Genomic DNA, 55,986 nt, shown 5'->3' on the forward strand with positions numbered 1-55,986 from the left:
ACGACGCTGACCGTCCTGAGCAGCGCGCTGTCGCCCGAGTTGCGCGGCCTGGTCTACGCCGGCACGCTCTCGCGCCTGTCCCCGGCGGCGGTCGAGCAGCTCATGTCCGGGTTCCAGCGGACCTATCTCGTGCTCGCGGCCGTCGCGCTCGCCGCGGTCGTCACCGCCGCCTGCGCCCGTCCCCGCCGCGCGACCCGCGCCACCCCCGCCGAGCCCGCGCGCTGAGCCGGCGCACCCGAGCCACCGCACCGAGTCAGGCGCACCCGGGCCCTCACGCCGAACTCGCGCACCCGAGCCCGGGCTACGCGCGTTCGGTGCGCCGGGCCAGCGCCTCTACGCCGCCCAGAAGCAGGTCCACCCCGAACGCGAAATAACGCTCGACATCGAGCGGCTCGGCCAGCGTCGCGCCGTACCCGATCATGCGTGGATAGCGGTCGCCCGGCATCGACTCCAGCTTGAGCCTGCGCAGGCGGCGCTGCTCGGCCTCCGCCAGTTCACCCGACCACCGGGGACAGCCCTGCACCAGGGCGATCACGCCGTTGAGCAGGTAGGAGGAGACGGCGAAGGCCTCGCGCGGCGTGAACCCGGCCTCCGCGAGCACGTCGAGCGTGGCCTCCGTGGCCCGGTTGAAGCTCTCCAGGTCGTGTTTGTCCTTGACGGCGCCCAGCAGGTCGGGCACGCACGCGTTGTCGCGCATCGCCCGCACCACGGCCTCCACCAGCACGCGCAGCCGCCTGTGCCAGGGATCGTCCGGTGAGACGTCGGCGGTCACGTCGCGCAGGACGTGCTCGGCGAGGGCCGCCATCAGCTCGTCCTTGTTCTTGAAGTGCCAGTAGAGGGCCATCGGGGTGACTCCGAGCCGGCCCGCGAGCCGGCGGATCGTCACGGCCTCCACGCCCTCCTCGTCGGCGAGGGCCAAAGCCTGCTCGACGACGGTCTCGCGGGTCAGCTTGTCGTGGGCCACTTGACAACTATACGACGTACAAGGTCTCCTGTACGACGTACATGTACGACGTATAAGTACACCGTAGAGGAGAAGCCGTGCAACGCCGTTGGTGGGCACTCGTGGCCGTCTCGCTGGCCACTTTCATGACTTATCTCGACAACAACGTGGTGAACGTGGCGCTCCCGACCATCCAGCGGGAGCTGGGCCTGACGATCTCGGGTCTTGAGTGGATCGTCAGCGCGTTCATCCTCGTCTTCGCCGGACTGCTCATGGTGGGCGGCCGGCTCGCGGACGTGTTCGGGCGGCGGCGGGTGTTCATGAGCGGCCTCGCGCTGTTCACGCTTGCCTCGGCCGCGGCGGGCCTGTCCGGTGACGGCACGACCCTCATCCTCAGCCGGGGCGTCCAGGGGGTCGGAGCGGCGCTGCTGGCCCCGTCGGCGCTGGCGCTGATCTCCGGGACGTTCCCCGACGCCCGCGAGCGCGGGATCGCCGTGGGCGTGTGGAGCTCGATCGGCGCCCTGGCCCTCGCCCTCGGCCCGCTGACCGGCGGGCTCATCAGCGAGAACTGGCGCTGGGGCTGGATCTTCCTGATCAACGTGCCGATCGGCGCCGTGACCATGGCCCTCGCGGCCTGGGCCATCGGGCGGACGGACAGGCCGGCCCGCCGCCGGCTGGACCTGCCCGGACTGGCGGCGTCGTCGGTCGCGCTCTTCGCGCTGACGTACGCGCTGATCGAGGGGGACGGCGAGGGCTGGACCTCGGCCCCCATCCTCGGCGCCTTCGCGCTCGCGGCGGCGGCGGCCGTGACCTTCGTGCTGCTGGAGTCGGGCGCCCGGGAGCCGATGCTGGACCTGTCGCTGTTCCGCGACCGCATCTTCAGCGGCGGCGTGCTCTCCATCGGGCTGTGGGCGTTCGGCGTCTTCGGCATCTACTTCTTCACCGCGCTGTGGCTGCAGAACGCGCTCGGCTTCTCCCCGACGGAGGCCGGCGCGGCGTTCGTCCCCATGGCCCTGCTCATGGTGGCGCTCGCGACCGTCGCGCCGCGCATCGCCGCCCGCTTCGGGACGGCCGTGACCGTCGCCGCCGGGCTCGGCCTGATGGCCGCGGCGATCGCCGCGATGTCGACCATCGGGGCGCACGGCACCTACACGCAACTTCTCCCGTGGCTGATGCTGTACGGCCTCGGAGCGGCGATGCTCGTCCCGCTCACCAACGCCGTCCTCGGCGCGCTTCCGGACGCGCGCGCCGGCCTGGCCTCCAGCGTGCTCAACGTCTCGCGTGAGGTGTTCGGCCTGCTGGGGGTCACGGTGCTCGGCGCCGTCCTGAGCGCGCGGTCGAGCGCGAGCGCCGCCGCGGGGGCCACCCCGATCACGGCGTTCCTGGACGGGTACCGGATCGCGCTGATCGTCGCGGCGGCGATCGTGGCGGTCGGGGTGCCGGTCAGCCTCGCGTCGCTGCGGGCCCGCCGGGTGACCGAGGAGGTCATCCCCGAGCCCGTCCCCGAACCGGTGGCCTGACGGCGCGAACCCCCGACAGCGATCCACGTCCGAGGCGGAGCCGGACGGCTACGGCTTCGGCTGTTCAAACTCGCCACAGGTCGCCGTTACTTGATCGTTATCGGATGACGGCGCACATATTGCGTGTTCCGGGTGTCGTACATAAGGAACGCACCGGATAACACCGGAGCGAAGCGCGTATATGAGGAGTAGAGCTTGAACCCCCTGAAGCGGACGGCCCCCGCGTTGCTGGCCATCGCCGCCCTGGTCACCGCGGCGGCCTGCTCGACGGACGTACGAGCCGCGCAGCCCACGCCGGGCGGGGGCACGACCGGCACCGACGCGCGGCCGCAGGCGACGGCCACCCCGTCCACGGCCGCGACCACAGGCTCCCGAACCCAGGCCAGAGCCGCCGGCACCGCCCTGCGGCCGCTGCGGGTGCCGCTGAACATCGCCGACATCACGCCGATGGGCGAGAAGGTGGAGAGGATCGGCGTCGGATCCCCGATCATCGTCACCTTCGGCAAGGCGGTGAAGAACAAGGCGGCCGTGGAGTCGGTGCTGCAGGTGCAGGCCGAGAAGCCGGTCGAGGGCGCCTGGCGGTGGGTCTCCGACCGCAAGGTCGTGTACCGCACCCGGACCTACTGGAAGCCGCACCAGAAGGTGCTCTTCACCGCCCGCCTCTCGCAGATCCCCGGGAACGAGGCCGCCAAGGACGTCAGCCGCCGCTTCGCCATCGGCACCGCCAACATCGCGGTGGTCGACACCAAGAAGCACGTCATGAAGGTGCGCCGCGACGGCAAGCTGGTCAAGAGGATCCCGATCAGCGCCGGGAGCGGCGGCCTGGTCAGGAACGGCGTCGACGTCTACCTCACCACCAGCGGCATCCACCTGGCCATGGGCAAGAAGCGGGTGGAGACCATGACGTCGAGCTGGCTGGGCGTCACCGACCCCAAGGACCCGCTGTACTACAAGCTGGAGATCCCCTGGGCGGTGCGCATCTCCGACAGCGGCGAGTACGTCCACCAGAGCGCCGGCGCCTACCAGTTCCTCGGCAGGTCCAACCAGAGCCACGGCTGCGTCCGGGCCACCCCGGCCGGCGCCAAGTGGTTCTACGGCATCGCCCAGCGCGGCGACGTCGTCCAGGTCACCGGCACCAAGCGCAAGCTCGACTGGCGCAACGGCTGGAGCTTCTGGCAGCTGACGTGGAACCAGTGGAAGAAGGGCAGCGCCCTGCCCACCGCCACCCCGACGCCCACGCCCACCCCCACCCCGACCGAGGACGACGAGACGCTCTGAACGGGGCGTTCCTCGGCCGGACCGCCGGATCGGCCGATTCGGTCCGGCCGGATCGGCCTGACCATGGCGGCCATGGCCGCGGGAGGGCGTGCCTCTGGCGTGCTCCTGGCGTGCTTCTAGAGTGGGACCGGGCGGGCCAGGACGGCGCTCACGGCCGACGGCCGCGAGCTCCAGGGCCCGCCTGATCGCATCCCTCCCACCCCCTGGAGGAAGTCCCCATGCCGTCGCACGCCGCACCGGCCCACGCCGCCGATCCCCTGATCAAGAAGCATCGCACCGCCGACGCCACCCTCACCGTGACCGTGGACGGCGCCCCGTTGGCAGGCCGGGAAGTGGTCGTCGCGCAGCGCGACCACAAGTTCCTGTTCGGCTGCATCGGGTTCGACTTCATCCCCCTGGCCAACGGCGAACTGTCAGCTGAGGACCAGGCCGGCCCGGGCGGTGGGACCGGCTCGCTGGGCGAGGCCCCGGGCGAACAGGCCGAGAAGCTGGCCGAGCTGTGGTTCGACCTGTTCAACTTCGCCACCCTCCCCTTCTACTGGGGACGATTCGAGACCGACCGCGGCCGGCCGGACACCGAGCGGCTGCGCAAGACGGCGCGGTGGTTCGCCGACCGCGGCGTCCCGGTCAAGGGACACCCGCTGGCCTGGCACACCGTGACCGCCGACTGGCTGATGGACCTGTCGAACGCCGAGATCGCCCGCGAGCAGGTGGCGCGCATCCAGCGGGAGGTGAGCGGGTTCGCCGGGCTGATCGACATGTGGGACGTCATCAACGAGGTCGTCATCATGCCGATCTTCGACAAGTACGACAACGGCATCACCCGCGTCTGCCGCGAGATCGGGCGCATCCCGATGGTCAGGATGGTCTTCGACGCGGCGCGGGAGGCCAACCCGAACGCCACCCTGCTGCTCAACGACTTCGACATGTCGGCCGCGTACGAGTGCCTGATCGAGGGCGTGCTGGAGGCGGGCATCAAGATCGACGCTCTCGGCCTGCAGAGCCACATGCACCAGGGCTACTGGGGCGAGGAGAGGACGCTCGCCACCATCGACCGCTTCGCGCGCTACGGCCTGCCGATCCACTTCACCGAGACGACGCTGGTGTCCGGCCACATCATGCCTGCGGACATCGAGGACCTGAACGACTACCAGATCCCCGAGTGGCCCTCCACGCCCGAAGGCGAGGCCCGCCAGGCCGACGAGGTCGTGCGCCACTACAAGACCCTGCTGTCCCACCCGTCGGTCAAGGCGATGACGTACTGGGGGATGTCCGACGGCGGCTGGCTGGGCGCGCCCGGCGGCTTCGTCCGGCTCGACGGGACGCCCAAGCCCTCCTACGACGCGCTGCGCTCGTTGGTCAAGGGTGAGTGGTGGCTCGCGCCGACGAAGATGGTCACCGACGAACAGGGGCGGGTCGGCTTCAACGGCTTCCTCGGCGAGTACGAGGTGACCGCGGCCGGCAGGACGGCGACCTTCCGCCTCGACGAGCCCGGCGCGGCGTCGGCCGATGTGGCGCTCTGAGGCCGGCGCGAACCCGGCACCGCTCCCCGCGACAGCCCCGATGTGATCGCGCCACCGGCCCGTCCCGCTCGACCGGGACGGGCCGGTGGCCGGGGAACCGTGCTCGGTTCCGTGGTCGCGGCAGTGGCGGGGCGTACGGGGCATGATGGAGGGCGTGGCCGCTCGCAAGGTAGACGTGGAGAAGGTACGGGCCGCGCTCGACGCGCAGCTCGCCGAACTCGGGGAGCATCCCTACGACGGGCCCGCGCAGGGCGCGCCCGACGCCGCCGTCGAGGTCGTGCTGCGGGTCTACGACAAGGGCCTGCGCCCAGAACGCGACCTCGCGCGCCTCGCCGTCCGGCACCTGCTGGAGATTTTGGCGGACAGGGCGCCGGGGCGGACGGTCGAAGTGCGCGTGCCGCCGTACGCGGCCGTGCAGTGTGTGGCGGGTCCCCGGCACACCCGCGGCACCCCGCCCAACGTCGTCGAGACCGACCCGCTCACCTGGCTCGAACTGGCCACCGGCCGGGTCGGCTGGCAGGAGGCGATGGACGCGGGCAAGATCAGCGCGAGCGGCGCGCGCGCCGACCTGTCCGAACACCTGCCCCTGCGCTGAGGCCCCGCCCACGCCGGCCCAGCGCCTCCGACTCCGGCGCTCCGGCTCGTGCTCACTGGCCTGCGCTCACTGGCCTGCGCTCACTGGGACGGGGGCTCGACGTTCACGCCCAGCTTCCGTTCCACGCACTGCTGCACCTCGGCCTGCGTCGGCAGGTTGAAGCACTCGCTGAAGTTGGTGAGGAACCACAGGAAGCCGATCACCGCCAGGACGAGCGTGATCGCGCTCAGCACGATGCCGGCGATGGCGCGGCCCCGGTTGCTGTTCTTCGCCACCGCGATGATGCCGATGATCAGGCCGACGATCGCCGTGAGCACGCCGAGGCCGCAGATCAGCAGCAGGAAGAGGCTGACGATGCCGAGCACCAGCGCCGCCGTGCCGAGCCCGCCGCGGCGGCCTGCCGGAGGCCCTCCATATGGCCCTCGATAGGGCGGGCCGCCGTACGGCGGCCCGCCCGGAGGCTGGCCGCCCGCAGGCCCACCTGGGGGCTCCCCGCCGTAGGGCTGCTCACCGTAGGGCTGTCCACCCGGCGGCTGACCGCCGTACGGCCGCTCACCATAAGGCTGACCGCCATGGGGCTGTTCACCGTAAGGCTGACCGCCGTGGGGGTGCTCGCCGTACGGAGGTCGTTCGCCACCGGGTGGCGCGCCGCCCCGCGGGTCGCCCCACGGCTGGGAATCGTTCGGGTCGCCAGGTGTCGTCACGGTGTGCTCTTTCGACCGGGTAGGTGTGCTCTTTCGCCCTGTATTGACATGCCGGATAGCACCACTCTCCCCCGGGGACGGGCCGGCCGCCGAGCCGACACGGCAAAATGCCGGGGATCTTTCCCCCATGGCGGCCACGGCCTGCTCCGCAGGGCATCCAGAGGCGTCGCCGGCGCCCTGCAAGGCCGTCGCGACGGCCCCGAAGGGGGTGAGGAGGGCTTCAGAGAACTTCTCGGGGGACTTCTCAGGGGCGTGACGAGGACCGTCGTCCGGTGGCCGTGCCAAGGCGCCGCCGTCCTGGCGTCACGGGTGTGGCGCCGGTTGTCCGGACCCGGATTACCGGCGGTCGAAGAGGCCAACTTAGAATGAAGCACGTGCTAAAGGGCGACGGCCGGCTCGGCCATGACCTTGACCCCCGTGACCGCGCGCCGCAAGACGCCTGTGGTGTCTTCGGCGTATGGGCGCCTGGGGAGGACGTCTCCAAACTCACCTACTACGGCTTGTACGCGTTGCAACACCGCGGGCAGGAGTCCGCGGGCATCGCGGTGAGCGAAGGCAGCAGGATCCTCGTCTACAAGGACATGGGCCTGGTGGCCCAGGTCTTCGACGAGTCGGTCCTGGGCACGTTGCGGGGCCACCTCGCGATCGGGCACTGCCGCTACTCCACGACCGGTTCCAGCGTGTGGGAGAACGCCCAGCCGACCCTCAGCTCCACCGACGGCGGCGGCCTCGCGCTCGCCCACAACGGCAACCTCATCAACACCCCTGAGCTGGCGCTGCGGCTGCCGACCGGGGCGATCAGGGCCACCACCGACACCGAGGTGCTGACCTTCCTGCTCGCGCAGGATCGCACCAAGTCCATCGAGGACGCCGCCGCTGAGCTGCTCCCGCAGGTCAAGGGCGCCTACTCGCTGGTGTTCATGGACGAGAAGACCCTGTACGCCGCCCGCGACCCGCAGGGCATCCGCCCGATGGTGCTGGGCCGCCTCGAACGCGGCTGGGTGGTGGCCTCCGAGACCGCCGCGCTCGACATCGTGGGCGCGACCCTCGTCCGCGAGATCGAGCCGGGCGAGCTGCTCACCATCGGCGAGCACGGCGTCCGGTCGCGGCGGTTCGCCCTGGCCGAGCCCAAGGGCTGCCTGTTCGAGTACGTCTATCTGGCCCGTCCCGACACCACCATCGCCGGGCGCGGCGTGCAGGCGACCCGGGTCGAGGTGGGCCGCCGGCTCGCCAAGGAGCACCCGGTCGAGGCCGACCTGGTCATCCCGACCCCCGAGTCCGGCACGCCCGCCGCCATCGGCTACGCCGAGCAGAGCGGCATCCCCTACGGCCAGGGCCTGGTCAAGAACTCCTACGTCGGCCGCACCTTCATCCAGCCGTCCCAGACCATCCGCCAGCTCGGCATCCGGCTCAAGTTGAACCCGTTGCGCGAGGTCATCCAGGGCAAGCGGCTGGTCGTGGTGGACGACTCGATCGTGCGCGGCAACACCCAGCGTGCGATCGTCAAGATGCTGCGCGAGGCCGGCGCCACCGAGGTCCACGTGCGCATCTCCTCGCCTCCGGTCACCTGGCCGTGCTTCTACGGCATCGACTTCGCCACCAAGGCCGAGCTGATCGCCGGGTACAAGTCCGTCGAAGAGATCTGCGAGTCGCTCGGCGCCGACTCGCTGGGTTACATCTCGCTCGACGGGCTGACCGAGGCGACGACGCTGCCGACCGAACGGCTGTGCCGCGCCTGCTTCGACGGCCAATACCCGATTCCGATCGACCGCGACAACGTCGGCAAGTTCGTCCTTGAGGCCAAGGCGTGAGCGCGCGGCGCGCGCACTCGCCCATGGCCGGCGGGACCGTCAAGGAGGTCCGGTGACCAGCTACGCCGCGGCGGGCGTCGACATCGAGGCGGGCGACCGCGCCGTCGAGCTGATGAAGTCCCGGGTCGCCAGGTCGCGCCGGCCCGAGGTCGTGGACGACGCCAGCGGCTTCGCCGGGCTGTTCGACGCCTCGGCGCTGCATTGCTACACGCGTCCCCTGCTCGCGACGTCGACCGACGGCGTCGGCACCAAGGTGATGATCGCCCAGGCGCTCGGCAAGCACGACACGATCGGCATCGACCTGGTCGGCATGGTCGTGGACGACCTCGTCGTGTGCGGGGCCGAGCCGCTGTTCATGACCGACTACATCGCCTGCGGCAAGGTGGTGCCCGAGCGCATCGCCGACATCGTCGGCGGGGTCGCCGAGGGGTGCCGCCTGGCGGGGTGCGCCCTCGTGGGCGGCGAGACCGCCGAGCATCCCGGTGCGATGGGCCCGGACGAGTACGACCTGGCCGGCGCCGGCACCGGCGTCGTGGACGCCGACAAGCTGCTCGGCCCCGACCGGGTGCGGCCCGGCGACGTGGTGCTGGGCCTGGCGTCCTCGGGCGTCCACTCCAACGGGTACTCCCTGGTACGGCACGTCGTTCGCACGGCGGGCCTCGACCTCTCGTCCTCGCTCCCGGAGCTCGACCGCACGCTCGGCGAAGAACTGCTGGAACCCACCCGCATCTACTCGCTGAACTGCCTCGCGCTCACCAAGGCCGTGGAGGTCCACGCCTTCTCCCACATCACCGGGGGCGGGCTGGCGGCCAACCTGGCCCGTTCGCTGCCCGCCGGCGTCGACGCCCTGCTCGACCGCTCGTCGTGGACGCCGCAGCCGATCTTCGAGGTGATCGCGGGATACGGCAAGGTGCCTCAGGACGAGATGGACCGCACCTTCAACCTCGGCGTCGGCATGTGCGCCATCGTGCCCGCCGCCGCGGCCGACACCGCGCTGAGCACTCTGCGTGACGGCGGACAGCACGCCTGGGTACTCGGCGAGATCGTCGAGGGCACCGGCCAAACCCGCTACACCGCCTGATCCCCACCCACCCTGTACGGGGTCCGCGCCAGTGCTCAGACGCCCCCGTCGCCTCCGGACCGTCGCTCCCTCCCGTGACCTGATCCCAGGCCACGGGAGCCGACGGATGCGGTCCGACGGTCCCGAACGCACGCCGGGTTGAGCGCCGCACAACGACGCCGGCTTCGCCGTACCACTCCTCGCGACCCGGCGCCGGACGTGTGGCCGGCATCACAGCAGGAGCAGGTCACACAGCGGCTGCGCCGTACCGCTGCTCGCCGACCTGGCGCCGGACGTGGCCGGCGTCACAGTAGGAGCAGCGCTGGGGGTGGTGGAAGGGGCTTGGGTGGGGTGGAAGGGCTGGAACACGACGAAGAGCTCCTTGCCGGTTTACTGGCAAGGAGCTCTTTTCGGTGCGCGAAGGAGGCACACGGCGAACCACTGCCCGCCGAGTGCCCGGCCATGCGTCAGCCCGAAAATCGCCTAACGGCGACGGGACCTGTCATCCTCGTCATCGTCATCGACGTCACCGGCGTAATCGGCGTACCGATCGGCCAGCTCATCGTCTACGACGTCATCATCGTGTCGGTTGGAGTCGTGATTGACTCCGAGCTCCTCGCGAAGACGGTCAAGATCGGTGCCGCCGCTGTTGTACTTCAGCTGACGTGCAACCTTCACCTGCTTGGCCTTGGCTCGGCCGCGCCCCATCGGCTCGACCCCCTCATGCGGGGTCGTGCCCGACCCCTCGTCGCTAACGCTCCACGCGCTGACACCGCCTGACTTCCGGCGCCAGCTCTCGTTCGACTACAACCGTACCTGTTTTGCGCGCCGCTCGGTACGCCGTATGGACGTACGTAGTCAGCGGCCCAGCCAAATACCCCTAAGCCGGCCGACTTCCGACATTCTGCGCTCCGCCAGCCTATCGGCAGCGGCCGCCGGGGGTACCCCTTCCTCCTCAGCGATCGAAAAGATCTTCAATGTCGTGTCGAAGATCTGCGTCGCCTTTACCCTGGCGCGGTCCATGTTGAACCCCTCGATCTCGTCGGCCACCTGGATCACGCCGCCGGAGTTCACGACGTAGTCCGGAGCGTAAAGGATTCCCCGCTCGGCGAGCTGCTTCTCCACGCCGGGATGCGCGAGCTGGTTGTTCGCCCCGCCGCACACGATCTTGGCGCGCAGGCCGGCGACCGTGTCGTCGTCCAGGGCCCCGCCGAGCGCGCACGGAGAGTACACGTCGATGTCGGCGAGCTTCATCGCGGCGGCGTCGGCCACCACCTCGACCTGCGGGTGGACCGCGCGGACCTTCTCGACGGCGTGCTCGCTCACGTCGCAGACCACGACCTCGGCGCCGTCCCCCAGCAGGTGCTCGACCAGCCGGTGGCCGACCTTGCCGACCCCCTCGACGCCCACGCGCCTGCCCCGCAGGGTGGAGGCGCCGTAGACGTGCTGGGCGGCGGCACGCATGCCCTGGAAGACGCCGTACGCCGTGAGGATCGAGGAGTCGCCGGCGCCGCCGTGGGCGACGGTGCGCCCGGTGACGAAGCTGGACTCCCTGGCGACGATGTCCATGTCCTCGCTGTAGGTGCCGACATCGCAAGCGGTGTAGTAGCGCCCGCCGAGGGACTGGATGAAGCGCCCGTAGGCGCGCAGCAGCGGCTCGCTCTTGTCTCTGGCCGGATCGCCGATGATCACGGCCTTGGCCCCGCCGAGGTCGAGCCCCGCGAGGGCGTTCTTGTACGCCATGGCCCGCGAGAGGTTGAGCACGTCGGCGAGGGCCGCCTGCTCGTTCTCGTAGGGGTAGAACCGCGTGCCCCCGAGCCCGGGGCCCAGCGCGGTGCTGTAGATGGCGATGATGGCGTGCAGCCCGCTGCGGTCGTCCGAGCAGAAGACGACCTGCTCGTGTCGCGCCTGTCCGTTCACTGGGCTCGAGTCCTTGTGGGACAGCCCGAAGACGTCGGTCACTATGGTGACTCCCGGTCGTTCTTGTCCGCCGCCTCATCGCGGCGGATCCAGGGATCCACCCTATCCAGCCCGCTCCAGACTGACCATGATCATCCAGATCGCGACACGTCGGAGCCGCGCCCCGCACGCCATTCGCGCCGTCGGGGCCGTCTCACTCGCGTCGGCTCGCCGTGACATGGCACCATTCGAGATGTGCTGCCCTACGCCGCCTATCTCCGCGTCTACGAGCCGTTGTCCGCGTTCACCGAACGCGAGCGCGCCTTCTGGGCGGCCTACGCCGACTCCAAGGACCGTCCGCGCCGCGCGTTCGCTCTGGAGGCCGAGCACGCGGAGGCCGTCCGGCGGCTGCTCGGCGTCTCGGCGCTGCCGGCGCCCGGCGTCGAGAGCCTGAACGCCTACCTGCGCCGCATCGAAGAGACGCTGTACGTCTGCCCGTGGCAGAGCAGGCTGCGCTCCTGGCTGGCCTTCGCCCGCTTCCGCGGCACCACGCCGGTCAAGCTGGCCGACCGGTTCGTCCCCCGTGCCATCGCCGAGCAGACGGCCGACGACTTCGACCGCTACAAGCAGCAGGGCAGTTCCTCCTCGCTGAGGACGCACATCCGCACCAGCACCTGGCACATCCCCGCCCCGTGGTTCGTGCCGTTCGACTCGGCCGAGCGCTGGCTGGTCCTCGGCCGGCAGGAGGAGACCGCCGCCGAGCCGACCGCCCCGACCACGACGGCCCCCGCGCGCAACCTGCTCTACGTCACCTCCATGGCCCAGGCCCGGCGCAGGGTCGCGCGGGCGCTGGTCGTCATCCGGCGGCACGTGGGCGAGGTGAGCACGCTCACCGAGGTCGAGGAGGTCGGGCGCTGGCTGGAGGAGTTCCACCCGCACTCGCTGGTGGAGCTCGACTACGGCGGCCTGGTGCACCTCATGGACGACGCGACGTTGCAGGCCGACCAGTCCGCGGCCGAGCTGGCCGCCGCCCTCACCGGGTTGGACACCGGTCAAGAAGAACTGGCCTTCGCCATGTATCAGCGCGTGATCGTGCGCTGGAAGTCAATACAAGCCCTCGAATCGGCGAACTGAACCGCAAATCATGCACGTGACCTGCAAAAGTAGGTAACGGGAGTCACCAGCTCGCTTCTGCGAACTGAGTAGTTTGCCGTTTTCACTGCGATACCACGAAACGTGTCGCTAGAATCACCGAGCGTGACATCAACCCGTGGACAAGGCGTTGTACTTAGAGGGCTCGCCAATCGCTCTACGTGGCTGTATGGTCACATCGGGTGATACCACATATGGTCCAGAAAAATCCGTACGAATGGATCATTGAGGGACATCCGTGACAAGCGCCAACACAAGTCGCAGGATCGCTGTCGCCGGTCCACGGAGGAGAGGCCGCACAAATGTCAGCTCGTACACCCGAGGCCGAGCCACTGCTCACCCCGGCGGAGGTCGCCACCATGTTCCGCGTCGACCCCAAGACCGTTACTCGGTGGGCGAAGGCGGGCAAGTTGACGTCCATCCGCACCCTTGGCGGTCACCGTCGCTACCGGGAGACCGAGGTCCGTGCGCTGCTCGCGGGCATCCCGCAGCAGCGCTCGGAGTGAGGCGAAAGCCGCCAAGGTCGTAGGGGGGAGAACCGGCGCGCTCGCGTCAAGCATGTGAGCGCGTCCACACACCCATGATCGCGCGATACGGGCCCGGGCCACCCGGGGGCGAAGTGCCTCCGACTGCGCGTCCGAGCGACCGTGACCGCGGCCATGGATCCGGTGTGAGAGGCGCCGCCCGCCCGGCGCCACCTCACCCGGCCATGCGGGTGCGTCCCGGTGGGAAACGGATTTAGGGCCTCCACCGCACGGAAGCCCTATCACCGTTCCCTCGCGCGAAGCCGCCCGCCCACCGGTCCGGCGATCATGCGCCCACCGGCCCACCGGGCACCTGCCCACAGGTCCACCGGTCCAGCGGTCGTCCGTCACCGGTTCACGATCGTTATCCGTCCGCCTCCGGGGTCGCGTCCTCGCGTGAGAAGTCCGCGAGCGACACACCGACCCGGCCGTCATGGCGGGCGGCCACCTCCAGCAGTGCCACCATCTGCTCCACCAGCAGCCGTTCGAGCTGCGGACGCTCGATGTCGCGGTTCTCCAGCCAGTCGAGCCCCGCCGTCTCCACCGAGGCGATCCACGACCGCAGCGTCGCGCGCAACGGCGGGCTCGGCTCGCTCACCCGGAGCTGGTTGGTGATCATCTTGAACAGGCGCTGGCGGACCCCCTCGACGATCTCGCCCACCTCGCCCACCCGGTTGGCGGGCCCACCGCGCAGCAACGCGGCGAACCCGGCCGCGTGATCCTCCACGAAGTCGAAGTAGCGGGTCAGGCCGGCCGCCAGTTCCTCGATGGCGGTGCCGCCCTGCACCGGCCGCAGCCGCTCCTCCAGTTCGAGCGCCGCGCTGCGCAACGCGGCGACGTACAGCTCCTGCTTGCCCCCGAAATAGTGGTAGACCAGCGCGCGGGAGGCCCCTGCGGCGCTGGCCACGTCGTCGATCGAGACATCTTCGGCGTCACGCTTGCTGAACAGCTCAAGCGCCGCGGCCATGAGTTCCTCACGGCGACGGTCCACGCTCAGCCTTCGTCGTACCGGGCGTCCGTCGCCAGGGTCGCCGCTCTCTCGCTCACCTGGGGCCCTTGATGTCGCACCCACAATGCGCACACTATCGAAGGCGGTGCCGGATAACGCGGCCCAAATGACCATCTGCCGAGCCGCGCAACACACCCGTACCCTCAACGCGACTCGATCGTTTGGTCTGACAGGTGCACATCCACTCAGCGTGGGGAGAACCATGTCAGGACCGTCCATGCAGACGACCGATCGGTACCGTCCCGATCTCGGCGCGGCCGACCCCGGCCTTGGCGACGCCCAAGGGCCCCGGCCCCGGCCGACGATCCGGAACGTTGCAGAACGCGCGGGCGTCTCTAAGTCGCTGGTCTCCCTGGTGCTGCGGGGCTCCCCTCACGTCAGCGAGCACCGCCGGGAAGCGGTCTTGCAGGCCGCCAGAGAGCTCGGCTACCGGCCCAACGCGGTCGCGCGCAGCCTCGTCGAAGGGCGCACCCACCTGGTGGGCGCCCTCGTCGCCGACCTGCACAACCCGTTCTACGCCGAGTTCCTCGACGGGTTGCAAGAGAGCCTGCACGGTGACGGGCTCCGGCTGCTGATCGGCAGCGGCCGCTGGGACCCGGCCTTCGAGGAGGAGGCCGTCGAAGCGTTCCTGGAGCTTCGCGTGGACGGCCTGGTGCTGCTCGGCGTCGCGCCGTCCAGCGAGACCCTGGCCGAGGCCGCCGCGTACACCCCGACGGTCGTCGTCGGCGAGCGGGACGTGGAACTGGACAGCGTCGACATCGTCGTGGACGACGACCAGCTCGGCGCGCGCCTCGCCGTCGACCACCTGGTCGAGCTCGGTCACCGGCGCATCGCGCACATCGAGGGCACCCCCTCGTCGTCGGCGCGTTTCCGCTGCGAGGGCTACCTGGTGGCGATGCGCAGGCACGGGCTCGCACCGCACATCATGGTCGAGCACGGCGACTTCACCGAGGAGGGCGGCCGGCGCGCGGCCCGCGCGCTGCTCGAACGCACCCCCCGCCCTACGGCGATCTTCGCGGCCAACGACATCGTCGCCCTCGGAGTGCTGGTCGCGGCGAGCGAACTGGGCCTGCGCGTCCCCGAGGACCTGTCGGTCGTCGGATACGACAACACCCACCTGGCGGCCGTGCACCACATCTCGCTCACCTCGCTGGACCAGCCGAGGCGGGCGATGGGCAGGTCGGCCGCCACGCTGCTGAGCGACCGCATCACCGACCCGGGCAAGACGGCGCGGCTGCGCCAGGTGACGCCGCGCCTGGTGGTGCGGCACAGCACCGGCCCGGCTCCAAGTGATCCCCAAGGGTAGGTCAACATCCGCGGGATCGGCACCGTCCCCGTGTTGACTCGTAGCATGGCGCCGGCCCCGGCGTGCCGGATCGGCCCGAACAGGGCAGGACGCCCGCCTGTCACGGGGGCAGCGGGCGGCCGGCGTCCGACCGGGGGGAAGACATGCGTGATCCGGAACTGGTCTCCTGCGCCCAGCGCGCGGCGGCCGAGCTCGAACGTGCGTGGGCGCACTGGCGGGCCGCGCGCGGCAAGGACGAAGAGGGGGCGACCGAGTCGGTCGCCAGCTACGTCGCCCACTCCATCGACCACCCGTGGGGCCGCCCGCGCGTGGTCCTCGGCCTGGACGCCGAGGACGCCAGAGAGCTGGCCGCGCTCCTGCAGAAGCAGGATCTGAGCGAACCGGCCTGGTGATCCGATCTTCCGCGTAGCGGCCGGGCCATCGTGCGATTGCACGTAAGTTGGAGGCGGACGGTCGTCGGCGAAGGGGATCATCGTGACCGGTCGGGCATTGGCCATATCGTTCCTGGCCCTGTGCGGGCTGGGCACCGCGGCGTGCGGTGGCGCGGCGAGTTCCGCGGCCACCGGTCAGGACGCGGCCGCGACGGCCCACATGAAGAGCGTTTCGACCGAGCCCGCCTCGTCGTCGGCGCGGGCCGCGACGGCGTCCGCGCCGGCCGCCGCCCGTCCCCTCACGGGCAAGGTCATCGTGCTCGACCCCGGCCACAACGGCGGCAACTACCGCCATCCCGAGGTCATCAACAAGAAGGTCAACGTCCTCACCCAGTGGAAGGCGTGCGACACCACGGGCACCGCGACCAACGACGGCTACTCCGAGGCGGCCTTCACCTGGGACGTCGCCCGGCGCATGGTCAAGCTGCTCAAGGCCAAGGGCGCGACGGTCGAGCTGACCCGCGACGGCAACTCCGGGGTCGGGCCGTGCATCACCCAGCGGGCCGCCATCGGCAACAAGGCCCACGCGAACGCCGCGATCTCCATCCACGCGGACGGGGCGTCGGCGACGGCCCGCGGCTTCCACATCATCATGCCGAAGAAGATCAACGGGCCGGTGGACCCCGTCGTGGCCCGCTCCAAGAAGCTCGGGCTGGCGCTGCGCGCCGCCTACCACGAGGGCACAGGCATGCCGTACTCCACCTACATCGGCAAGGACGCGCTCGACTTCCGCGACGACCTCGGCGGGCTCAACCTGTCGACCGTGCCGAAGGTCTTCATCGAGACCGGCAACATGCGCAACGCGGCCGACGCGGCCAAGCTCAAGGACCCCCGGTTCCGGCAGCGCGTCGCCGCCTCCCTCGTCCAGGGCCTCGAACGCTACCTGGACTGAGGTTCCTCCCGGCGGGCCGCCGGGCGGGGCGACGCGGCGCGCGAATGGCATGATCTGAGACGTGGTCGATCTGATTCCGCGTCCTCGCGTCGTGCGCGCCGCTCCGGGGTCGTTCACGTTCGCTCCAGGCGCCCGGGTGTCGGGTCCGGCGGAGCTTGCCGGCGCGGTACGGCGGGCGCTGGCCGTCCTCGATCTCGGCGAGGCCGCCGGAAGGGCTGAGAGCGCGCCTGAGGCCGCGATCACCGTCGAACGGGACGAGCACCTCGCCGCCGAGGCCTACGCCGTCACGGTGACCCCTGAGGCCGTACACATCGTCGCCGGGGACGCCGCGGGCGCGCTGTACGCCGGGCAGACGCTCCGCCAGTCGCTTCCCGCGGCGGCGTTCCGTTCGGCCGCCGCGCCGGGCGCGGCGTGGACGGTGCCGTGCGGGCACATCGAGGACGCGCCGCGCTTCTCGTGGCGCGGCGCCCATCTGGACGTGTCACGGCATTTCCTGCCAAAGCGCGAAGTGCTGCGCATGATCGACCTGCTGGCCGCGCACAAACTGAACCGCCTCCACCTCCACCTCGCGGACGACCAGGGCTGGCGGGTCGAGAGCAGGGCCCATCCGCTGCTGCACGAGATCGGCTCGCACCGGCCGCGCACCACCACGACGCACTCCCACGGCGAGCAGCGCTTCGACGGCACCCCGCACGGCGGCCACTACACGCTGGACGACCTGGCCGAGATGGGCGCCTACGCGCGGGCCAGGGGCGTGACCGTCGTGCCCGAGATCGACGTCCCCGGCCACGCCTCGGCCATCCTCGCGGCCTACCCGCACCTGGGCGCCGATCCCGCCGCCTCGCACGAGGTGCTCGACCGCTGGGGCATCTCCCCGGCGATCCTGTCGCCGCTGCCCGCCACCGTCGAGTTCCTGTCCGCGGTCTTCGACGAGATCGTGGCGGCTCTCGGCGAGGTGCCGTTCTTCCACATCGGCGGCGACGAGTGCGTGCTGGACGACTGGGCCTCCTCGGCCGAGATCACGGCGTACCGCGAGTCGCTCGGCCTGGCCACCCCCGCCGGCCTGCACGCCCGTTTCCTGCGCGAACTGGCCGACGTGCTCGCCGCGCGCGGCTGCCGCGCGGTGGTGTGGGACGAGGCGTTCGTCAGCGGCGCGCTGCGGGCCGACACGATCGTCATGCCCTGGCGCGGCATGGGAGTCGGGCGGCGCGCCGCGGCGGCCGGTCACGACATCGTGGCGACCCCGGTGTTCCCGCTGTACTTCGACTACGCCGAGGCGGCCTCGCCCGAGGAGCCCGTCGCCATCGGGGACACGATCACCGTGGCCGACGTCGCGGCGTTCGAGCCGGCGCCCGCGTCATGGACCCCCGAGGAGGCCGGCCGGGTGCTGGGCGCGCAGTTCCAGCTGTGGACCGAGCGCATCCCCGACGGGCGGACGCTGGACTACCGGGCATGGCCGCGCGGGTGCGCCCTGGCGCAGATCGCCTGGTCGGGCGACGCCGAGGGCTTCGCGGCGGCGCTGCCCGCGCACCTCGCGCGGCTGGACGCCTACGGCGTCGAGTACCGGCCCCCGGCGGGGCCGCTGCCGTGGCAGCGCGGCGGCACGGGCAGCCGGCGGCACAGCCCGGGCGCCGTGCCGGTCGCGCAGGTGATGCGCCACCTGGAGGAGATGACCCACGAGGCCGACTCGACCCGTCCCAGCCTGAGCTGACGCCCCTCCCCGCCCATGCTCGACCGGCCCGTCGGCACGACCTCAGGCCTCGGCGGACGAGCGGCGGCATGACGTCGAGCGCTCGGCGGACGGCGCCGCGGCGCGGTGTCAGGCCGCGCGTTCGCGGCCCACGCGGCCGACCAGCTCGCCGACCGTGGAGCATCCGTGGCGGCGCAGCCTGCGGGCCAGCCCGCGGTTGATCCGCCAGGCCCACAACGGCCCCTCGTACACCATCGCCGTGTAACCCTGGACGAGAGTGGCGCCGGCCAGCAGCCGTTCCCACACGTCGTCGACGCTCTCGACGCCTCCGACGGACACCAGCGTGAGGCGGTCACCGACCCGGGCGTACAGCCGGCGCAGCACCTCCAGCGAGCGGGCCTTCAGCGGCCGGCCCGACAGGCCGCCCGCCTCGGCGGCGCCGGCCGCCTCGGCCTTCGACAAACCCTGCCGGCCGATGGTGGTGTTGGTGGCGATGATGCCCGCCAGCCCCAGCTCGACCGCGAGGTCGGCGACGGCGTCGATGTCCTGGTCGGCCAGGTCGGGGGCGATCTTGACCAGCAGCGGCGTGCGGCCGGCGGCCCGGCGCACCTCCGCCAGCAGGGGGCGCAGCAGCTCGACGGCCTGGAGGTCGCGCAGGCCGGGCGTGTTGGGCGAGCTGACGTTCACGACCAGGTAGTCGGCGAGCGGGGCGAGCCTGCGAGCACTGGCGACGTAGTCGCGCACGGCGAGCTCAGGGGGGATGACCTTGGTCTTGCCGATGTTCACGCCGACCACGACGGGCAGGCTCCGCGGACGGCCCAGCCGGCGGGCGGCCTGCTCGGCGCCGCGGTTGTTGAACCCCATCCTGTTGACGACGGCCCGGTCGGAGACCAGCCGGAACAGCCGTGGCCGGGGGTTGCCCGGCTGGGCGTGGGCGGTGATCGTGCCCACCTCGACGTGGCCGAAGCCGAAGGCCGCCAGCCCCTCGACGCAACCGGCGTCCTTGTCGAAGCCGGCCGCGAGCCCGAAGGGGCTGGGGAAGTGGACCCCGAACGCCTGGACGCGAAGCGCCTCGTCGCGTGGCGCCAGCCTTCGGTGCAGCCGGCGCTTCACGACGGGGGCGAGCGAGAGGACCCGGAGCGCGCGGAGGGTCAGGTGGTGCACCGTCTCGGCGTCGAACCTGCGGAGCACCAGCGCGAAGAGCAGTCGATACATCACCGTCCAGCGTAACCGGGTCCGGCCGGTCGGAGCTCGGCCGGGTGCCCGGGACCGGCCGGGCGCTCAGCCTCCTGGCGGCGCCTGCTCGCCCAGGATCTCGGCGGCCAGGTCGGCGACGCGGCGGCGGCTGTCGCGGGCGCGTTTGCGCAGGCCGGTGAACGCCTGGGCGGCCGTGAGGTCGTGCTTGCCCATGAGGTAGCCGATCGCCCGCTCGATCACGATGCGGTAGTCCAGCGCGTACTGCAGCTGGTCGGCCAGCGCGCTCTTCTCCTCGGCCTTCACCGCGGCCGCCAGCACCTCCTCTATGACGTGCGCGTAGGCGAGCAGCGCCTGAGTGTCGGACTCCTCCCAGTCGTGCGGTTCGGCCTGGTACACGTTGAGTGTGCCCACCGGTCCGTCGCCCAGCCGTACGGGGACGCCGGCGACCGCCCGCACGCTCGGGTGCAGTAACTCGGCCAGGTCGGGCCACCGCTCGTCGTCCTGCACGTCACGCGTGGTGACCGCGGCATTGGTGAAGAACGCCGACACGCACGGCCCGTGACCCACTGCGGCCTGCGCGTACTCCAGGCTCTTGCCGGCCTCGTCGGTGGTCACCAGATAGCGCAACGCCTTGCCCTCGTCGGCGAACATCAGACCTGCTCCGGCGTAGCCGAACAGCCGGTCCACCACGCGGACGATGCGTTCCAAATGGTGCACGACCCCGGTTGCCTCCGAGGCCTTCTGCACACCCCTGAGGCTTGCGACCAGAGCCTCCGGATCTATACGTGTCATTTCCCATCCTCTTGTTAACCTCACCCCTGCGCCGGCGCGGTCATGGAGAGGCATGCTTTTTCGCATTGCATCTGCCCGAAAACGGGCACAACAGTCCAACTTTCGCGGACACCGAAGAGCGACAACCCGAATCACCCGGACGGCCTGGCGGTCCGGTGCGGGAATCAGGTACGCCGACCAGACCGTCGACGGGACGGAAAGGATCGACGAGCGCGGCCGACGGCATGCGGAGCCTCAGCGCGCTTGACATGGTCAACGCCGGTGCCAATGGCGGTGCCACCTCTCAATTGAGGAAGCTCCGCGGACACAGGGCGGAATGATCTGCGGCAAAGCGTAGTGCGGCACGATGACTCAGGCCAAGTGGTTCGCACACCTGGTGGAAAGAATCACCTCGACGGGCGCGCTCGTCCCGGCTTGTACGGCTTGCACCGCCCACGCGATGCGTCGCGGGGCTCCTCTTCAGGGTATGCGGAACGGCACATCACCCGGCGCGCGGGCCGGGCCCGGCCACGCGGCGTCACCTCACCGGTGGCGGCGTCACCCGCGAGGACGCCCGGCGCCCCGGGCCAGGCCGGTGGTCACCTCACGAGGGCGCCCGGCGCCCCCCACGCCGGGCCCGCGCGATGTCACTTCACCGGCATCTCGCTTCGCTGGCCGGGCCGCGCGGCGTCGCGTACCGCCCGCCCCGGCGCGCCGGGCCACCAGAAGCGGTCGCCGAGCAGGGTCACCAGAGCGGGGACGAGCACGCTGCGCACCAGGAGGGTGTCGAGCAGCACCCCGAAGCCGACGATGACCCCGATCTGGGTCAGGGTGATCAGCGGGAGCACTCCGAGCACGGCGAACACCGCCGCGAGCAGGATGCCGGCGCTGGTGATCACTCCACCGGTGACCGCGAGCGCCATGACGATGCCGCCGCGGGTGCCGAGCCGAGGGGTCTCCTCTCTGGCCCGCGTGGTCAGGAAGATGTTGTAGTCGACGCCGAGCGCCACCAGGAACAGGAAGCCCAGCAGAGGCACGCTGAGGTCGAGCGCGGGGAAGCCGAAGAAGTGCGTGAAGGCGAACCATCCCGCCCCGAAGGCGGCGGCGAAGCTGGCGACCACCGTGAGGACGAGCGTGACGGCGGCGACGACCGACCGCAGCAGCGCGAGCAGCACCAGCAGCACCACGGCGAGTACCAGCGGGATGATCAGACGCTGGTCGCGGGCGGCGGCGTCCCGCTCGTCGAGGTCGGACGCCTCGGCGCCGCCGACCACCGCGGAGGCGCCGGGAACGGCGTGGACGGCCGCGCGAAGGGCCCTGAGGGCGGCGAAGCTCTCGTCGCTGCCGGGCTCGGCGCCGAGCACCGCCTCGGCGCGCGTGTACTGAGGGGTCCGCTCGACGATCGTCACCCGGGGGTTTCCCGGGATGGCCGCGGCGGCCGCGCGCACCTGTTCGGCGGCGGCCGTACGGGAGATGATCACCACGGGCTGGGCGCTGCCCGCGGGGAACGCCCGGCTCAGCGTCTCCTGTCCGGCGATGGCCTCCACCCGGTCGCGGAAGCGCTCGGTCTGCGACAGGCCGCTGTGCACGCCCACCGCCCCGGCCGCGAGCACGGCGAGCACGACCAGGCTGAGGGCGGTCATGACGGCGGGACGCCGCGCGACCGCGCCGCCGACCCGCGCCCACGGCCCGGTGCGCGTCGGGTCGGCCTGGCCCACCTGCGGGGCGAACGGCCAGAACAGCCCGCGGCCGAAGCAGACCATGGCGGCGGGCAGCACCAGCAGGGCGTACCCCACGGCGGTGACGATGCCGATCGCCCCGGCCATGCCGATGCTGCGGTTGAACGGCGAGAGCGCGAAGGCCAGCGTGCCGAGGGCGAGGGTCACGGTGGCCGAGCTGGCCAGGATGGCCGGGGCGGCCGAGCGGACGGCGCCGGTCATGGCCGTGTGCCGGTCGCCGTGCAGGCGGAGCTGTTCGCGGTAGCGGGCGATGAGCAGCAGGGCGTAGTTGGTGCCGGCGCCGAACACCAGCACGGAGGTGATGCCGAGGGTGGAGTCGTCCACGGTCAGCCCGGTGGTGCGGGTGAGGATCGCGACGATCTTGGCGGCGACCTGGTCGGCCACGCCGATCACGCTCAGCGGCACCAGCCACAGCCAGGGGCTGCGGTAGGTCAGCAGGAGCAGCAGCGCCACCACCGAGGCGGTGGCGGCGAGCAGGGTGATGTCGGCGCCCTGGAACACCGCGGCGAGGTCGACCTGGAAGCCTGCTCCGCCGGTGACCTCGACGCGCGCGCCCGCGGGCAGTCCCGCGCGGCCCTCCGCGCGGATGCGTCCGACCTCCTCGGCCAGTTCGGCGTTCGACAGCGCACCGGCGAGCGGCACGGTCAGCAGCGCCACGTCGCCCTTGCCGGAGAAGACGGGGGGCGGCGTCCGCCCGCCCACGGCGAGCGCGGCCATCCGGCCGGCGTCGGCGCGGACGGCGTCCTTGTCCTGCTCGGTCAGGCCGCCCTCGCGGCTGTAGACCACCAGCGCGGGCAGGACCTGGCCGCTCGGCAGCTCCCCCCGCAGGCGCAGCGCCTCCGCCGACTCCGCGCCCTTGGGCAGGGCCGCCGCCGGGTCGGTGTCGACCTTCGCCGAGCCGCCGAACGCCAGCGCCAGACCGGAGAGCAGCACGGCGACGGCGAGCGTCGCCCATTTGCCGCGGGCGCCCCACAGCGCGGCCCAGCCCATATGCTCTGCTCGTTTCATAGCGGCCTGTCCCGTCAGAGATCTTTCACTGGTGGAATTTTTCTATCATGGAAAGAATAGGCGGCGAGGGGAGCCACCGGCAAACATCGAGGCAGGCGACAACAAGGAGGCCAACGTGTCGGCAGACCAGCCCGGCGACGACGCCGCGAGCCCGCTGGAGTTGATCACCCTGATGCGCCGGCTCAACGTCGAGCTCGACCGGTTCGTCGAGCGGTTCGCCGTGGACCACGGCCTGCACCGCACCGACCTCAACGCCGTCGTGGTGATCATGGACGCGGCCCTTGAGGGCCGTCCGCTCACCCCCGGCGCCCTCGGCTCCGCGCTCAACCTCAGCGCCCCCGCGACGACCGCGCTGCTGAACCGGCTGGAGCACGCCGGGCACGTCGAGCGCCACCGCAGTGAGACCGACCGCCGCAAGGTCGAGCTGGCGCTGCACTCCCAGGCCGTCGCGCTGGCCAGAGAGTTCTTCATGCCTCTCGCCCGGCACCTGTCGGCGGCCCTCGAACCGTTCACCGGCGAGGAGCGCGAGGTGATCCGGCGCTTCCTGACCGGCAGCATCCAGGCGTCCGTGGACGCCCGCGGCGACGCCGCCCGCTGACCGCTGGCAGGCCGCGCCGTTCCCGCCGACGCCGCGCGAACCGGCGCCGTACGAGGGGTTGATACCCGTTTGCAACGAATGAGCAAGGGAGCTGAAAGCGCCGGCGCGCACACTGCGGTCATCACGAACAGGAAGGACCGCCTCCGATGAGGATCACCCGCACCCTTACCGGTCTCGCCATCGCCGCCGCCTTCGTCACACTCGCTCCCATCGCCGCCGAAGCCGCCACCGGTTCGTCCGGCGCCACAGGTTCGTCGGACGCGGTCACCGCCGGCACCACCTCCTGGGGTTCCTACTACGCTCCGCGGCGCGCGGCCAAGGCCCGCGGCACACTCACCGCCAGGGGCGAGGACCACGCGGACATCCCGGCCGCCGACTCCGTGAGGATCTCCGGCAAGGTCTACGACCTCACCCGCAACCGGGCGTGCGGCTGGGCGGTCTTCCGCATCACCTACCGCGACGGCTCGGGCAACCTGCCCTTCAAGCACTACAGCGTCCGCGACTGCTCCTACGGCTCGCCCAAGCGCTTCTCGGCGAAGTTCAAGGACGTCTACCAGGTCGAGCTGAAGGTCTGCTCCGAGTGGAAGGCCGCCAAGCCGTCGCTCAACTGCCTGTACGCGGGAACGTGGAAGACCCTGTACCTGTCGAAGTGATCCCGGCGAGCAGTTCGAGCCGGTCGAGCTGCGCGTCGATGGTGGGGGCGGCGACGCGGCAGACGATGTGCCGCGCGCCGGCCTCCACCTAGCGCGCCAGGGTCGCGGCCAGGTGGCCGAGAGGACCGGCGGCCCGCCCGGCCGGTACGAGGGCGTGGACTCCGGCAGGTCGTCGAAGCTCAGCACCCGGCCGTGGAAGCTGCGCCGGCCCGCCCACAACGCGCGCCAGAGCGCCACCGTGTCGTCCGGCGGCGCGGCCGGCCGTGTCCGCGCCCATCAGGCGTCCGGGAACATGTAGTCGGCGGCGATGCGGCCTTCCTCGTCGAGACGCAGGACCTCAAGGCCGCCGCCCGCCGCCTCGCCCCCGGCGACCGTCACCATCTCCCAGCGGAAGGTGACCACGTCCCGCAGGCGGACGGCCGCGGCGCGCTGCCGGAAGGTGTACTCCCCCGGGGCGACGAACTCGCGGTAACCGCCCGTGACCCGCCGCTCGATCGCGTCGTGCCCGTGGGCTTCCAGGGCGGCCGGCGCGAAACCGAGACCGGCGCTCATCTCGCGCATCTCCTCGGGCGGCTGGAGGAGGTGGACGCCTCCCTCGGCCCACAGTTCCTCGATGGCCTTGCGGCGCTCCTTCGGGTCCGGCTCGATCCACATCGCGACGTAGCGGCCGACCAGGTGCTGGACATCCGTGTCGTGCATTTCTTCCTCCTCGTGGACGGCGTGATGCCGGTGCCTGCGCATCGTCCGAGAGCAGGCGGTGGCCGGGCAATTCCGCCGAGGGAATGACCGGGCGGCCGCGGAGAAATGTCGGAGGGACCTGCCACGATCGGAGGCATGAGCCAGACGTTGAAAGGAAAGATCGCCCTGGTCGCCGGGGCGACGCGCGGCGCGGGGCGCGCCATCGCCGTCCAGCTCGGCGCCGCCGGCGCCACGGTCTACGTCACGGGGCGCAGCACCCGCGGGCGGCGCTCCGAGATCGACCGGTCCGAGACCATCGAAGAGACCGCCGAGCTGGTCGCCGCCGCGGGCGGCGAGGCCATCCCGGTGCAGGTCGACCATCTGGAGTCCGAGCAGGTGAAGGCGCTCGTCGAGCGCATCGATCGCGAGCGGGGCCGGCTCGATGTGCTCGTCAACAACATCTGGGGCGGCGAGCAGCTGTTCAGCTGGAACGAGAAGCTCTGGGAGCACTCGCTGGAGACGGGCCTGCACATCCTGCGGCTGGCGATCGACACCCACATCGTCACCAGCCACCACGCCCTGCCGCTGCTGATCAGGAATCCGGGCGGCCTGGTCGTCGAGATGACCGACGGCACCGCCGAGTACAACGCCGCCAACTACCGCGTCTCCTTCTTCTACGACCTGGCCAAGACCTCGGTGATCCGCATGGCGTTCGCCCAGGCACAAGAGCTCGCCCCGCACGGCGCGACCGCCGTGGCGCTCACCCCCGGGTGGATGCGCTCCGAGATGATGCTCGACGTCTACGGCGTCACCGAGGCGAACTGGCGTGACGCGCTGTCCCGGGAGCCCCACTTCGCCATCTCCGAGACCCCCGCCTACGTCGGCAGGGCGGTGGTGGCGCTGGCCGCCGATCCCGAGGTCGCCCGCTGGAACGGCCGGTCGCTGTCCAGCGGCGGGCTGGCTCAGGTCTACGGCTTCACCGACCTCGACGGCAGCCGTCCCGACGCCTGGCGCTACCTCGTCGAAGTGCAGGACGCCGGCAAGCCCGCCGACACCACCGGCTACCGCTGAGCCGCCGGCCACGCCTGCGGAGCGATCTCCACAAGCAAGGACGTTTCCGCAGGTAATGTGAGGTTCCGCCCGTCGGGGAGGGCGGAGGCGTCCACCTGCGTTCAGATCGGTCGAAGGAGAGAGCGAACTTCTCGGCAGGCCGCCGCATCCAGCGGGAGGGGCGTCCGGCGCCCCGGGAAGGAGAGCGGTGTGCTGTCGCAAGCGGAGTCGGACGGTGAGCTGGTGCTCGCCGCGCGTGCCGGAGACGCGGCCGGCCTCGGCCTGCTGATCTCCCGGCACCTGGCCGGCATGCGGGCGGTCGCGTTGAGCGTGCTCGGATACGGACCGGACGCCGAGGACGTCGTCCAGGACGCCGTGCTGGTCGCGATGCGGCGCATCGGCGAGTTGCGCGACCCGGCCGCCGTGGGCCCGTGGCTGCGGGCGATCGTCCGCAACGCGTGCCGCATGCGCCTGCGTGAGACGCGTCCCGTGCCGCTGGGCGACATGGAGGCGTTGGTCATGCCGTCCCGCGAACCGACGCCCGAGGAGCTGCTTGAAGACCGCGCCCTTCGCGACTGGGTCTGGCACGCGCTGGACGAGCTGTCCGAACCGGTGCGCCTGGTGGCGCTGCTGCGTTACTTCAGCGACGTCTCCTCCTACGAGGAGATCGCCGCGCTGTGCGGCGTGCCGATCGGCACCGTCCGCAGCCGGCTGAGCCAGGCCAGGGCCAAGCTCGCCGAGGCGCTGCGGCGCACGGCCGATCTGGCGCACGACGACGCCGCCTCGTTCGCCATGGCCCGCCGCCGGGAGGCCGAGGAGATGCTGGCCGCGGCGCAGCGGGGAGCGTTCGCCGACGTCATCAGGGAGTTCTGGCGGCCCGACGCCGAGTTCGTCGGCCCCAACGGCGAACGGGCGGAGGACGATCGGCGGTTCGCGCTGTCGGGAATGGAGATGGATCTCGCGCACGGCGTGCGCCAGCGCATCTCCAACGTCGTCGCCGGCCGGGACGTCACGATCTGGGAGGCCGATCTGATCAGTCCGCCGGACGACCCGGCCCACTGCCCGCCCGCGGTGGTGTGGCTGCACGCACTCCGCGACGGCCGCGTCCGGCGCCTCCGGCTGTTCCACCCCCGCCCCGCACGACTCCCCGGCTGAGACCCGCACGGCTCCCCGGGCGAGAACCGCGCGACTCCCCGGGCGAGAACCGCACGGCTGCCCGGCTGAGACCCGCGTGACTTCCCGGGTGAGAACCGCACGACTCGTCGGCTGAGACCAGTCTTCGGGCCGGCTCGGAGAAATTTCGCCGGAAAGTCGAACTTTCGCCACGTGTCCCGCATCTGGTCGGCGTCGACCGAGGCCCGGTTCCACACCGGCCGTGATCTTGAACAGGGGCACGATGCCTTCCACCACCACCGGCACGCTCGCGCAGGGCGCGCACGAGATCGTCATCGACGGAGTGCGGCAGGTCTTCCACGTCTTCGGCACCGGACCCGTGTGCGTGGCGCACTCCGGCGGCCCGGGCATCGCCTGGGAGTACCTGCGCATGCCGTCGCTGGAACGGCATCTGACCATGGTCTACCTGGAGCCGATCGGCACCGGCGACTCCGGCCGCCTCGACGATCCCCGCGACTACCGGCTCGACACCTACGCGAAGTTCCTCCACCGGGTGATCGAGCACCTCGGCGTGCCGCAGGTGTTCGTCCTCGGACACTCGCACGGCGGGTTCGTCGCGCAACACCACGCGCTGGCCCACCCCGACCGGGTCGCCGGCCTGATCCTGCTGTCCACCTCGCCGGTCACCGGAGAGGAGTTCTGGGGCGCCGCGCTGGCCGAGATGAGCCGCTTCCCTGACCGCCACCCCGGCAACGCGGAGGCGGCCGGTGTGCCGGCCGCCTTCCAGGAGGCGCTGGCCGCCGCCGACGACGAGGGTTACACCCTCTCGCTCCGTCGCATCCTGCCCGCCTACTTCGGCGATTACTGGGCCCACGAGCACGAACTGGCGCCGATGCGGGAGAACCTGCGCGCGTGGATCGACCCGATGCGCGGCGAGGAGCCGGCGCCGTTCGACGTGCGGGACGCGCTCGCTTCGATCGAGATCCCAACGCTGATCATCACCGGCGCCCACGACTTCATCTGCGGTCCCCGCTGGGCGAAGCTGCTCCACGACGGCATCCCCGGCTCGCGCCTCACCGTCCTGCCGGACAGCGGCCACATGGGCCACCTGGAGGAACCCGAGGCGTTCACCCTCGCCGTCACCGAGTTCGCCCTCTGATCCCCTGCCTCCGCCCGTGATCGTGCGCATACGGATGGACCCCCGGTGCCTGAGCGCCGGGGGTCCACGGGAACCGGATCATCTGGACCGGAGCGTCCGGCCGGGTTCGCCGGCCCTTCACCGTCCGGCCCCTGACGGGCGGTGACCGCCGGTCACCGACCCGGTGGCCTGGGGTGGTTTAGAAGAAGTCGCGGGAGTGGCCCCAGTCGTAGTGGCCGCGGGTGCCTTCGCCGACGCGGATGCGGAAGTCGTCGAAGGTGCCCTTGCGGAATTTGCCGGAGAAGTGGGAGGCGCCGTAGCGGTTGCCGCGGTAGTGCACAACGCCACACAACGCCACACGCCGGACCGGACGCAGCGGTGACCCCGGCCGGCTGACCGCTCACGCCACCGGCCTCCCACCGGCACGACGGCTCACCGGCCGGACGAGCGCCCGCACCCCGGGCGGCGGGGCCGGTACCCCATCAACCGTTCGGTGGATATCGGGACCGGCGTCCGGTGGAGATCCTCGGGACATGACAGTCATCGAGATCGACGGCCTGCGCAAGAGCTACAAGAACGCCACGGCCGTGGACGGCGTCTCCCTGCGGGTCCGTGAAGGCGAGATCTTCGGGATCGCCGGCCCGAACGGCGCCGGGAAGACCACGGTCGTGGAGTGCGCGTCGGGCCTGCGCCGGCCGGACGGCGGCACCGTACGGGTGCTGGGCCTGGACCCGCACACCGACCGACGCGAGTTGCTGCAGCGTGTCGGCGCCCAGTTGCAGGAGGCCGGCCTGCCCGACGCGATCACCGTCGGCGAGGCACTGCGCATGTACGCCTCCTTCTACGACGAGCCCGCCGACTGGCGGGCGCTCATGGACGAGTGGGGGCTGACGTCCAAGAGGCGCACCGCCTACGGGCGCCTGTCCGGCGGCTGGAAGCAACGGCTGTTCATCGCGCTCGCCCTGGTGGGCGACCCGGAGATCGTCTTCCTCGACGAGCTCACCACGAGCCTGGACCCCTCCGCCCGCCGCATGACCTGGGAACTGATCCGCGGCATGCGCGAGCGCGGGGTCACCGTCGTGCTGGTCACCCACTTCATGGACGAGGCCGAGGCGCTGTGCGACCGCATCGCGATCATCGACCGCGGCAGGGTCGTCGCCCTGGGCACCCCCGGCGAGCTGACCGCCAAGGGACGATCCGACTCGCTGGAGGAGGCGTACTTCGCGCTCACCACGGGAGGCACGGCGTGAAAGGCACGAACATCATCAACAGCGGCAGCGGCATCCACGGCATGGCGACGAGCATGAAGGGGGCGGCGGGCATGACGCGTCCGGCGGGCACGGGCATGAAGGGACTCACCCAGGTCGTCGCGGTCGAGCTCAAGCTGACCATGCGCGACCCGATGTCGGCGTTCTTCGCCCTGGCCTTCCCGGCCATCATGCTGTGGGTCAAGATGCGCAGCGGCAGGCCCCTGCCGGGCGGGCTGCCCGCCATCGACGCCACGGTGCCGATGCTGAGCGTCTTCGTCATCGGCCTGGCCGCCCTCACCATCCTCCCGGCCACGCTGGCCCAGTACCGGGAACGCCGGGTGCTCAAGCGCCTGCGCGCCACCCCTGCCTCGCCCACCATGCTGTTCGGCGCGCAACTGGCCGCTCACATGCTGCTGGCGGCGTTCGGGACGGCGCTGCTGGTCGTCATCGGCCTGGCCGCCTACGGGCTGACGGCGCCGGGCGACCCAGGAGGCGTCCTGCTGGCCTGGGTGCTCGGCGCGCTGAGCCTCGGCTCCATCGGCCTGCTCATCGGCGCTCTCGTCCCGAGCGGCCGCGCCGCCACCGTGGTCGGGCTGAGCCTGTTCTTCCCCATGGCCTTCCTCTCGGGCGCGATCATCCCCAGGGAGACCCTGTCGGGCTCCATGCGCGCCATCGGCGACCTGACCCCCATGGCCCCCGTGGTCCAAGCGGTACGGGACGGATGGAGCGGCACCGGGATGTCCCCGTTTACCCTGGGCGTCATGGTGACGATCTGGATCATCGCCGGCGGCGTCGCCGTCAGGGCGTTCCGGTGGTGAACGCCGCCGACCAAGCCCTGTCCCGATGGGATCGTTCCTGGCCCGCCCTGCCGTACCTGTTCATCCTGCTGCCCGCGGCGTTCGCGCTGGCGCGCGACTGGAGGGCGAACGTTCTGGCCCTCGTCGTGCTCGCGGCGGCCTGGCACTGGTTCATGGTCTCCGCCCGCCCAGGGCGCGTCGAGCACCCGGCGGCGCTGATCGGGTACTTCGTCGTGATGCTCGCCGTCACCGGGGCGCTGATCAGGCTCGACTCCCTGTTCACGGTGACCGGGCTGGGCGCGTTCGTCCAGTCCTATGCCCTGCTGCCCCGCAGGTGGGCGTACGCGGGGGTGACCGCGACGGCCGCCGTCCTGGTCGCCGCCCGGCCCGAGTCGGGCCGGAGCACCGGAGAGCTGCTGTTCGCGTTCCTCGTCGCGGCGCTGGTCGCCTCCACCATCGGCCTGTCCGTCCAGACGATCACCGATCAGAACGAGCAGCGCAAGGTGATGATCGTCCAGTTGCGGCAGACCGGCGCGAAGCTGGCGGCGCTGGCGGAGGAGAACGCCGAGTTGCAGGCCCGGCTGCTGACCCACGCCCGCGAGGCCGGCGTACTCGGTGAGCGGCAGCGGATGGCCAGGGAGATCCACGACACCATCGCGCAGGGCCTGACCGCGATCCTCACCCAGCTCGAAGCCGCCGAAGAGACCCTCGACGACACGTCCGCGGCTCGGGCGCGCCTGGACACGGTGCGCACCCTGGCGCGGGAGAGTCTGAACGAGGCCCGCCGGTCGGTCCAGGCGTTGCGCCCGGCGCCGCTGGAGGAGGCCCAGCTGCCTGCCGCTCTACGGGACGTCGCCACGAAGTGGTCGCGGACCACCGGCGTTCCCGCATCCGTTTCGATCACCGGGGACGCCCGGCCGCTGCACACCGAGGTCGAGATCGCCTTGCTGCGGGTGGCGCAGGAGGCGCTGGCCAACGTGGCCAAGCACGCCTCGGCCGGACGGGCCGGTCTCACGCTGTCGTACATGGAGGACGTCGTGGTGCTGGACGTGCGCGACGACGGAGCGGGCTTCTCCCCCGGGGCGGGCTCCACGGGCGACGGCGGGTTCGGCCTCATCGCGATGCGCCAGCGCGTCACCCGGCTGGCCGGCGCCTTCGAGCTGGAGACGTCCCCGGGCCAGGGAACGGGGATCAGCGCCACCATCCCGGCCATCCCGGCCATCCCGGCCATCCCCGCCACCTCGCCGGCCGAGCCGGGCGCGTCCTGCGATCACCACCGATCCCTCTCCGGAGACGAGTCGTGACCATGCCGATCCGTATGATCATCGTCGACGACCATCCGGTCGTCCGCGACGGACTGCGCGGGATCTTCGAGGGCGACGACTCGTTCGAGGTCGTCGGCGAGGCGGCCGACGGGCCCGAGGCGCTCGTCGTCGCCATGCGCACCAGCCCGGACGTCGTCCTCATGGACCTGCGGATGCCCAAGATGAGCGGGGCGGAGCTCATCCGCCGGCTGCGCGAGCAGGCGCCCGGCGTCAACGTGCTCGTCCTGACCACCTTCGACGACGACGCCGACGTCCTGCCCGCCATCGAGGAGGGCGCCACCGGCTACCTGCTCAAGGACACCCCGCGCGCCGACCTGCGCCGGGCCGTGCGGGCGGCCTCGCGCGGCGAGACGGTGCTGTCCCCCTCCGTGGCCGGCGTGCTGGCGCCCAGGGCCCACACGCCGGAACGGCAGGCCCAGCCGCTGAGCCGTCGCGAGCTGGAGGTGCTGGGGCTCATCGCCCGCGGCGCGACCAACCGCGAGGTCGCCGCGAGACTGTTCATCACCGAGGCGACGGTGAAGACGCACCTGCTGCACGTCTTCGCCAAACTCGCGGTCAACGACCGCGCCGCCGCGGTGGCGACCGCCTACGAGATCGGCCTGCTCGGCCCGGCCGCCGCCACCTGACATCCCACGTCCCGAACGGCCTGCTCGGCCCGGCCGCCGCCGCGTGATGCCCGTCCCCGAACGGCCTTCCGGCCCGGCCGGCGCCGCCTGAGCCGTCACGCACGCGGCCGGCGGGGGCGGCTTGAGTCTCCTCCAGGGGGAGGCGCGAGAGTGGCGGCATGGACGGCGACGCGCTCTACACGATCGGGGACCTGGCACGGCGGACCGGGCTGACGGTCAAGGCCATCAGGTTCTACTCCGACCGTGGGATCGTCCCGCCCACCGGCCGCAGCCCGGCCGGCTACCGCCTCTACGGCGCCGACGCCGCCGCCCGCCTGGACCTCGTCCGGACACTGCGCGACCTGGGACTGGACCTGGCCACGATCCGCAAGGTCGTGGACCGGGAGATCTCGCTTCCCGAGGTCGCCGCCGCGCACGCCGCGGCCCTGGCGGTGCGGATCCGGACGCTGCGCCTGCGGCACGCCGTGCTGACGGCGGTGGCCGAGCGCGGAGAAGCCACACCCGAGGAGATCGATCTCATGCACAAGCTCGCCAAGCTCTCACAGGACGAACGCCGACGCCTGATCGGCGAGTTCCTCGACTCCGCCTTCGGCGGCCTGGGCGCGGGCCATCTCGGCGTCGCCCGTTCGCTGACCCCCGAGCTGCCGGAGGATCCGGACGCCGAGCAGGTGGAGGCGTGGGTGGAGCTGGCCGAGCTGTCCCAGGACCCCGGCTTCCGCGCCGACATGCGCCGGCTGGCCGAGCAGCACGCGGCCGACCGCGCCGAGAGCGGCGCCGTCGTCCCGCGCCGCGACGCCGCCGCGATCGCCGGCGACCTGGCCGGTCCCGCGCTGGAGGCGGGCGTCGACCCGGCCTCGCCCGAGGCCGGCCCGGTCGTCGTGGCGGTCGCGGCCGAGTACGCCCGCCTGGTGCGCCGCCGCGACGACGCCGAGCTGCGACGCCGACTGCTGCTCCGGCTGGAGACCACGCTCGCCCCTGGAAGAGAGCGGTACCTCAGGCTGCTCGCGGTGATCAACGGCTGGCCGGCGCCGCGGAGCCTGACACCGGCCCTCGACTGGACCGTCCAGGCCCTGCGCGCCCGCATCCCGAGCTGATCGGCGCATCCCGGGCTGATCGAGCCGGCCTTCGGAGGACGGACGGCCCGCCGGCGAGCCCGCCGGCCGGCTGGAGATGACCGGCGACCGCGCCGCCCTGCGACGACTGCTGGACGCCCTCGCCGCACCCTGACACGCGAGGTGCGCCTGCGCGGATCAGGACGACGGGGCGGGGCCCGTCGAGTCGCGGACGCTGAGCGTCGTCGCGAGCTGGAGGTGCCGGGAGGCGGGCTGCACGCCGTCCACCATGCCGAGGACCGTCTCGACGGCCATCCGGCCCATGCCGACGAGGGGCTGACGGACGGACGTGAGCCGGGGCGCGGTCCACTGGGTCTGCGGCGTGTCGTCGAACCCGGTGACCGACAGCTCGCCCGGGACGGCGATGCGCAGCTCCTTGGCCGCGGCGAGCACCCCGACGGCGATCTCGTCGTTGCCCGCGACCACCGCGGTCGGCCGTTCGTCGAGCGCGAGGATGTCCAGACCATGCCGGAGCCCCGCCTCGACGGAGAACGCCCCGTGCCGGACCAGGGTGCGGTCCGGCGTGACGCCCGCCGAGTCGAGCGCGGCCTGGTACCCGTGGAAGCGCTCCACCGAGGGAGCCGAGCCGAGCGGGCCGCCGATCCAGGCGATCTTGCGATGGCCGAGCCTGATGACGTGCTCGGTCGCCGACCGGCCGCCCGCCCAGTTGGTGGCGCCGATGCTGACGACACGTGACTCGGTCGTGTCGATCGGATCGATCGCCACGACGGGCACCTCGAGATCCTCGGCGGCGAGGAGCACCGAGTTGGGCACGGCGATGGCGAGCGCGATGATGCCGACGACGCCGGACGCCTTCTCCTCCGCCATCCAGGTACGGGCCGCCGTACGGCTCGTGCGGATCGACCCGTCGAGCGGCAGGCGCAGGACCAGCTCGGCCTGCGCGGAGGTCGCCGCGACGAGTATCCCTTGGAGCACCGTCCCGGCATAGCGGGACTCCACGATGTCGAGCATGGTGACGAGGGTCCGCTCCCGCGTTCGCTCGTGACGCGCCGCGGTCGGCTTGTAGCCGAGCTCGGCCATGACCCCGAGAACGAGCTCACGCGTTTTCGCCCCGACATCGCTGCGCCCGTTGAGGACCTTCGAGGCGGTCGTCGGCGAGACGCCGGCCATTCGGGCGACGTCCGCCAAGGTGGCTCGCTCGGAAGGACCTCGCCGCGCCATCAGGGCTCCCTTCGGGCTCCGAAATTCTTTCGAAACCTACCACGACACCTTTCGGCCAGTCTCGGGAAAAGAGCCCTCTTCTTGACCCGTTGACACGGGACAAATCCACGACCTAGTGTCCTGGCAGTACCGAACAAGTTGCGAAATATTTTCGGAACCACCCCCTCAGGACGAGAGGAGAGGCTCATGCGGCTCTCCCAGAAGGTAAGGGTCCTCACCGCGGCGCTCGTGCCGATGCTCGCGCTGGCCGCGTGCTCGGGCGGCACCGGCGGCTCGGGCGGCGGCACGGCCGGCGGCGGCAGCGGTGACGAACAGGTGAAGCTGACGGTCTGGAGCTGGGACGGCACCGTCGCGGGGGCCGTGCCCGGATTCCAGGCCGCGAACCCGAACATCAAGGTCGAGGTCGTCAACGCGGGCTCGTCCCAAGACGAGTACAAGGCACTCGACAACGCCATCCAGGCCGGTTCCGGTGTACCCGACCTCGTGATGTTCGAGTACTTCGCGGTGCCCTACTTCGCCATTCCCGGCAAACTGGCCGACCTCGGGGAGTTCGGCGTCCAGAACCTCAAGAACGACTATGTCCAGGCCGCGTGGAACGACGTGACCGTCAACGGCAAGGTCTACGCGCTGCCGTCCGACTATGGGCCCTCGGCCATGTTCTACAACGCGGCCACGTTCAAGAAGGCCGGCATGGACAAGCCCCCCGCCACGTGGGACGAGTACTACGAGGCCGCCAAGAAGATCCGCGCGCTCGGCGGCGACCACTACATCGCCCAGGACACCGGGGACATCTTCTTCCTGCTCTCGCTCATCTGGCAGGCAGGCGGCCGCCCGTTCAAGGTGGACGGCACCAAGGTGCACATCGACTTCACCGACCCGGGCACCACCAAGGCCGTGGCCTTCTGGCAGAAGCTGCTCGACGAGCACCTCATCAACACCAAGATCACGGGATGGTCCGACGACTGGAACCGGACGCTCAACGACGGAAGCCTCGCCACCCAGACCATGGGCGGCTGGCTGACCTCGACGCTGCCCGAGCGCGCGCCGAAGGCCGCCGGTGACTTCAGGGTCGCCCTGATGCCGCAGTGGACGCAGGGCGACAAGGTCGGCGCGGCTAACGGCGGAAGCTCGTTCGGCATCCCCGCCGCGGCCCCGCACAAGGACGCGGCCTACAAGTTCCTCGAATACTTCGCGCACGGCGGCGGCCTGTCGTCCCGCGTCGACGCGGGCGCCTTCGTGCCGAACACCTCGGTGCTGGACAGCGACGCGTTCCGGAGCAAGCCCAACAAGTACTTCGGCGACCAGAAGGTCGGCGGCGTGCTGGCCGAGGCCTCGGAGACCGTCGGGATCGGCTGGCAGTACCCGCCGTTCTTCGAGTGGGCGCGCTCGATCTACGGCGACCTCGCCTCGCCGTTCTACACCACGGGCAAGGGCTCGCTCGCCGAGATCCTCGAACAGTGGAAGCAGCGTTGCATCCAGTACGGCAACGAGCAGGGCTTCCAGGTGGACTAGCGGTTCCTCCCCGGGGGCGAGGATCCGCGTGCGGCGGCGGCCGTCGCCGCACGGCGGCCGGACGGCGGCCGGAGCGCCGGACCGCCGGACGGCCGGTGAAGGAGCGAGATGGGCCACGCGATGGATCGGAAGGAACACGGCATGGACCTGGAACGTCGGTTCGACGTCACCTCTTCGGCCATGACGTCGCCGGACGCGACACAGGATCCGGCGCCGGCGCGCAGGCGCGGTAAGTCACAGATCGGACTGGCGTTCATCGCCCCCTTCGGGGCGCTGTTCACGCTCGTGTTCATCGTGCCCATCCTGTACGCGGCCTATCTCAGCTTCTTCCAGGAGAAGCTCATCGGCGGCAACACGTTCGTCGGATTCGCCAACTACGGCAAGCTGTTCCAGGACCCCCAGTTCTGGGACGGAGTGGGGCGCGTCTTCCGGTTCACGCTCGTCCAGGTGCCGATCATGCTGATCTTCGCCATGGCGCTGGCGCTGGCGCTCGACTCCATGCGCGTGTACGGCACCAAGTTCATGCGGGTGACGATCTTCCTGCCCTACGCGGTGCCGGCGATCGTGTCGACCCTCATGTGGGGATTCCTGCTCGGCGTCAAGTACGGCCTGTTCGGCAGCCTCAACGACGCGCTGGGGACGGACATCGACCCGTTCGCCCCCGGCACCACGCTCATCTCCATCGGACTGATGGTCACCTGGGCGTTCACCGGCTTCAACATGCTCATCTTCTACGCCGCGCTCAAGGCCGTGCCGCGCGAGCTGTACGAGGCGGCCGCGATCGACGGGGCGAACGAGTTCCAGGTCATCCGCGCGATCAAGCTGCCGGCGCTCCGCGGGTCCCTGGTCGTCACGATCATCTTCTCGATCATCGGCACGTTTCAGATGTTCAACGAACCGCAGATCCTGCCCTCGCTGGTGGCCAACAGCGGCGTCACCACCTTCTACACGCCCAACCTGTACGCCTACAACCTGGCGTTCACCGGGTCCCAGCAGGGCTACGCGGCGGCACTCGCGCTGGTCATGGCAGCGATCACGATCACCGTCGCCTACGCCGTCCAGATCAGAGGGTTGAGAAATGCGTCCGATCAGTAGCCCGCGAGCCGAGGCGGGACAAGCCTCCGGCGCCCAGCTCCGCCGCTCCGGCCGCGGCGGCCGGCTCCACACGGTGGAGAATCCCAAGAAGAGCGGGACCCTCACCGCGATGACGGTGCTGTTCACCCTGTACTGCCTGCTGCCGCTGGTGTGGCTGGTCATCAACGCGACCAAGTCGCAGGCCGACTTCGTGTCGTCGTTCGGGCTCGCGCCCGGCCGGGAGTTCGCCCTGTGGGACAACATCGTGGGGGTGTTCACCTACCAGGACGGCATCTTCTCCCGGTGGCTGCTCAACACCCTTCTCTACGTCGTCGTGGGCGCGACCGTGTCGACCTTCCTGGCCGCCCTCGGCGGGTACGCCCTGGCGAAGCTCGACTTCAGGGGCAAGCGGGTGTTCCTGCTGGTCGTGCTGGGGTCGATCTCCGTCCCCGGCATCGCCCTGGCGATCCCGCAGTTCCTGCTGTTCGCGCATCTCGGCATGACGAACACCCCGTGGGCGATCCTCATCCCGTCCTTCATCAACCCGTTCGGGTTGTACCTGATGTGGGTGTTCACGGCCGAGGCCGTGCCGACCGGCCTGCTCGAGGCCGCGAAGATCGACGGCGCCGGGGAGTTCAGGACCTTCCTGCAGATCGCGACCCCGCTGCTCGCGCCGGCGGGCGTGACGGTCCTGCTCTTCTCCTTCGTGTCGATCTGGAACAACTACTTCCTGCCGCTGATCATGCTCAAGGATCCCGCCTGGTATCCGCTGACCGTCGGGATCAACCAGTGGAACAAGCTGGGCTCGACGGCCGGGAACGGCGCCCTCATCCAGAACCTCGTGATCACGTCCGCGCTGCTGACGATCGTCCCGCTGATCATCGCGTTCCTCAGCCTGCAGCGGTACTGGCAGTCGGGCCTGTCGCTGGGCGCCGTCAAGGGCTAGGAGCACGGCGTCCGCCCCGTGAAGGTCTCACGCTCGGGACCGTCACGGGGTCCGGCGCGCGGCGCCGCCGACCATCTTTCTCCCGCAAACGATTCCTTGAAGAGAAGTGAGACCATGACGAGCGACGGCGCGTTCGAACCCCGGCTGCTGATCGACGGCGAGGTGCGCGACGAGAGCGCGCTCCCGCACATCTGGAGCAGGTGCATCGGCGCCGGTCGGGCGAACGAGGCACTGCGCGCCGACTGGCAACGGCAGTTCACCGAGGCCGTCGCCGCGCTCGGCATCCGGTACATCCGCTTCCACGGCGTCTTCCACGACGACATGTTCGTGTACCGGCAGAGCTACGGCGGCGGTTTCGGGCCGGACGCGCCGCTCGACTCGCCCGTGTACACGTTCAGCTACGTGGACAAGGTGTTCGACTTCATCGTGGACCGCGGTGTCCGTCCGTTCGTCGAGCTGGGCTTCATGCCGCGCGAGCTGGCGACGGAGACCGAGACGGTGTTCTGGTGGGGCGCTCACTGCAGCCCGCCCAAGGACATGGACCGCTGGGTCGAGCTGGTCACCAAGTCGGTCGAGCACTGGATCGAGCGGTACGGCCGCGACGAGGTGCGCCAGTGGCGCTTCGAGGTGTGGAACGAGCCGAACCTGGTCCCCCACTTCTGGACCGGGACGAAAACCCAGTACTTCGAGCTCTACGAGCAGACCGTGCGGGCCATCAAGAAGATCGACGCCGAGCTGAAGGTCGGCGGGCCCTCGACGAGCGTCTTCGTGCCCGACGACCGCTACAAGGGCGAGGTCGAGGACCGCTCGGCGATGTTCGAGACGGCCACCGCGGCCGACGTCGACGCGCTCGACTGGCGCCCGGTGTGGATCGAGGACTTCATCGCCTGGTGCGCGGAGCGCGAACTCCCGATCGACTTCATCTCGACCCACACCTACCCGACCGACTTCGCGTTCGGCGCCGACGGTGAGGCGGTGCAGATCACCAGGTACGCCGATGCGACCTTCGACGACCTGACCCTCCTGCGCGAGCTCGTGAGGAACAGCCCGTACCCCGACGCGGAGATCCACATCACGGAGTGGTCGACGTCCCCGTCGGCCCGCGACTTCGTCCACGACACGCTGTTCGCGGCGACCTACATCACGCGGGCGTACCTGAAGTGCGCCCCCCTCGCCGACTCGATCTCCTACTGGACCTTCACGGACGTGTTCGAGGAGGGCGGCGCCGGGATCGGGCCGTTCCACGGCGGGTTCGGCCTGGTGAACGAAAGCGGCATCCACAAGCCCACCTTCCACGCGTTCACGATGCTGGAACGGCTCGGCGACCGGCTGCTCCTCGCGACGTCCGACGGGGTCGTGACCCGGGACAGCCGGACGTCGGCCGTGTCGGCGGTGTTCTTCAACTACCCCGACGACATGGCCGCGAAGGGGGTCGGCTCGGAGAACACCTACCCGGCGACGCGCGCGCTGGCCGAGAAGGGGCCGAGCCGGAGGATCCGGCACACGATCGGCGGACTGGAGCCGGGCGCCACGTTCCTCGTCGAGATCCTGGACTGGGAGCACGGGAACGTCGCCGAGGCCTGGTACCGGCTCGGTTCCCCGCTCAACCCGTCCCGGGCCGAGAACGAGTACCTGAGCGGAGTCGCCGACTCGCTCCGCAGGTTCGCACTCACCGTGCCCGACACCGGTGTGCTGAGCCTCGATGTCGAACTCGCACCGTGGGCGGTGATGTCGCTGCGCCAGGCCTAGCGGCCCAGGCCTCATATTCCCCGGACCGCCGGTAGCGCCGCCCGCGACCCCGGCTCCACCTGCGATGACCCACCGGCCTCCGTCCACCGTCCGTTGAGCGTCATGTACCTTCTGGCCATGACGCGGGGCTTGTCCAGGACGTTCAGGAGATCACCGGTGCTGGTCCTGGCGTGCCTGGTGGCCTGCGCCGCCGCACCTCCGGTCGCGCGGCCCACCACGGCGCCGCCGCGGATCACGGCGGATCCCGCGCAGAGCCGCTTCGGTCGCATCGAAGGGCGGCCGCTCGGCCCCGGCAGCGGGATTCGCCTGGTCGTGGGCGGCAACGGCCCGGCCGACCGTACCCCGGCGACGTTGGAGGTGGACACCGGCGCCTCGACCCCCGTCTCGGGCCTGCCCGATCCGGATCCGCGCGCCACCCTCTCGACCTTCGTCCACGGCGGGCACACCGTGATCGTCGTGAGCGGACCGGCGGCCGGCCAAGGACGGCTGTACCTGCTCAAGGGCGACAAGGCGCGCGAGCTGGCCACCGGCTGGAACGCGTTCCCCGCCTTCGACGGCTCCGGCTTCTGGATCACCGACCAGCCCGCCCACGACGGTCCGTGCACGGTGCGGAAGCAGTCCGAGGACGGGAAGCTCCTGCGCCGTCCACGCTGGAGCTACTGCGGCGCGCTGCCGTTCGCCGACACGCCGTACGGCCTGCACGCCAGGCGCATGGACGAGTCGCTCCTCCTAGCCCATGACAGCCTGCGGAAGATCGCCACATATCCCCGGATCGTCGCGGCGGCGTCCCGGGAACTGCTGGTGGAACAGCCGGGCGGAGAACTGGCCCTGGTGGTCCCCGGCGCCGGGAAGAAGCGGCCGGTCGGCAGGCCGACCGCGGCGGGCGAGATCAGAGACGGCGAGACCGGCCCCGGCGGGAGGTACATCGCCGTCCCGTTCCTCACCCCCACCACGGGGCCGCATGAACGGCTCGACGTCTGGGTGCTGGACACCAAGACCCTCGACTGGGCGCACCTGCCGTCGATGCCCGTGCCCGTCGACGTCAAGACCCGCAGAATGGCCTGGACACCGGACGGGCGGCTGGTGCTCGCGGGCGCCTTCGTCACGACCACGGACCCCTATCCGCGAGAGAGCGACTACGCCGGCCTGCTCGCCACCTGGCGCCCCGGCGAGCAGGCCCTGTCCCTCGGACCACTCCCCGCGGCCTGGCAGACCACCCCGGAGATCACCATCCCGTAGCAGCCGAGCCCGGTCGCCGCTCCCGGCCGGCCGGGAGCGGCGACCATCAAGCGGCGTCAACAAAGAGATATGCGAAAGAAAAAAGGTGCCGATCCACCGACCGGCGACATCGGGGACGGAGGCAGGTCTCACAAGAATGGCCGCCGGAGCGTTCTCGAACGAGAACCGCTCAATCCGGAGGAGTACCGCGAGCTGGGGACATCAGCCTGCGCAAGGGGGAGTACATGTCCGCACGGCCGGTTGTGGTCGGACTTCTCGCGATCAGTGGGGCACTGACCGGCGGAGCCATGCCCTCGGCCACTCCTGCCATCGCCGCATCCGCCGACGACGCCGCCGTGACCGGCTCCGACGCGGGTCGCGGCGCGGTCTCCAGGGAATCGAAGCCGCCGGCCGCCTCACCGGCACCGCACGATGATCAACTCGGCGCGGCCATGCGGGAGTACCTACGGGAATTGGCCGCGAGGAAAGAGTTCACCGGTTCGGCGCTGGTGGTACGACGCGGGAAGGTGCTGGTGCGTTTCGCCGCCGGCGAGGCCGACGAGGAGAAGCACATCCCCATCCGGCCGGACACCGTTTTCCGGATCGCCTCGGTCACCAAGCAGTTCACCTCGATGATCGTGCTGAAGCTGCGCGACCGCGGGCTGCTCGGCCTGGACGACCCGGTCTGCCCCTATCTCGTCCCGTCGTACCTGAAGACCTGCCCGAAGGCATGGCGGCCCATCACGATCCGCGAAATCCTCACCCACACCTCCGGCATCCCCGACATCCAGGAACTGCCCGGCTTCTACTCCGAGCTCTCGCAGCCGACCACGACCCGGCGACTCATCCAGCGGTTCGTGAACCAGCCGCTGGACTTCAAGCCCGGCACCGACTGGAAGTACAGCAACTCCGGCTACATCCTGGCCGGGGCGATCATCCAGCGGGTCACGCGCGAGCCGTACGGCACCGTACTGCACGACAAGATCACCGGCCCGCTCGGCCTGGAGCACACCGGCTACAGCAGGGGGAATCCGCCCGACGGGTACGCGAAGGGCTACTTCACGCTCGGATCACCGGCCCCGCCCATCAACGGCTCCCAGGCGTTCTCCGCGACCGGCATCTACTCGAACGCCGACGACATCGTCAGCTGGGATCGGGCGTTCGGAGCGCACACGGTCGCGCCACCTGCCACCGTCAAGAAGGCGTTCACGCCACAGGCACCATGCCCCTCCAATGGCTGCCTCAACCTGCCGTCGAGCGCGTACGCCTTCGGCTGGCTCGTCGACCGGCTCGACGGGCACCGACTCCGTTACCACCCGGGCCTTCTGACGGGCTACGCGGCGAGCAACATGTACCTACCGGACGACGACATAGCGGTGGTCGTGCTCAGCAACGTCCAGAACACCGACACGAACGGCATCGCCCGCCACCTCGCCACAACGGCCCTCGACTCTTCCGAGTGCGGCAGTTGAACGAACGGGCCGCCCGGCCGCATAGGACGCCGCCTCGATCGTCCTTCGTCCGGTCTCCGGACACACGCTGAACGGCATGCCTTCGGAGCGACCGGCAGCCCGCTCGTCAGGTGCTCTCGGTCGGTTCGGAGGCCCGCCCGCCGTTCTCCTCGTGCGAGGCCTTGTGTTGTGCGGCCGGCACCATGATCTGTTCGGTGTCCTTGTCACGAGTCATCCACAGAAAGACCAGCGCGCTGATGAACAGCACGATGGAGGTCCACTGGTTGATCCGCAGCCCCAGGAGCTTCACCGCGTGGTCCACTCCGCCCACCGGGTCGATCCGCAGCCCTTCGATCCAGAACCGCCCGAACGTGTAGCCGGCGACGTAGAGGGCGAACAGGCGGCCGTGGCGCAGCGTGAACCTCCTGCCGGCCAGGATCAGGCCGAACCCGAGCGCCGCGTCCCACAGCGACTCGTACAGGAACGTCGGATGGTAGAGCACCCCCGCCGCGCCACCGTGCGCCTGGTCGATCTCCAGGCCCCACGGCAACGTGGTCGGACCGCCGTACAACTCCTGGTTGAACCAGTTCCCCCAGCGGGCGATCGCCTGCCCGAACGCGATGCCGGGCGCGACGGTGTCGGCCACGGCCCCCAGAGACAGCCCCCGGCGGCGGCAGGCCAGCCAGACGCCCACGCCCCCCAGGGCGACCGCGCCCCAGATGCTGAGCCCGCCTTCCCAGATGAACAGCGCCTGATACGGCTCCTTGATCGCGCGCGGGCCGAAGTAGGTCTGCCAGTCGGTGACGACGTGGTAGAGACGAGCGCCGATCAGGCCGAAGACCACCGCGGGGATCGCGATATCGCCGATCGCGCCCTCCTCACCGCCGCGGGCGCGCCAGCGACGCTCGCTGAGCCAGACGCCGAAGATGATCGCGACGATGAAGCACAGGGCGTAGGCCCGGATCGGAATGATCCCGAGGTGCCAAACCCCTTCGGCAGGGCTGGGAATCGAGGCAAGGGACATGCCGGTGACGCTAGTGAATGTGAGGTCGCCCGGACGCCTTCGCGACCTGATCGTGAACCTCCCGCGACGTCACCCGGCGCAGCCGACACGGCCGGCGTCATCGTGACCCGACCGGACGCTCAAGGTCCAGAAGTCACGGGGAGCCCAGGACCGCCGCCCCGCAGGTGTGCGATCATGTGGCCATGACGACCAGAAAGGCTCATGCCTGCTGACCGCCGGCTCGAGCTCCACGCGACGCTTCCCGACAGCTATGCCCATCTTGAGGTCCTGGCTTCGACAGTCGACCATCTCGGCCGGCTCGTCGCCCTGGTTGCCGATCCGGCCCAGGGCTTCGTCTCCATCCCGCGCCTCCCCGGGCTCCGGCCGCCTCCGCGCTATGACGCGATCGCTGTCATCTGCGACGGAACCGACGTCCACGAGATCCGGCTGAACGACCTCGGCCTGCGGTTCACCGACATCGACACCCTCGGCGACGGTGTCGTTCTGGCGGCGGCCCGCTGCCCTTCTTCCGGCATACCGTACGAGCGCTACCTGGAGCCGGTGCCCAGGGATGAGCTCCTGCTCACCGCCAACGTCCAGGTGATCGACGGCGACGGGCGGACCCGGGCGGCCTTCTACGCGGGTGACGGCATCGAGCAACTCATGACCGACCCGCAGGGGAACATCTGGACCAGCTACTTCGACCAGTCGGACTACTGGGCTGACAATCCGGACGGAACCTGTTCCAACCGATTCATGCTCGGCCTCGCCCGATGGGACGAAAGCGGAGGCCCGCCGTGGCTGGCGTCCGACACTCCAGGTGTCGTCTGGTGTGACTGCTACGCACTGAACGTCGGCCGCGAGACGGTCCACGCCTGCCCTTACACCGACTTCCCGCTGGTCACGATCGACGCGACCGGCATCCGTGCCGTCACGCCGAACCCTGTCACCGGATGTGGCGGCCTGGCCATCTCCGGCCCCCAAGTCGCCTTTCTGGATCAGCACCGGGTGGACGGCGGGTACCACTGGGAGATCCGCAGGGCACGCGAGGAGGGCGGAGCAGTCGTGGAGACCGGCCGCGAGCCCCTGGTACTGCCGGAAGGCCGGCGGCCGGCGGGCTGGGCGCGCGGCAAGATCGGCCGGGACGGAACACTGTGGCTGCACGAGGACGGTGACCCGCGACGCTGGTACCGCTACGAGATCGACACCTGAGCCTGCCCGGCCCCCGAGCTCCGCCGGAGCTTGAACGGACTGTCTCGGGTGGGTCGGCGACGGACGATCGAGCCGTGTCAGGGCGACTCCCGCGCTTCGGGGGTGAGCAGCCAGGTGCAGATCCACGACGGCGAGGGCGGGCAAGGGGACTCCGCACCCCGATCACACGGCCGCTACTCAGCCATGACATCAGAGCCACTCTTGAAGGCATACGCCGTATCCATATGCGTCGATCCCATGAGGCCATGGAAGGGGTCGCATGCTTCCTCGATGCGACAGAGACCGGCATATCCGGCAGGTTGGACGTCAAGCAAGAGTACGAGGCGGAGATGTACGCCGCGTAGGGTTCCGACGGGTGGTGACCGACGTTGCTGTCACTGGAAATCAAAAACGCCCCGTAGCACGGATGCTCGGGGCGTTTTGGCTGTTCTGGATGTGTGGTCAGGGGCGGGGTCGAACCGCCGACCTTCCGCTTTTCAGGCGGACGCTCGTACCGACTGAGCTACCTGACCCGGTGGTGAGATGACACCTACCAGAGCGGTCCTGACGGGACTTGAACCCGCGACCTCCACCTTGACAGGGTGGCGAGCACTCCAAACTGCTCTACAGGACCTTGCTTGTTGCCGTGAGCTTGCGACTCTCGGCCTTTGCGCTCGCTTAGCCTACCAGCTCTTCGGAGATCTTCGACCTCCGTCCTTCTGGCGAGCCGAGACTCGCGCGTGCCCCCAACGGGATTCGAACCCGTGCCGCCGCCTTGAAAGGGCGGTGTCCTAGGCCGCTAGACGATGGGGGCTCAGGACTCTCGCCCTGGATCCGTGACGCCTTCCGTCGGGGACCTCTGAAGCATAGGGGACGGCGCCCCAGGATGCCAAAGTGGCCGTCATCTGGAAGGTGTCGCGGTGGAGTCGACCGGCTTCGATGGCGACGAGGTGACGAGCGGCTCCGGAGAAATTGTACGTCCAGGCTCGGGCTCCACGTGACGTTGTATCTGTACCCATTGCTCTCCCAGGCCGCCGAGAGTGATGTCGTCCCAGGCCTGAAGGCGACGGGTGCTCATGTCGAAGTAGAGAACCGATGCCTGGATGGGCGTGGGCTCGTCGTGTTCGAGCCCCCGGAGCCCTGCGCCGCCGGTGGACCCCTGGATCATGAGCCGGGTGCCGGACTTGAGCATCTCGGTGGAGCGTTCGTGCACATGGCCCGCGAGGACCAGGGGCGCCGTCCCGCTGAAGGCTCGTCCGATGGTCGGGTCGTGCACGGCGACGACATCTACGGGGATCTTGTCTGCGGTCTTGCCGGCCGCGCTCGTTCTGGCCGTCGACGAGGAGGGCCGGGCGGACGGCGCGGGGGCCGGCGATGCCTTGCGCGGGGGCGGTGGGGGCGACTGGGACGGCTTGGCCGCCGCTCGCGGTGATTTCCTGCCGGCGGGCCTGGAGTTCACCGGAGAGGCCAGGCGCTCGGCGTGGACGCGCCCGAGGTCCGCGAGGGCCTTCGCGTCGGACTTGACGTCCACGGACTTGTCGGGCGTGAACCGGGGGTCGCCCACCCCGTAGATCCGCAGGCCGTCCACGGTCTTCTCGCCGCCGTCCACGACGACGGCGTTCTTCTGCTGGGCGACGGCGTGCTGCGTGGCGATGGAATCGTGGTTCCCCCGCACGTAGACGTACGGGACGCCGAGTTTGCCGACCTCCTCGACGAACGCGTTCTCCGCCTTGGTCCCATGGTCGGCGATGTCACCCGTGTCCACCACCATATTGATCTTGAATTCGTCTTTCAGTGAGCGGATGGTGCTCCAGGCGACGGGATTGAGATGGATGTCCGACACATGCAGGACGCGCAACGTGTTGGGGTCCGGCGAGTACACGGGCAGGGTGGTGCCCGCGTGGTAGAGCTGCGAGACGTTCGTGACCAGCTTGGTGAGCTGGCCCCGGTACTCGGAGAACCGCGTGACGATCGACTCGGCGTCGCCGATCAGCGATGGCACGCCGGTGAGCAGGCCGGTGTACCGCGGCTCGGCGATGGACCGGGGGTTGAAGGTCAGCACCGACAACAGCGCGACCAGCCCCATCGCCACCAGGCTCCCCAGCCCTGTCCACAGTGCGCTTCGCCACCGGCGGAAGATGACGAGCCCCGCCAGCGCCCCGCCGGCGACCGCGTACAGCGTGGCCCTGATGACGAGCTCACGCAGGCCGGCCTGGAGGTCCGCCTCGATCAGGTCCGGGAGGGTCTCCGCCCAGCGCGGGCTCTCCAGGAGCCGCTGCGCGACGTCCGCACGGATGCCGTCCAGGCTCAGGCCGAGCTGGATGGGCCCGTGGTGGGAGTCGAAGCGCAGCGTGCCCAGCGGACGGACGTCCACGACCGTCTGGCCGCCCCAGGAGGGCCGCAGGCTCATCCCGATCTCGGCGGGGCCTACGGCGGTGTTCACATGGGCGCCGATGGCGAGGCCGAGCCACGCCCCGCCCAGTGCCACGATGCCGATCAGCAGGACGTTCACGCTTCGGCGGACGGCGCGCCGTTCGTTCAGCCCCTGAGCGGTCTGCTTCCAGCGCATCAGATTCATCGTCGTCTTGCCTACCCGAAAACCCGGCCCGACTCATAGCCGGGCGGAGTCAGCCCGCGTGTCGGCGTCAGTCAAGACGGATCGTCCGGAAGTTCGGCCAGGTCATCCGTGGGTCCCACGAGGTCATGCGCGGTCGTGTGCAAGTCATGCGCCGCCGGAGCCGGGAGCGAGAGCCCCGGATCCGGACTTCCGCACAGAAGTCCGCCGGCGCCGGGATCCGCCGTTGCTCTGGTGATCGGCACACGGCCTCGCCCACCAATGACACGATTGAGCGGTGGTGAAGGTTTCGCGGGAGAAGTTCGAGGAGCTCGTGGCCGAGGCGCTGGACACGATCCCGCCCGAACTGGCCCAGGTCATGGAGAACGTCGTCATGGTCGTCGTGGACGATCCGCCGGAGCCCGGCCTGCTCGGGCTGTACACCGGCATCCCGCTGACCGAGCGGGGCGACTGGTACGCGGGCGTCCTCCCCGACCGCATCGAGATCTACCGGAACCCGATCTGCGAGATCTGCGAGACGGAGGACGAGGTCGTGGCGGAGGTGCAAATCACCGTTGTCCACGAAATAGCCCACCATTTCGGCATCGACGATGACCGCCTGCACGAGTTGGGCTGGTAACCCGCCACCCACCGCCGTCCGGCGTCCATCCCCCTGCCTCCACGCTCGGCGGCCCCATCCCGGCCGCACTTCAGCGGAGCCCGGCCGCCGCCCTGCACCCGAGACCACGAAGACCGCCGAGACCGTCGAGCCCGCCCAGTCGGCCGGCTCGGGTTCGGCGAACGCTTCGAGCACGCCCTGACACGCGCCTTTCGGCGCGGATGCCGACCTGGCCCGCCCGACCCGGCGTCCTGTCATCCTCCTCGCGCCCCGTCCCGTCGACCTCGCACCCTCAATCTCGCAACCCCGACGGCCTCGACTTCGCACCCTCGCGACCTCGATCCCGCGACCTCGCGGCATCGAGTCGGCGGCCAACCGGACGTAGCACATCAGAACGGACCCCTGACGGCTTCCTCGCCGCCATCAGGCTTGCGTAACCGGCCACGAGCCGGGCACCGTAGGTGACATACTGAACACGGACTGTCAGGAAAGGCCCAGCGAGCCCACCGGAGTCATATGGCGGCCACCAGGCCCAGCCGGCTGCCCGGGCGGCACCGCCGCTCGCCCGAAAGCCAGGCAACGTACAGCGAGGTCATCGCCATTGGCGAATTCCGTGCGCTGTGGCTCGGTCAGTGCCTTTCCTTGCTGGGCGATCAGCTCGCCCAGGTGGCGCTCGCGCTCCTGGTCTACGACAGGACGGGTTCTCCGCTGGCCACCGCGGCCGTCTACGCCCTGACCTATCTCCCGCCCATCCTCGGGGGCCCGGTGCTCGCCGGCCTCGCCGACCGGTACGCGCGCCGCCGCATCATGGTCTTCTGTGATCTCGCGCGGGCGGTTCTCGTCGGTCTGATGGCCGTGCCGAGCATGCCGTTCGCGATGCTCTGCGTGCTGGTGTTCTGCGTGGTGCTGCTCAGCTCGCCGTTCACGGCCGCTCGCGCGGCGCTGCTGCCCGAGATCCTGGAGGGCGACCGGTACGTCGCCGGCTCGGCGCTGCAGAACATGACGAACCAAGGCGTTCAGATGCTCGGGTTCGCGGCGGGCGCGGGCGTCATCGCGACCATCGGCGCCTATCGAGGGCTCGCGCTGAACGCGGCCACCTTCCTCGCCTCCGCACTGATCCTCGTGCTCGGCGTGCGCAGGCGTCCCCCGCCCGATCCGGAGGACGGCGTCCACGCCTCCATGTGGGCCATGACCAAGGCCGGCGCCCGGCTCGTCTTCGGCGACCGGCGGCTGCGCACTCTGGTGTTGTTCGCATGGCTCTGCGGCTTCTACGTACTCCCCGAGGGCATCGCCGTGCCGTATGCCGTGACGCTCGGTGAGAATCCGCGGGACATCACGCTGATCACCGGTCTGCTGATGGCCGCCATGCCGACCGGGACGGTGATCGGCGCCTTCGTGTTCAGCCGGCTCGTGACCCCGACCGGGCGCCTGCGGTCCATGGGGTGGATGGCCATGCTGAGCTGTGCTCCGCTCGTCGGCTGTGCGATGAGGCCCCCGCTGGCCATCGTCCTCGGCCTGTGGATACTCGCGGGCGTGGGTGGGGCCTACCAGCTCGCGGCCAACGCCGCTTTTGTGCAGTGTGTGCCGCCGAGCCGCCGGGGGCAGGCCTTCGGTTTGGTGCAATCTGGACTGCTCGCCGCCCAAGGCATCGGCATCCTCGTCGGAGGAGCCGCCGCGCAAGCGCTCGGCCCAGAGCCGGTGGTCGCCCTCGCGGGGGCGGCCGGGCTGTGCGTCGCCGCACTGCTCGCCATGCTCTGGACCGAGACTCGCACCGAGATAATCACCAGGGTCCGCACCCAGATGACCTAGATGTTCGCAGGGGGCTCGTCCACCGGCGACTGCGTCCGACTCGCGGGCGTCTGAGGCTGGGCGGGAGACGGCGACGCGGGAGCCGCGTAGGGCGACTGGCCGGCGGCCGACCGGTCACCGTACGGCGCCGCGCCGTCCTGCGGGGCCTGCCAGGGAGTCTGGCCCGCGTACGGCGCCTTGCCGTCCTGCGGGGCCTGCGACGGCTGCCAGTAGGAGGACACCTGGTGCCAGGCGGACCCGCTGTCGCTCTTCTGCTTGTTGATCAGATCCTGGATGATCGAACCGTTCTTGCCCTCTTCGGGGATCAGCAGCCAGGCGACGGCGTAGATGCCGACGCCGAGGCCGCCGAAGAAGGTCGCGACGGCGAGCACGAGGCGCAGGATGTTGGCGTCGACGCCGATGTACTGGGCGGCGCCGGAGCACACGCCGGCGACGATCCTGCCCTCGCGGGTGCGGCGGAGTTCCTTGGTGGAGTGACCGTGGAGGTTCATCTCGTTCATGACTCCAGACTGCCCTCGGAGCCGTTCTTCGCACATCGGGATTCCCCCTGGCCCGACCCTGGTGACGCCCTGAAGCCATAAGTCCCGAAAGCCCCTGCTTGAGCCTTACCCTGACAGGGCACCACCTGATAGGTGAACGCAGCGTCGCCCGGCGCACCGTCCGTTCCGCCCACAACGGGTGGTAGGCGGTCGCGCAAGGCGCGGTACGCTCAGTACCCTGCAATCCATGCCGGGCCGCTAGCTCAATGGCAGAGCTGCGGACTTTTAATCCGTAGGTTCAGGGTTCGAGTCCCTGGCGGCCCACCCATAATGACCTGGGCAGACTCCCAGATCCGGTGATCGGGAAGCCTGCCCAGGGTTGCAGTTCGGGTTGCAGTTGTCATCGCGGGGTTGCAGTCGCCGGCCTCAGTCATCCCACAGCGCCCGGCCCATCCGCGCCGCCGCATCGCTCGCCAGTTGAGACGTGACGTGCGTGTACCGCTTGGTCGTGGTGAGCTGCGAGTGCCCGAGGATCTCTTGCACGACACTGATGTCCACGCCTTGCTCCAGAAGCAGCGTGGCGGCCGTATGGCGAGCGTCGTGGACACGAGCGTCCTTTTCGACCCTGGCGGCCCTGAGAAGCTCTTTCCACTCGTCCCAGTCGTCCCCGGGGTCGATGGGACTTCCATCGGTCCGCGTCCAGACCAGATCCATACCGCGCCACTTCTTGCCTGCGGCTTCCTCTTCGCAGCGCTGCGCTTCTCGATGCAGCTTCAGTAGAGGAATCAGGGGAGGCGGGATCAGCACCGTCCGCTTTCCCTTGCCCTTGGGCTTCACGAACGCCCAGCCCCCGATTCGGTCAGGGCACGAAGGAGCGTGACCGGCACAGTTCTGAGGGCAGAATGTCGGGCACTTGCCCCCGTGTTCCCGGCACCTCGACGGGCACGGCCGAAGACACACGTGCCGCCGGCCAGAAGTGCGCTTGGCCTTCGCGCAGTCTTTCGGGCACGGGTACCGATGCAGCCGTTCACCACAGGCATGAGGATCGTCACACCCGTGGCGGAAACGCTGCCGCTTGATCTGCCAGAAGACCCGGACCACGCCTTGTCCAAGTCGACGTACTTCCATCGCAGCCCGAGCGCCTCACATTGCCGAAGTCCCAGAGCCAGCGCCACAGACCACCGTGTGCCGTTCCTGCGGTCCTTGGCACTGTCCAGCACCGCACGCGCCTCAGCGGCCGTCAGCGGCTCGATCTCCACGTCCTCACCCGTAGGGGCGTCAATCAGCGTGCAGACGTTCCGAGTGATCACCTCACGCCGTACGGCGATCTTCAACGCCCTGGACAGGATGCGGTGAATCTGCAAGATCGTATTTTCGGCCAGGTCTTGTTGGCCGAGCCAGACGTAAAAGGCATCGAGGTGTTCGGGGCGTAGACGGTCAAGCCGATGCTTGCCGAGCCCCGGGATGACCCATCGCTCCACCTTGGGCCGGTACGTGCTATCCAGCGTGAGCTGACTGACGGTACGCGGCGCGATGGTGTCGAGCCACGTTCTCATCCATTCCTCGACCGTCGGCACCCGTCCCGGCTTATCGACCTTGCCGGAATCCCGCTGCTTCTCCAGCTCCCGGACCTTGCGCGTCACCTCGGTTTCAGTGGCGCCCTTACGGTGCCGACGATCGGGTGATCCGTCGTCTTTGACGCCCATCATGACCCAGCCGTGCCAGAGGCCATCTTTGCCAAGATAGATGGATGACCGGCCGTTCGGCTTCCGCGTCGCCATCAGGCCACCTCGCGATGGATGAGGCCGGCTTCGGCTTCCAGGGCACGGGCGAAGTCGAACAGCGCCCAGGCAGGGACGAGCCGGTATCCCTCCCGCTTGATCGACTGAAGCTCACCCGTCTTGATCAAGCGGAACACGGCCGTACGGCTCATGCCCAGAGCATCGGCGGCCTCTTTGGGACGGTAGAACAATTTCTCCATGTCAGGCCGCCTTTCCGATTGCCGAGGTTTCTGGGATGGGTTGTCCGTCCGCTCGTGCTTGTGCCTGTTTGAGGGCGGCCCGCCATTGGTGACGTTTGGCCAGTTCGTCCAGCAGCCGTTTCGCTCGTGCTGGCACGCCTCGATCACCAGATGTCACGGGATGCCAGACGTAGCGGTGTGGGTCGATGGGTGCCGTGTGGTCGTCGGTTGCCGAAAGGCCGAGTTGTTCCAGGACCCAGGCGCGGCGGTCTTGTTTGTGTTCGGCGAGGGTCTTGCCGGACCACTTGCGGGAGACCAGGACGCGGCGGCCGGCGTAGCCGAGGTGTTCGGGCTTGTGTGCCTTGCCTCGACAGCCGCCCGGCCGCATCCCCGATTTCGCGCCTTTGGGTTGCACCCCGTAGCGCAGCCAGTTGGGGCAGGTCGGCGCGCACGGTTCGTAGCGCAGTACGGCCATCAGCCGTTCCACGTGTGCCCGCTGGGCGTCGGTGGTCGGTTCGTGGCATTCGGTGAGTGACTTGGTGAGGTACTTGGTCAGGTAGGTCAGGCCCTTGTTGGCGTCGGGGGACCCGGCCATGACGCCCTTGACGTCGATCTGGGGGCCGAGCCGGACCACGTGCAGGGGTTCGGCGTCCTCGTCGGCGTCGAGTTGGTCGAGTGCCTGTTCCCAGGTGGGTAGCACTTCACCGGTTTCGGGGTCGAGGTAGTCGCCGGCCTGCCCGTCCTCACGGTCGCAGGCGTGCTCATCGGCGACCCAGACCGGCAGGTGCGCACCCTCGTAACGCACCTCATCGGCCGCCGGCCACCACACCTGGTGATACGTCGCCGCCGCCACCGCTCGCACGTCGGCTTTGGGCATGGTGCCGCGCACGGCCATGTGCAGATGCGGAGCGAGGCGCTTTTGTGGTTCGACGGTGGCGAAGTACTGCACGTCATAGCCCGCCACGCGGCGGAGGTTCTGCACGAACCGGTCCACCAGCTTGGGGAAGTGGATCGCGTCCCGTGCCGCTCGCACGTAGTCGTAGGTCGCGGGGTCGACGGGCGTGCCGTCGTGGCGCACTCTGCCGTAGGTGTCGCAGGTCAGGGTGACGAACAGCGACGGCCGGTAGACACGTCCGTCCGGGGCGGTGAAGGTGCGTCCGACGGTGCGGTTCTCTCGCTGCCGCTTGGGCAGGTCGGGGGCGTCTTGCCGCCGACGGGTCGAGCGAGACCGCCGCGGCTTGCCCTCCCCCGGCAGCACGCTGCCCCGGACCCCTGAATCGGCGAGGTCGTGTTCCAGCGTGGTGACGACCTCGTCCCACACGGCCACATCGCCGCCATCCTGTTCGGTTAGCTCTCGCAGCGCTTCGGCGTCGGCCCTTTCCTCGATCAGCCAGAGCTGATGATCGGTGAGGGTGTCTCGTTCGGCGACCGGTTCGGCCTCCAGGTGCCAGCCCTCCCGGCATTGCGCCTTGCGGAGCTGCACGGCCCGCCGGGCGCACGGCGCGCACTTGGCTTCCAAGGTGGCGCCGCACGGCACGTTGACGTACTCGGCCCGACCGGTTGCGGTGTCGACGCGCTTGAGAACCACCGGGTTGAGGCAGACCCCATTGGTCTTGCATGCCTCCTCGATCACGTCCAGAGCCAGCGGCATCGCCGCACGCACGGCTCGGGGGATGGAACGGTCGCCGGGGTTGGTCACCGGGCCTCACCACCGTCCGGGTAGGTCTGGTCCGCACACGGCAGGGTGATCGCCGTCTGTCCGCACTCGCGGCACTCGACCAGGCCCCGCACCGCGTCCAGCCACAGCACATCCAGGCAGCCGCACAACGAGCAGCGAAGACCCGCCAGGCATTCGACCAGCGCCGTCATGCCGCATCACCGGCCCCGGCGTACTCGGCGACCATCGCGCGGATGTCGGCATCAGAGACGTAGGCCGCGCGGACCCGGACCGGTTCGGGGGAGGCTTCCAGTCGCACGTATCCGACACCGGCCCCGGTGGCGGGGTTGGAGGAGATCTGGTCGGCCAACGCGCCACGGTCGCGGGCGCCGTCGCCGAGGACGAGATCCACCTGACTCGGTTCGTCCAACCTGAGGGCGATCTTGTCGGGGAACAGGTTGCGGATGGACAGGATCTCTTTGCGCGGGTCCTGCAACGCCGCCAGGACGCCGACACCCACCGCGCGGCCCTGGGTGGTGAGCGTCGCCAGCGCGGCGAGGATGCGTTCTTTGAGCTTGCGGTCGGTCTGGTAGGCGGTCAGGAACGCCACCTCATCCACGATGATCAGAATGAACGGGTCATCGACGGTGGGGACATGGTGGCGCTGGACACCGGCGAACCGGCCCGCCCGCTCCTGCATGACCTTGACCGCCGCTTCCAGCAGATCGGCGCAGTCGGCCGGATCGGCGGCGTACCGGTCGCCGAACAGGGCGCGTCCGTAGGACAGCTCCATCAGCTTTGGATCAAGCGCCCAGATCTCCACCAACCCGGCGAGCTGTGCGGGAAGTAAGCCGCGGATCGCCGACCACAGCCACGAACCCTTCCCCGCCCCGGTAGCGCCGGCGACCAGGACGTGCGTGCCGTGCAGCTTGAGCAGGTACGGCGAGCCGTCCTCACACAGTCCCACCGGGACCGCCGCCACCACCGCGTCCGCCGGTACGGGCAGCGCGGTGATCGGCCAGGCGAGCGGATCACACCGAGGGAATACCAGGGTCACACGGCCCGGCTTGCCGACGATGACGCGGCACTCGTGGCCGGCGAACCCGTGCGCGAGATTGTCGGTCCGGTCCTGCCACTCGGCCGCCGACTGCCCCGACAGCATCTTGACCGTCACCACGTCGGCGGTAGGTGTGCAGGTGACCTTGAGCAGCCGGGGAAGGTACTCGCGTCCGCCGATGTGCTTGGCCAGGCCGGAGACGACCATGACCGGTTGCCAGTGCCGCCGGTAGGTCCACATCCACCGCCACCACGCCCGCAGCCGAAGCCCCGCCCAGGCCGAGAAGGTGACCGGTTCGGCCAGCCGCCACCCGGCCAGCGTCGAGACGGTCGCGGCGACGGCCACCAGGGCGAAACGCCAGCCGTACACCACCCCCAACGTCGGCGGAGTGACGACGGCCAGGCACGCGACGGGGTGACGCCAGACCATGCGGACCAGGCCGACGATGGCCCGGAAGACGATCGCCAAGACGGTGAAGATGGCCGGGGTGTTGACCACGGTGGGACGGAAGACCAGCGAGTTGGGGACGGTGGAGACGATGTCGCGGGTGTAGTCCCCGGGAAGTTTGCGCAGCATAAACTGAACGCCTCTTCTCGTGATGTGAGAGTCGAAGGGGAGAGGAACCCGGGGGCCGCCGGAAGTTGCCGCTTCCAGCGGCCCCACCTGCAACGGCTCAGGCGGCCTTGCCGGGCGTCGTCTGGTCGGTGGCCTGCCGGGCGTGCTGGTCGCACAGGCGCTCGCAGTCGGCCAGGAACCGCGCCGCCGCGTCGAACAGGTCGCGGGCGAACTTCACGTGCGTGTCGGTGACGGTGGTGTCGGAGGTCGTGCCGATGTTCACCCAGGCGTCGCCGTAGTCGACGGCCAGGAACGCGCGGGCACTGTCGCCCGCCGGGTAGTAGGCGACCTTGGCATGGTCGTCGGGGTGGATGCTCACCCCCACCCGGGGGGACTCGCCCGGGTGAATGCTGATGGTGGTGTAGCTGTAGCCGCTCATGCCACGTTCTCCTCTCGCGTCGTGTTGTGGGTGGTCGGGCTGTGGTGCATGCGCTCGACCTCGCGGGCGAAGATGGCCGCCTGCTCGGCCAGCTCCCGGGCAAAGACCCGCAGCGCGTCATCGACGCGCGTGGACGGAA

General features: G+C 70.2%; 55 protein-coding genes and 4 tRNA genes (2 of these 59 running past the window's edge). 34 read left to right on the plus strand and 25 right to left on the minus strand.

Annotated features, from left to right (window positions below; genetic code table 11):
* On the plus strand, positions 1-225 hold the 3' portion of the coding sequence (locus ACZ6QO_RS33175; protein WP_465856636.1) for an MFS transporter. Its footprint begins 1,281 nt before the window's first position; only the last 225 of its 1,506 coding nucleotides appear in the window; the start codon falls outside the window, past its left edge; it ends in the stop codon at positions 223-225.
* A gap of 76 nt (positions 226-301) precedes the next feature.
* Here ACZ6QO_RS33175 and ACZ6QO_RS33180 read toward each other — a convergent pair whose 3' ends face one another.
* The gene (locus tag ACZ6QO_RS33180; protein ID WP_465856638.1) at positions 302-964 is read right to left on the minus strand and encodes a TetR family transcriptional regulator; all 663 of its coding nucleotides are present in this window, start codon (positions 962-964) and stop codon (positions 302-304) included.
* Between the two features lie 77 nt (positions 965-1,041).
* Here ACZ6QO_RS33180 and ACZ6QO_RS33185 point away from each other — a divergent pair, with 77 nt between their 5' ends.
* The 4 genes from ACZ6QO_RS33185 (at position 1,042) to ACZ6QO_RS33200 (ending at position 5,859) form a co-directional block, all read left to right on the plus strand.
* Positions 1,042-2,463 (plus strand): MFS transporter, encoded by a 1,422-nt coding sequence (locus tag ACZ6QO_RS33185; protein ID WP_465856640.1) that lies wholly within the window; start codon positions 1,042-1,044, stop codon positions 2,461-2,463.
* A 195-nt stretch (positions 2,464-2,658) separates the two neighbouring features.
* Positions 2,659-3,741: a L,D-transpeptidase gene (locus ACZ6QO_RS33190; protein ID WP_465856642.1), complete on the plus strand. Its 1,083-nt coding sequence runs from the start codon at positions 2,659-2,661 to the stop codon at positions 3,739-3,741.
* Positions 3,742-3,959: 218 nt separating this feature from the next.
* Positions 3,960-5,264, plus strand: coding sequence for an endo-1,4-beta-xylanase (locus ACZ6QO_RS33195; protein ID WP_465856644.1), 1,305 nt, complete (start codon positions 3,960-3,962; stop codon positions 5,262-5,264).
* A gap of 154 nt (positions 5,265-5,418) precedes the next feature.
* Positions 5,419-5,859 carry a sterol carrier family protein gene (locus ACZ6QO_RS33200; protein WP_465856646.1) on the plus strand — a complete coding sequence of 147 codons (441 nt, stop codon included), beginning with the start codon at positions 5,419-5,421 and terminating at the stop codon, positions 5,857-5,859.
* A gap of 80 nt (positions 5,860-5,939) precedes the next feature.
* Here ACZ6QO_RS33200 and ACZ6QO_RS33205 read toward each other — a convergent pair whose 3' ends face one another.
* A complete protein-coding gene (locus ACZ6QO_RS33205; protein ID WP_465856648.1) occupies positions 5,940-6,224 on the minus strand; it encodes a DUF4190 domain-containing protein in 285 nt (94 codons plus the stop codon).
* A 713-nt stretch (positions 6,225-6,937) separates the two neighbouring features.
* Here ACZ6QO_RS33205 and purF point away from each other — a divergent pair.
* The gene (purF, locus tag ACZ6QO_RS33210; protein ID WP_465856650.1) at positions 6,938-8,374 is read left to right on the plus strand and encodes an amidophosphoribosyltransferase; all 1,437 of its coding nucleotides are present in this window, start codon (positions 6,938-6,940) and stop codon (positions 8,372-8,374) included.
* Positions 8,375-8,426: 52 nt separating this feature from the next.
* The gene (gene purM, locus ACZ6QO_RS33215; protein ID WP_465856652.1) at positions 8,427-9,455 is read left to right on the plus strand and encodes a phosphoribosylformylglycinamidine cyclo-ligase; all 1,029 of its coding nucleotides are present in this window, start codon (positions 8,427-8,429) and stop codon (positions 9,453-9,455) included.
* 462 nt (positions 9,456-9,917) lie between these two features.
* On the opposite strand, the gene ACZ6QO_RS33220 is transcribed toward purM, so the two are convergent.
* A complete protein-coding gene (locus ACZ6QO_RS33220) occupies positions 9,918-10,142 on the minus strand; it encodes a DUF3073 domain-containing protein (RefSeq protein WP_354853039.1) in 225 nt (74 codons plus the stop codon).
* Positions 10,143-10,292: 150 nt separating this feature from the next.
* Entirely contained in the window at positions 10,293-11,396 is a 1,104-nt protein-coding gene (locus ACZ6QO_RS33225) for a Leu/Phe/Val dehydrogenase (RefSeq protein ID WP_465856656.1), read from the minus strand.
* Between the two features lie 192 nt (positions 11,397-11,588).
* On the opposite strand from ACZ6QO_RS33225, the gene ACZ6QO_RS33230 reads away from it, so the two are divergent.
* Together ACZ6QO_RS33230 and bldC are read left to right on the plus strand one after the other, a co-directional pair.
* Complete coding sequence (locus tag ACZ6QO_RS33230) at positions 11,589-12,467, plus strand: DUF8083 family protein (protein ID WP_465856660.1); 879 nt, start codon at positions 11,589-11,591, stop codon at positions 12,465-12,467.
* A gap of 320 nt (positions 12,468-12,787) precedes the next feature.
* Positions 12,788-12,991 (plus strand): developmental transcriptional regulator BldC, encoded by a 204-nt coding sequence (bldC, locus tag ACZ6QO_RS33235; RefSeq protein ID WP_013133571.1) that lies wholly within the window; start codon positions 12,788-12,790, stop codon positions 12,989-12,991.
* A gap of 382 nt (positions 12,992-13,373) precedes the next feature.
* On the opposite strand, the gene ACZ6QO_RS33240 is transcribed toward bldC, so the two are convergent.
* Positions 13,374-14,000 (minus strand): TetR/AcrR family transcriptional regulator, encoded by a 627-nt coding sequence (locus ACZ6QO_RS33240; RefSeq protein WP_465856663.1) that lies wholly within the window; start codon positions 13,998-14,000, stop codon positions 13,374-13,376.
* A 235-nt stretch (positions 14,001-14,235) separates the two neighbouring features.
* Between ACZ6QO_RS33240 and ACZ6QO_RS33245 the strand changes: the two genes are divergently transcribed.
* The 4 genes from ACZ6QO_RS33245 (at position 14,236) to ACZ6QO_RS33260 (ending at position 18,358) form a co-directional block, all read left to right on the plus strand.
* Positions 14,236-15,324, plus strand: a complete 1,089-nt coding sequence (locus ACZ6QO_RS33245; protein ID WP_465856665.1) for a LacI family DNA-binding transcriptional regulator — start codon at positions 14,236-14,238, stop codon at positions 15,322-15,324.
* A 143-nt stretch (positions 15,325-15,467) separates the two neighbouring features.
* The gene (locus ACZ6QO_RS33250; RefSeq protein ID WP_465856667.1) at positions 15,468-15,716 is read left to right on the plus strand and encodes a hypothetical protein; all 249 of its coding nucleotides are present in this window, start codon (positions 15,468-15,470) and stop codon (positions 15,714-15,716) included.
* 82 nt (positions 15,717-15,798) lie between these two features.
* Positions 15,799-16,647 (plus strand): N-acetylmuramoyl-L-alanine amidase, encoded by an 849-nt coding sequence (locus ACZ6QO_RS33255; protein ID WP_465856669.1) that lies wholly within the window; start codon positions 15,799-15,801, stop codon positions 16,645-16,647.
* 61 nt (positions 16,648-16,708) lie between these two features.
* The gene (locus ACZ6QO_RS33260; RefSeq protein WP_465856671.1) at positions 16,709-18,358 is read left to right on the plus strand and encodes a beta-N-acetylhexosaminidase; all 1,650 of its coding nucleotides are present in this window, start codon (positions 16,709-16,711) and stop codon (positions 18,356-18,358) included.
* A gap of 108 nt (positions 18,359-18,466) precedes the next feature.
* On the opposite strand, the gene ACZ6QO_RS33265 is transcribed toward ACZ6QO_RS33260, so the two are convergent.
* The 3 genes from ACZ6QO_RS33265 to ACZ6QO_RS33275 all read right to left on the minus strand — a co-directional run bounded on the left by ACZ6QO_RS33265 (position 18,467) and on the right by ACZ6QO_RS33275 (position 23,052).
* Positions 18,467-19,552, minus strand: coding sequence for a quinone-dependent dihydroorotate dehydrogenase (locus ACZ6QO_RS33265; protein ID WP_465856673.1), 1,086 nt, complete (start codon positions 19,550-19,552; stop codon positions 18,467-18,469).
* 66 nt (positions 19,553-19,618) lie between these two features.
* On the minus strand, positions 19,619-20,326 hold the full coding sequence (locus ACZ6QO_RS33270) for a GAF and ANTAR domain-containing protein (protein ID WP_465856675.1): 708 nt from the start codon (positions 20,324-20,326) through the stop codon (positions 19,619-19,621).
* 626 nt (positions 20,327-20,952) lie between these two features.
* On the minus strand, positions 20,953-23,052 hold the full coding sequence (locus ACZ6QO_RS33275) for an MMPL family transporter (protein WP_465856677.1): 2,100 nt from the start codon (positions 23,050-23,052) through the stop codon (positions 20,953-20,955).
* A gap of 115 nt (positions 23,053-23,167) precedes the next feature.
* Here ACZ6QO_RS33275 and ACZ6QO_RS33280 point away from each other — a divergent pair, with 115 nt between their 5' ends.
* From ACZ6QO_RS33280 to ACZ6QO_RS33290, 3 genes are all read left to right on the plus strand, one after another.
* Positions 23,168-23,650, plus strand: coding sequence for a MarR family winged helix-turn-helix transcriptional regulator (locus ACZ6QO_RS33280; protein ID WP_465856679.1), 483 nt, complete (start codon positions 23,168-23,170; stop codon positions 23,648-23,650).
* Between the two features lie 146 nt (positions 23,651-23,796).
* Positions 23,797-24,303 carry a hypothetical protein gene (locus ACZ6QO_RS33285; protein ID WP_465856681.1) on the plus strand — a complete coding sequence of 169 codons (507 nt, stop codon included), beginning with the start codon at positions 23,797-23,799 and terminating at the stop codon, positions 24,301-24,303.
* 112 nt (positions 24,304-24,415) lie between these two features.
* Entirely contained in the window at positions 24,416-24,601 is a 186-nt protein-coding gene (locus tag ACZ6QO_RS33290; RefSeq protein ID WP_465856683.1) for a hypothetical protein, read from the plus strand.
* Here the strand turns inward: ACZ6QO_RS33290 and ACZ6QO_RS33295 are convergent.
* Entirely contained in the window at positions 24,580-25,002 is a 423-nt protein-coding gene (locus ACZ6QO_RS33295) for a hypothetical protein (protein WP_465856684.1), read from the minus strand. The genes ACZ6QO_RS33290 and ACZ6QO_RS33295 overlap by 22 nt on opposite strands.
* A gap of 135 nt (positions 25,003-25,137) precedes the next feature.
* Between ACZ6QO_RS33295 and ACZ6QO_RS33300 the strand changes: the two genes are divergently transcribed.
* The 3 genes from ACZ6QO_RS33300 (at position 25,138) to ACZ6QO_RS33310 (ending at position 28,303) form a co-directional block, all read left to right on the plus strand.
* A complete protein-coding gene (locus ACZ6QO_RS33300; RefSeq protein ID WP_465856685.1) occupies positions 25,138-26,052 on the plus strand; it encodes an SDR family oxidoreductase in 915 nt (304 codons plus the stop codon).
* A 189-nt stretch (positions 26,053-26,241) separates the two neighbouring features.
* The gene (locus ACZ6QO_RS33305) at positions 26,242-27,186 is read left to right on the plus strand and encodes an RNA polymerase sigma factor (RefSeq protein ID WP_465856687.1); all 945 of its coding nucleotides are present in this window, start codon (positions 26,242-26,244) and stop codon (positions 27,184-27,186) included.
* Positions 27,187-27,427: 241 nt separating this feature from the next.
* Positions 27,428-28,303, plus strand: coding sequence for an alpha/beta fold hydrolase (locus tag ACZ6QO_RS33310; protein WP_465856689.1), 876 nt, complete (start codon positions 27,428-27,430; stop codon positions 28,301-28,303).
* Between the two features lie 178 nt (positions 28,304-28,481).
* Here ACZ6QO_RS33310 and ACZ6QO_RS33315 read toward each other — a convergent pair whose 3' ends face one another.
* Positions 28,482-28,622, minus strand: coding sequence for a hypothetical protein (locus tag ACZ6QO_RS33315; RefSeq protein WP_465856691.1), 141 nt, complete (start codon positions 28,620-28,622; stop codon positions 28,482-28,484).
* A gap of 193 nt (positions 28,623-28,815) precedes the next feature.
* Between ACZ6QO_RS33315 and ACZ6QO_RS33320 the strand changes: the two genes are divergently transcribed.
* From ACZ6QO_RS33320 to ACZ6QO_RS33340, 5 genes are all read left to right on the plus strand, one after another.
* Positions 28,816-29,532 (plus strand): ABC transporter ATP-binding protein, encoded by a 717-nt coding sequence (locus ACZ6QO_RS33320; RefSeq protein ID WP_465856693.1) that lies wholly within the window; start codon positions 28,816-28,818, stop codon positions 29,530-29,532.
* The gene (locus ACZ6QO_RS33325; protein ID WP_465856695.1) at positions 29,529-30,350 is read left to right on the plus strand and encodes an ABC transporter permease; all 822 of its coding nucleotides are present in this window, start codon (positions 29,529-29,531) and stop codon (positions 30,348-30,350) included. Before ACZ6QO_RS33320 ends, ACZ6QO_RS33325 begins: the two co-directional genes overlap by 4 nt.
* Positions 30,347-31,633 carry a sensor histidine kinase gene (locus tag ACZ6QO_RS33330; protein WP_465856697.1) on the plus strand — a complete coding sequence of 429 codons (1,287 nt, stop codon included), beginning with the start codon at positions 30,347-30,349 and terminating at the stop codon, positions 31,631-31,633. The genes ACZ6QO_RS33325 and ACZ6QO_RS33330 overlap by 4 nt, the downstream gene beginning before the upstream one ends.
* Before the next feature lie 2 nt (positions 31,634-31,635).
* Positions 31,636-32,280 carry a response regulator gene (locus ACZ6QO_RS33335; protein WP_465856699.1) on the plus strand — a complete coding sequence of 215 codons (645 nt, stop codon included), beginning with the start codon at positions 31,636-31,638 and terminating at the stop codon, positions 32,278-32,280.
* A gap of 158 nt (positions 32,281-32,438) precedes the next feature.
* Positions 32,439-33,374, plus strand: coding sequence for a MerR family transcriptional regulator (locus ACZ6QO_RS33340; protein ID WP_465856701.1), 936 nt, complete (start codon positions 32,439-32,441; stop codon positions 33,372-33,374).
* A 156-nt stretch (positions 33,375-33,530) separates the two neighbouring features.
* Here ACZ6QO_RS33340 and ACZ6QO_RS33345 read toward each other — a convergent pair whose 3' ends face one another.
* On the minus strand, positions 33,531-34,574 hold the full coding sequence (locus ACZ6QO_RS33345; RefSeq protein ID WP_465856702.1) for a LacI family DNA-binding transcriptional regulator: 1,044 nt from the start codon (positions 34,572-34,574) through the stop codon (positions 33,531-33,533).
* Between the two features lie 186 nt (positions 34,575-34,760).
* Between ACZ6QO_RS33345 and ACZ6QO_RS33350 the strand changes: the two genes are divergently transcribed.
* From ACZ6QO_RS33350 to ACZ6QO_RS33375, 6 genes are all read left to right on the plus strand, one after another.
* A complete protein-coding gene (locus ACZ6QO_RS33350) occupies positions 34,761-36,086 on the plus strand; it encodes an ABC transporter substrate-binding protein (RefSeq protein WP_465856704.1) in 1,326 nt (441 codons plus the stop codon).
* Positions 36,087-36,227: 141 nt separating this feature from the next.
* On the plus strand, positions 36,228-37,181 hold the full coding sequence (locus ACZ6QO_RS33355) for a carbohydrate ABC transporter permease (RefSeq protein WP_465856706.1): 954 nt from the start codon (positions 36,228-36,230) through the stop codon (positions 37,179-37,181).
* Complete coding sequence (locus ACZ6QO_RS33360) at positions 37,165-38,106, plus strand: carbohydrate ABC transporter permease (RefSeq protein ID WP_465856707.1); 942 nt, start codon at positions 37,165-37,167, stop codon at positions 38,104-38,106. Before ACZ6QO_RS33355 ends, ACZ6QO_RS33360 begins: the two co-directional genes overlap by 17 nt.
* A 114-nt stretch (positions 38,107-38,220) precedes the next feature.
* A complete protein-coding gene (locus ACZ6QO_RS33365; RefSeq protein WP_465856709.1) occupies positions 38,221-39,855 on the plus strand; it encodes a GH39 family glycosyl hydrolase in 1,635 nt (544 codons plus the stop codon).
* 117 nt (positions 39,856-39,972) lie between these two features.
* A complete protein-coding gene (locus ACZ6QO_RS33370) occupies positions 39,973-41,094 on the plus strand; it encodes a hypothetical protein (RefSeq protein WP_465856711.1) in 1,122 nt (373 codons plus the stop codon).
* A gap of 224 nt (positions 41,095-41,318) precedes the next feature.
* Positions 41,319-42,545: a serine hydrolase domain-containing protein gene (locus ACZ6QO_RS33375; RefSeq protein ID WP_465856713.1), complete on the plus strand. Its 1,227-nt coding sequence runs from the start codon at positions 41,319-41,321 to the stop codon at positions 42,543-42,545.
* A gap of 106 nt (positions 42,546-42,651) precedes the next feature.
* On the opposite strand, the gene lgt is transcribed toward ACZ6QO_RS33375, so the two are convergent.
* A complete protein-coding gene (gene lgt / locus ACZ6QO_RS33380; protein WP_465856715.1) occupies positions 42,652-43,548 on the minus strand; it encodes a prolipoprotein diacylglyceryl transferase in 897 nt (298 codons plus the stop codon).
* 201 nt (positions 43,549-43,749) lie between these two features.
* Here lgt and ACZ6QO_RS33385 point away from each other — a divergent pair, with 201 nt between their 5' ends.
* A complete protein-coding gene (locus ACZ6QO_RS33385; RefSeq protein WP_465856717.1) occupies positions 43,750-44,739 on the plus strand; it encodes a hypothetical protein in 990 nt (329 codons plus the stop codon).
* Between the two features lie 438 nt (positions 44,740-45,177).
* On the opposite strand, the gene ACZ6QO_RS33390 is transcribed toward ACZ6QO_RS33385, so the two are convergent.
* From ACZ6QO_RS33390 to ACZ6QO_RS33405, 4 genes are all read right to left on the minus strand, one after another.
* Positions 45,178-45,251, minus strand: a tRNA-Phe gene (locus ACZ6QO_RS33390).
* A 26-nt stretch (positions 45,252-45,277) separates the two neighbouring features.
* A tRNA-Asp gene (locus ACZ6QO_RS33395) sits at positions 45,278-45,352 on the minus strand.
* A gap of 107 nt (positions 45,353-45,459) precedes the next feature.
* Positions 45,460-45,532 (minus strand) — tRNA-Glu (locus ACZ6QO_RS33400).
* A gap of 87 nt (positions 45,533-45,619) precedes the next feature.
* Positions 45,620-47,296 carry a metallophosphoesterase family protein gene (locus ACZ6QO_RS33405; protein ID WP_465856719.1) on the minus strand — a complete coding sequence of 559 codons (1,677 nt, stop codon included), beginning with the start codon at positions 47,294-47,296 and terminating at the stop codon, positions 45,620-45,622.
* 274 nt (positions 47,297-47,570) lie between these two features.
* Between ACZ6QO_RS33405 and ACZ6QO_RS33410 the strand changes: the two genes are divergently transcribed.
* Complete coding sequence (locus tag ACZ6QO_RS33410) at positions 47,571-47,912, plus strand: metallopeptidase family protein (protein ID WP_465856721.1); 342 nt, start codon at positions 47,571-47,573, stop codon at positions 47,910-47,912.
* 495 nt (positions 47,913-48,407) lie between these two features.
* Complete coding sequence (locus tag ACZ6QO_RS33415) at positions 48,408-49,700, plus strand: MFS transporter (RefSeq protein ID WP_465856723.1); 1,293 nt, start codon at positions 48,408-48,410, stop codon at positions 49,698-49,700.
* On the opposite strand, the gene ACZ6QO_RS33420 is transcribed toward ACZ6QO_RS33415, so the two are convergent.
* Positions 49,697-50,200 (minus strand): PspC domain-containing protein, encoded by a 504-nt coding sequence (locus ACZ6QO_RS33420; RefSeq protein ID WP_465856725.1) that lies wholly within the window; start codon positions 50,198-50,200, stop codon positions 49,697-49,699. The genes ACZ6QO_RS33415 and ACZ6QO_RS33420 overlap by 4 nt on opposite strands.
* 231 nt (positions 50,201-50,431) lie before the next feature.
* Between ACZ6QO_RS33420 and ACZ6QO_RS33425 the strand changes: the two genes are divergently transcribed.
* A tRNA-Lys gene (locus ACZ6QO_RS33425) sits at positions 50,432-50,503 on the plus strand.
* Positions 50,504-50,605: 102 nt separating this feature from the next.
* Here ACZ6QO_RS33425 and ACZ6QO_RS33430 read toward each other — a convergent pair.
* The 8 genes from ACZ6QO_RS33430 to ACZ6QO_RS33465 form a co-directional block, all read right to left on the minus strand.
* Entirely contained in the window at positions 50,606-51,016 is a 411-nt protein-coding gene (locus ACZ6QO_RS33430; RefSeq protein WP_465856727.1) for a tyrosine-type recombinase/integrase, read from the minus strand.
* A complete protein-coding gene (locus tag ACZ6QO_RS33435; RefSeq protein WP_465856729.1) occupies positions 51,013-51,960 on the minus strand; it encodes a site-specific integrase in 948 nt (315 codons plus the stop codon). Before ACZ6QO_RS33435 ends, ACZ6QO_RS33430 begins: the two co-directional genes overlap by 4 nt.
* Positions 51,960-52,160 (minus strand): helix-turn-helix domain-containing protein, encoded by a 201-nt coding sequence (locus ACZ6QO_RS33440; protein ID WP_465856731.1) that lies wholly within the window; start codon positions 52,158-52,160, stop codon positions 51,960-51,962. Before ACZ6QO_RS33440 ends, ACZ6QO_RS33435 begins: the two co-directional genes overlap by 1 nt.
* A gap of 1 nt (position 52,161) precedes the next feature.
* Positions 52,162-53,838 carry a replication initiator gene (locus ACZ6QO_RS33445; RefSeq protein ID WP_465856733.1) on the minus strand — a complete coding sequence of 559 codons (1,677 nt, stop codon included), beginning with the start codon at positions 53,836-53,838 and terminating at the stop codon, positions 52,162-52,164.
* Positions 53,835-54,008: a hypothetical protein gene (locus ACZ6QO_RS33450; RefSeq protein WP_465856735.1), complete on the minus strand. Its 174-nt coding sequence runs from the start codon at positions 54,006-54,008 to the stop codon at positions 53,835-53,837. Before ACZ6QO_RS33450 ends, ACZ6QO_RS33445 begins: the two co-directional genes overlap by 4 nt.
* The gene (locus ACZ6QO_RS33455) at positions 54,005-55,429 is read right to left on the minus strand and encodes an FtsK/SpoIIIE domain-containing protein (protein WP_465856737.1); all 1,425 of its coding nucleotides are present in this window, start codon (positions 55,427-55,429) and stop codon (positions 54,005-54,007) included. Before ACZ6QO_RS33455 ends, ACZ6QO_RS33450 begins: the two co-directional genes overlap by 4 nt.
* A gap of 97 nt (positions 55,430-55,526) precedes the next feature.
* Entirely contained in the window at positions 55,527-55,847 is a 321-nt protein-coding gene (locus ACZ6QO_RS33460) for a hypothetical protein (protein WP_465856739.1), read from the minus strand.
* On the minus strand, positions 55,844-55,986 hold the 3' portion of the coding sequence (locus ACZ6QO_RS33465) for a hypothetical protein (RefSeq protein WP_465856741.1). Its footprint extends 142 nt past the window's final position; the window shows 143 of its 285 coding nt (coding positions 143-285); its start codon lies beyond the right edge, outside the window; its stop codon occupies positions 55,844-55,846. Before ACZ6QO_RS33465 ends, ACZ6QO_RS33460 begins: the two co-directional genes overlap by 4 nt.

This window comes from Sphaerisporangium sp. NPDC049457, from assembly GCF_055586705.1.

Coding starts and splice junctions, on each gene's coding strand:
- ACZ6QO_RS33195 (WP_465856644.1), top strand. CDS start 3,960: ATGCCGTCGCACGCCGCACCGGCCCACGCCGCCGATCCCCTGATCAAG.
- ACZ6QO_RS33220 (WP_354853039.1), bottom strand. CDS start 10,142: ATGGGGCGCGGCCGAGCCAAGGCCAAGCAGGTGAAGGTTGCACGTCAG.
- bldC (WP_013133571.1), top strand. CDS start 12,788: ATGTCAGCTCGTACACCCGAGGCCGAGCCACTGCTCACCCCGGCGGAG.
- ACZ6QO_RS33245 (WP_465856665.1), top strand. CDS start 14,236: ATGCAGACGACCGATCGGTACCGTCCCGATCTCGGCGCGGCCGACCCC.
- ACZ6QO_RS33250 (WP_465856667.1), top strand. CDS start 15,468: ATGCGTGATCCGGAACTGGTCTCCTGCGCCCAGCGCGCGGCGGCCGAG.
- ACZ6QO_RS33265 (WP_465856673.1), bottom strand. CDS start 19,552: ATGTATCGACTGCTCTTCGCGCTGGTGCTCCGCAGGTTCGACGCCGAG.
- ACZ6QO_RS33270 (WP_465856675.1), bottom strand. CDS start 20,326: ATGACACGTATAGATCCGGAGGCTCTGGTCGCAAGCCTCAGGGGTGTG.
- ACZ6QO_RS33275 (WP_465856677.1), bottom strand. CDS start 23,052: ATGAAACGAGCAGAGCATATGGGCTGGGCCGCGCTGTGGGGCGCCCGC.
- ACZ6QO_RS33285 (WP_465856681.1), top strand. CDS start 23,797: ATGAGGATCACCCGCACCCTTACCGGTCTCGCCATCGCCGCCGCCTTC.
- ACZ6QO_RS33295 (WP_465856684.1), bottom strand. CDS start 25,002: ATGCACGACACGGATGTCCAGCACCTGGTCGGCCGCTACGTCGCGATG.
- ACZ6QO_RS33300 (WP_465856685.1), top strand. CDS start 25,138: ATGAGCCAGACGTTGAAAGGAAAGATCGCCCTGGTCGCCGGGGCGACG.
- ACZ6QO_RS33310 (WP_465856689.1), top strand. CDS start 27,428: ATGCCTTCCACCACCACCGGCACGCTCGCGCAGGGCGCGCACGAGATC.
- ACZ6QO_RS33320 (WP_465856693.1), top strand. CDS start 28,816: ATGACAGTCATCGAGATCGACGGCCTGCGCAAGAGCTACAAGAACGCC.
- ACZ6QO_RS33335 (WP_465856699.1), top strand. CDS start 31,636: ATGCCGATCCGTATGATCATCGTCGACGACCATCCGGTCGTCCGCGAC.
- ACZ6QO_RS33340 (WP_465856701.1), top strand. CDS start 32,439: ATGGACGGCGACGCGCTCTACACGATCGGGGACCTGGCACGGCGGACC.
- ACZ6QO_RS33345 (WP_465856702.1), bottom strand. CDS start 34,574: ATGGCGCGGCGAGGTCCTTCCGAGCGAGCCACCTTGGCGGACGTCGCC.
- ACZ6QO_RS33350 (WP_465856704.1), top strand. CDS start 34,761: ATGCGGCTCTCCCAGAAGGTAAGGGTCCTCACCGCGGCGCTCGTGCCG.
- ACZ6QO_RS33355 (WP_465856706.1), top strand. CDS start 36,228: ATGGACCTGGAACGTCGGTTCGACGTCACCTCTTCGGCCATGACGTCG.
- ACZ6QO_RS33360 (WP_465856707.1), top strand. CDS start 37,165: ATGCGTCCGATCAGTAGCCCGCGAGCCGAGGCGGGACAAGCCTCCGGC.
- ACZ6QO_RS33365 (WP_465856709.1), top strand. CDS start 38,221: ATGACGAGCGACGGCGCGTTCGAACCCCGGCTGCTGATCGACGGCGAG.
- ACZ6QO_RS33370 (WP_465856711.1), top strand. CDS start 39,973: ATGACGCGGGGCTTGTCCAGGACGTTCAGGAGATCACCGGTGCTGGTC.
- ACZ6QO_RS33375 (WP_465856713.1), top strand. CDS start 41,319: ATGTCCGCACGGCCGGTTGTGGTCGGACTTCTCGCGATCAGTGGGGCA.
- lgt (WP_465856715.1), bottom strand. CDS start 43,548: ATGTCCCTTGCCTCGATTCCCAGCCCTGCCGAAGGGGTTTGGCACCTC.
- ACZ6QO_RS33385 (WP_465856717.1), top strand. CDS start 43,750: ATGCCTGCTGACCGCCGGCTCGAGCTCCACGCGACGCTTCCCGACAGC.
- ACZ6QO_RS33405 (WP_465856719.1), bottom strand. CDS start 47,296: ATGAATCTGATGCGCTGGAAGCAGACCGCTCAGGGGCTGAACGAACGG.
- ACZ6QO_RS33415 (WP_465856723.1), top strand. CDS start 48,408: ATGGCGGCCACCAGGCCCAGCCGGCTGCCCGGGCGGCACCGCCGCTCG.
- ACZ6QO_RS33420 (WP_465856725.1), bottom strand. CDS start 50,200: ATGAACGAGATGAACCTCCACGGTCACTCCACCAAGGAACTCCGCCGC.
- ACZ6QO_RS33435 (WP_465856729.1), bottom strand. CDS start 51,960: ATGGCGACGCGGAAGCCGAACGGCCGGTCATCCATCTATCTTGGCAAA.
- ACZ6QO_RS33440 (WP_465856731.1), bottom strand. CDS start 52,160: ATGGAGAAATTGTTCTACCGTCCCAAAGAGGCCGCCGATGCTCTGGGC.
- ACZ6QO_RS33450 (WP_465856735.1), bottom strand. CDS start 54,008: ATGACGGCGCTGGTCGAATGCCTGGCGGGTCTTCGCTGCTCGTTGTGC.
- ACZ6QO_RS33455 (WP_465856737.1), bottom strand. CDS start 55,429: ATGCTGCGCAAACTTCCCGGGGACTACACCCGCGACATCGTCTCCACC.
- ACZ6QO_RS33460 (WP_465856739.1), bottom strand. CDS start 55,847: ATGAGCGGCTACAGCTACACCACCATCAGCATTCACCCGGGCGAGTCC.